Consider the following 57,671-nt stretch of genomic DNA (forward strand, 5'->3'; position numbering starts at 1 on the left):
GAAGGCGCAGGCTCCGCCGTCCGAAGACGGAGCAGGTCGCGAAGCAGGCGGGCGGGTCGGCGCCGAGGTCGGCGAAGCAGGCGCAGAAAGACCGTGCACGCCGTCGCGGGGCGGCTGGTCGGCTGGTCGGTCTCGCCACGCTGCTGGGCCGGCTCCAAACGCTGCTCGGTCGTTGTGACGCACAGCTGCAGCTCGGCGTGGACTGGTGCGAACGTCGTGCGCGGGCGGTCAGCGAGGATCTCTCCACCCAGCCGCTCCTTCTGCGACTCCTGACGCCAAAAGCAATGGCCACGGCTGTGGTAGCCGTGGCCATGCTCTTCGCGCTCTTCGCCCCCTGACAGTCAGGGAGCTTCAGTCGGGGTCTGGTTCCCGGTCAGGGTCAGATGCCGAGTGCTGACGAGAAGTCAGCCTGTTCGACGATTGCCTTGACCTCACCGAGGAACCGAGCGGCGTCTGCTCCGTCGATGATGCGGTGATCGTACGAGAGGCTCAGGTACGCCACCGAACGAATCGCGATGACGTCTTGACCGTCGACGGTCAGCACGCGCGGCTGCTTGGTGACGGCACCGGTCCCGAGGATCGCTGACTGCGGCAGCGAGAAGATCGGGGTGTCGAGCAGCGAACCGCGTGAGCCGGTGTTCGTAATGGTGAACGTTCCGCCGACGACGTCATCAGGCTTCAGTGAGCCGACGCGTGAGCGCTCGGCGACCTCTGCGATGCTCTTCGCCAAGTCAGCGAGGCTCTGCTTGCCTGCGTCGTGCACGACTGGCGCGTAGAGACCTTTCTCGGTGTCGACGGCGAACGCGATGTTCTCGCGATCGTGGTACACCACTTCGTCACCGTCGATCGACGCGTTGACAGCGGGGTGAGCCGGCAGCGCCTGAGCCACGGCGTATGCGAAGAACGGGAGGTACGACAGCTTCTGTCCGGTCTTCTGCTGGAACTCAGCCTTGTGCTGCTGCCGGAACGAGGCGACAGCAGTCAGGTCGACCTCGACCACCGAGGTGAGCTGTGCCGCGGTCTGCATCGAATGCACCAGGTTGCGGGCGAGCACCTGGCGCAGACGTGACAGCGGGACGCGCTGACCGCGAAGGTCTGAAGGCTTCGGCAGCTCATAGCCGCGCTTCGGCTCAGGAGCAGACGAGGCCGCAGCCGTCGAGGCGGGTGAGGGCTGAGTGGCCTGGGCCGCCTGCGCGTTGAGCACGTCCTCCTTGCGGATGCGTCCGCCGACGCCGGTTCCGGTGACCTGGTCGAGGTCGATGCCGAGACGCGATGCGAGCTTGCGCACGATAGGGGTCACATAGGCGTGTCCGCTGAGCGCGGCGACCTGACCGCTGCGACGCTCTGCCGAGCTCTGCTCTGCGGCCGGAGCCGGCGAAGCAGGCTCGGTCTCAGTCGCGGCTGCAGGCGCCGACTCCGGCTGGGTCGCGGCGGACGAGGTGGCTGGCTCGGGCTGCGGAGCAGGTGCCGCTTCCTGTGCAGGTGCCGCTTCCGGAGCCGGTGCGGCTTCGGCCGCAGCAGGCTCAGCGGCCGGAGCGGCACCGTCACCGACGACTGCAAGCACGGCGCCAACCTCGACGGTCTCGTCTTCCTGTACGAGAATCTGCTGCAGTGTGCCTGAGATGGGGGAGGGTACCTCGGTGTCGACCTTGTCCGTCGACACCTCCAGCAGCGGCTCGTCTTCGTCTACGTGGTCGCCGACCTGCTTCAGCCAGCGGGTGACGGTGCCCTCGGTGACCGACTCGCCCAGAGCCGGAAGCACGATCTGCTCGCCTGTGGCAGACGCACCTGCAGCAGGCGCAGCGGCGGAGGCTTCCGCTTGTGCGGGTGCGGCGGCGGGCGCTTCGGGAGCGGACTCAGGCTGCGCGGGTGCGGCTTCTGTCTGCGCAGGAGCCTCAGCCGCTGGCCCGTCACCGACGACTGCAAGCACGGCGCCGACCTCGACGGTCTCGTCCTCCTGCACAAGAATCTGCTGCAGTGTGCCTGAGATGGGGGAGGGTACCTCGGTGTCGACCTTGTCCGTCGACACCTCCAGCAGCGGCTCGTCCACCTCGACGTGGTCGCCGACCTGCTTCAGCCAGCGGGTGACGGTGCCCTCGGTGACCGACTCGCCCAGAGCCGGAAGTACGATCTGCTCACTCATATGTGGTGTCTCCTTGTTGGTTCTGGTCGATCAGTCTAGATGGCGTGGAGTGGTTTGCCGGCCAGGTACAGGGCGGCTTCGCCGATGGTCTCAGTCTGCGTGGGGTGCGCATGGATGAGCTGGGCGACGTCTTCAGGGTAGGCCTCCCAGTTGACGATGAGCTGCGCCTCGCCGACCAGTTCGCCGAGCCGGCCGCCGATGCCGTGAACGCCCACGATCGGCCCGTCGACGCGGCGCACGAGCTTCACGAAGCCGCCTGTGCCGAGAATCGAGCTCTTCGCATTGCCTGCGAGGTTGTATTCGTAGGCGCTGACCTGGTCGTCGCCGAACTCCGCCTTGGCCTTCGCCTCGGTCAGACCGACAGAGAAGACCTGAGGCTCGCAATAGGTGACCTTCGGCACGTTGACGTCTGCGACCGGAACTGGGTCGAGACCCGCGATCTGCTCGGCGACGAAGATGCCCTGCTGGTACGCGCGATGGGCGAGCTGCAGGCCCGGAACGATGTCACCGACGGCGTAGACGCCGGGAACGCTCGTCTGCAGCGTCTCGTCGACTGGCACGAAGCCACGATCGAGGGTGACCCCGACCTCTTCGAAGCCCATGTTCTGAGTGACGGGGCCGCGTCCGACGGCGACGAGCAGATAGTCAGCGTCGAGTGAGGTGCCGTCTTCGAGGGTGACTGTGACGCCAGTGGTCGTCTGAGCGGCCTGTTTGAAGCGCACGCCGAGGTGCTGCTTGATGCCACGCTGCTTGTAGACGCGCTCCAGGTACTTGCTGATCGACAGCTCTTCGTTGGGCACCAGATGGTCGAAGCCTTCGACGATCGTGACGTCGGCACCCCAAGAGTTCCACACGCTTGCGAACTCCACGCCGATCACGCCGCCACCGAGCACGATGACGCGCTTGGGGATCTCGGTGAGCTCCAGCGCCTGTTCTGACGTGATGATGCGCCCGCCGATCTCGAGACCGGGAAGCGACTTCGAGTACGACCCCGTGGCCAGCACGACATTCTTGCCCCGATAGGTCTCAGAGCCGACCGTGACCGTGTGCGCATCGGTCAGGCGCCCCTCGCCGGCGACGACTTCGACGCCTCGAGCCTTGACCAGCCCCTGCAGGCCCTTGAACTTGGACGAGATGATGCCCGCGCGAAACGAGTTGACGCCTTGGATGTCGACGCCCTGCAGTGCGGCCTCGATGCCGTACTTGCCAGCGGTGCGCACTTCGTCGGCGATCTCGGCCGTGTGCAGCAGTGCCTTCGTCGGCACGCAGCCACGGTGCAGACAGGTGCCGCCGAGCTTGTCTTTCTCGATGAGAGCAACGGTGCTGCCCAGTTCGCGTGCCCGCAGCGCAGCGGCGTAACCGCCACTGCCGCCGCCGAGAACCACGAGGTCAAATTCATGCTCAGACAAGTTTCGCTCCTTGCGTTCCGCAGTGTTGAGGGGGGAGGCACTCCGCTTCCTGCATCGAGCCTACTACGAGCGCCATGACTGTCAGGACATGACGCAGCCGCACGGCCGGTCGTATTCGATACCGAGTCGAGAAGTGACTCCCACCGCATCCGGCCGTATGATTTCGTGCGCTGCGGGCGAACACCCGACCGGCCGATCAGCGCCCGTCAACCGGTAGAATCGCCGCATGTCTTTCCGTCATCCCCTCTATACGCTGCGCGCCCAGTTGCAGGATCTGCCCCGCGGCATCCCGCTCGTCGCCGCGTTGAAGGGGTATGCCGATGCCGGCTCGGTCGTCGAAGTGTTCACCGAGAACCTGATGTCTCGCCTGCAGCCTGAGACGATCGTGGAATTCGATCCCGACGATCTGCTCGACTACCGGTCACGACGACCGGTCGCCCAGCTGGTGGTCGACCACATCACCGAGATCACTGTGCCGTCGCTCACACTGGAGCTCGTACACGACCAGACGGGCGCGCCTTTCTATCTGCTGCGAGGCTTCGAGCCCGACTTCCGCTGGCTGGCCTTCCTCGACGACTTGGTGGCGCTGCTCGACGACCTCGAGGTCTCAGAGGTCACCTGGGTGCATTCGATTCCCATGCCGGTTCCGCACACGAGGCCGATCGGCACCGCTGTTTCGGGCACTCGGCGCGACATGATCGATCAGTTCGGCGTCTGGCAGCCCACCACGACGATGCCCGCCAGCGTGCTGCACATGCTCGAGAACCGTCTGAGCGAAGCCGGCTACGAGGTGACCGGCTTCGTCATGCTGACACCGCACTACCTCGCCGAGACCGAGTGCCCGCCAGCAGCGGTGGCCGCGACAGAGCGCGTCGCCGTGGCCACGGGGCTCGCACTGCCCACGGACGAGCTGCGCGACCAGGCGAAGGAGTTTCTCACGAAGCTCGACGAGCAGGTGAGCGAGAGCGACGAATTGCAGACCATGGTGCAGAACCTCGAAGAACGTCACGACGAGTATCTCGCCTCACGCGCACCGACCCTCGATCAGACCGATGTGCCCAGCGCCGACGAGATCGGCGCCGAGTTCGAGAGCTTCCTCGCCAGGCACCAGGACAGCGGCAAGCGCTCGAACGACGGCGACGGCTCTGACAACGGCCTGCCGCCGATCGTCTGATATCACCGATCACGCATATCAACGGTCATCAAGTCGCAGAGCGACTCACGACTACCACGTCACGCGGGTGAGCTGGTCGGAGATTCGCCACAGACGCTTGGCCTCGGTCTGCTCTTCGGGCAGCTGCAGCCCCGTCACCCGGACTGGATAGCCTGAGTGATCGGCAGCGACTGCAGGTGCGAACAGCTCGCCGCCATTGCCATGATCGTCGATGACCAACTGGGCAGCCGCCTCGCCGGCGATCTGGTCGAGCGATGGGCCGAAGCGGCGCAGCGGATGCGTCAGTCGGTTCGCGAGCAACGGCTCACGCTGCAGCGCGACCGACCGTACCCCATGCGGGTACTGGCGCGCGCGGGTGCTGCGGCATCGCCGATCGAGCTCACGGGCGAAGAGCAGTTGTGCTCGCTTGCTCTGCGCGAAGGCTCGCGAACCCTTGTAGCCGTTGTCGAAGCGCAGATCATGGAAGCGGATGCTGGTCGAACGGTAGCGTGCCGACGTGAGTGAGACGACCTTGGCCTGCTGAGCCGCTCCGGGCAGCAGTAGACCGGTCAGAGCGAAATGGCCGAGGAAGTTCACGCCGAAGTTCCACTCGAAGCCGTCTTCGGTCAGCACGCGCCGGCCGATTCCGGAGACCTCGGCGAGATTCAGCAGTGCGCTCCAGGGGTCGTGGCTGACCAGATACTCTGCGGCCGCCTCTTTGATCTCGCTGATCGAAGCCAGATCGAACTCGAGCACATCGACCTGGGCGTTGGGCTTCTGTTCGCGGATCTCGTCGGCGACGCGGTCAAGTCGTGTCTTCGACCGGCCCGCGAGGGTCACCGCGAGGCCTGCTTCGGCGAGTGCCGCTGCGGCGCTGCGCCCCACGCCGGCGTCAGCACCGGTGATGAGTGCTGTGGCAGGCTGGGCGGTCTTCGAGGTCACGTCGTCGATTGTACCCACGACCTGCGACGCGCCGCCCCGATCGCACCCCGGTTTCGAATCACGAAAGCATCACGATTCTCTTCGAGCGGCCCGGCAATAAGTCGGGAATAGCGGCACTCGGCGCGATGTTGTACACAATCGGCGGGGATACATGCCTGCTGGCCAACCCGTGCGATAATGGGTTGTTCGAGTGCGCGTTGATCAGGAAGGTTCGAAGCCAGTGGCTGAGAAGAAGAGTGCGTCCACGGCCCCAGCGGCCGACGAGAAACAGACGACGGCCAAGAAGGCCGCTGCCAGAAAGACGAGCACTGCTTCAGCGTCTGCGACCACCGGAGCGAAACGCTCCACAGCGAAGAAGACGACACGGGCGAAGGCCTCCACGACGAAGGCTGCGACAGCCAAGACCGGCGGCAGCAAGTCCCGCAGCACGAAGACCGAGCCCAGCCGGGCCACGGCCGCCAAGTCCGGCACCGCCAAGACGACGGCGAAGAAGACCACCGCAAAGGCTGCCGCGACAGAGCCCGCCGCAAAGACCTCCGCACGACAGACGGCGGCCAAGAAGAAGGCCCCAAGCAGAGCCAAGGCCGATGCGGCCAAGGCGACCGCAGCATCCGCTGACGCTGTGACGACGAGCGGAGAGTCAAGCGTCGACACGAAGACTGCGGCCGGCAGCGCCACAGTCGATCACGAGGCCGCCCCAGCCAAGTCGAAGCCCTCGAACCTGCCGAGCGGGGGCTACGTGCTCTCGATGAAAGAAGAGGAAGAAGTCCCGTCGATCTCGACCGCGATCACCGGCGCGACCGTCGACCCGGTCAAGGACTACCTCAAGCAGATCGGCAAGGTCGCGCTGCTCAACGCCGTGCAAGAGGTTCAGCTGGCCAAGCGCATTGAGGCTGGCCTCTACGCACAGGAGCTTCTGCGCCGCGACGAGGCCGGCGAGCTCAAGAAGCACTACAGCCCGGCTGAACGCCGCGAGCTCAAATGGGTGTCACGCGATGGCACCAAGGCGAAGAACCACCTGTTGGGCGCCAACCTGCGCCTGGTCGTCAGCCTCGCCAAACGCTACACCGGTCGCGGCATGCAGTTCCTCGACCTCATCCAAGAGGGCAACCTCGGCCTGATCCGTGCCGTCGAGAAGTTCGACTTCACCAAGGGTTTCAAGTTCTCGACCTACGCCACTTGGTGGATTCGTCAGGCCATCACTCGAGCCATGGCCGACCAGGCACGCACCATCCGCATTCCCGTGCACATGGTCGAGGTCATCAACAAGCTGGCCCGCGTGCAGCGCCAGATGCTGCAGGATCTCGGCCGCGAGCCCACGCCCGAAGAGCTCGCCGAAGAGCTCGACATGACGCCTGAGAAAGTGGTCGAGGTACAGAAGTACGGCCGCGAGCCCATCTCGCTGCACACCCCTCTGGGCGAAGACGGCGACTCCGAGTTCGGTGACCTGATCGAAGACACCGATGCCGTCGTGCCGGCTGACGCCGTGGGCTTCACAATGCTGCAGCAGCAGCTCGAGAGCCTGCTCGACTCGCTGAGCGAGCGCGAGGCGGGCGTCATCCGCATGCGCTTCGGCCTGGGCGACGGGATGCCCAAGACTCTCGACCAGATCGGCGACACCTTCGGCGTCACCCGCGAGCGCATTCGCCAGATCGAGTCGAAGACCATGGCCAAGCTGCGCCACCCGTCGCGTTCGCAGGCCCTGCGCGACTACCTGGAGTAAAGCGGTGGCGGCGGCAGACTACTCGGCCAGTCAGCTCTCAGTTCTCGAAGGTCTCGAGGCCGTTCGCAAGCGGCCCGGCATGTACATCGGCTCGACCGATTCACGCGGGCTCATGCACTGTCTCTGGGAGATCATCGACAATTCGGTCGACGAGGCGCTCGGCGGGTTCGGCGAGTCGATCGAGATCGTCGTCCACGACGACGAGAGCATCGAGGTTCGCGACCACGGTCGCGGCATCCCGGTCGACATCGAGCCCAAGACCGGGCTCAGCGGCGTCGAGGTCGTGCTCACGAAGCTGCATGCCGGCGGCAAGTTCGGGGGTGGGTCATACGCCAGCTCCGGGGGTCTGCATGGCGTGGGCGCCTCGGTGGTCAACGCGCTGAGCGAACGTCTCGATGTGCAGGTCGATCGCGACGGCAAGACCTGGCAGCTCTCGTTTCATCGGGGCACGCCCGGCTTCTTCGACGATGCTCAGGGCATCGGCCCGAAGTCGCCGTTCACGCCGTTGGCGGATGCCGCATCGGATGATCGGCTGCGTGTCGTCGGCAAGGTGCGCAAGGCTGTCACCGGCACGCGAATTCGGTATTGGGCAGACCCGCAGATCTTCACGAAGGGGTCGCGATTCAGTCTCGCAGACCTCGAGGATCGGGCCCGGCAGACGGCGTTTCTGGTGCCCGGACTCGAGCTGGCGCTGAACGACGAACGCAGCGAGGAGGTCGCCGAGGAGCGCTTCCGCTTCGACGGCGGCATCAGCGAGTTCGTCGACTACCTCGGTGCCGACACGGCGGTGACCGACACCTGGCGCATCGAGGGCGACGGCGACTTCACCGAGACGGTTCCCGTGCTCGGCGACGGCGGAGAGATGATCGACACCGAAGTCGAGCGCACCTGTCACGTCGACGTGGCGCTGCGGTGGGGAACCGGCTACGACACGACGGTCAAGTCGTTCGTGAACATCATCGCGACGCCCAAGGGGGGCACCCACCAGACCGGCTTCGAGCAGGCGCTGCTGAAGACGCTGCGCGCACAGGTCGCCACGAACTCGCGCCGTCTCAAAGCGGGCACTGACAAGGTCGAGAAAGACGACGTGCTCGCGGGGCTGACCGCAGTGGTGACCGTGCGGGTTCCGGAGCCTCAGTTCGAGGGTCAGACCAAAGAGGTGCTGGGAACTCCTGCCGTACGCCAGATCGTCAGCCGCATCGTCTCAAAGGGGCTGACCGAGCGGTTCACCTCGAAGAAGCGCGACGACAAGGCGCAGTCCTACCTGCTGCTCGAGAAGGTCGTCGCAGAGATGAAGTCGCGCGTCTCGGCGCGCACCCACAAAGAGACGCTGCGCCGCAAGAACGCGTTGGAGTCGTCGAGCCTGCCTGCCAAGCTGGTCGACTGCCGATCGAACGAGTCGAATCAGACCGAGCTCTTCATCGTCGAGGGCGACTCGGCGCTGGGCACTGCGAAGATGGCACGCAACAGCGAGTTCCAGGCGCTGCTGCCGATCAGAGGCAAGATACTGAACGTGCAGAAGGCCAGCGTCGCCGAGATGCTGAACAACGCCGAGTGCGCCAATATCATCCAGGTGGTCGGCGCAGGTTCCGGACGAACCTTCGACCCGGAGCAGGCTCGCTACGAACGCATCATCATGATGAGCGACGCCGACGTCGACGGCGCACACATCCGCACCCTGCTGCTCACGCTCTTCTTCCGCTACATGCGCCCGATGGTCGAGGCGGGACGCGTCTTCGCCGCAGTGCCGCCCCTGCATCGCCTCGTGGTGCCGCGCAGGGGTAAGCGTCCGGCTGAGACGATCTACACATATTCCGAAGACGAGCTGCACGAGAAGATCGCGATGCTGCGCAGGCAGGGTCGCACCTACAAAGAGCCAATTCAGCGGTACAAAGGCCTGGGCGAGATGGACGCCGATCAGCTCGCCGAGACGACGATGGACCCACAGCATCGCCTGCTGCGGCGCGTCAAGCTGAGCGACCTGCATGCCGCCGAGGGCGTCTTCAACGTGCTGATGGGCTCAGAGGTGAATCCTCGCCGCGAATTCATCATGGATGCCAGCGGCGAGATCGATCGCGCGAGCATCGACGCCTGAGTCGGCACCTGTCAGCAGTGCCCGCCGACGGTGAGCACCGGGGCGGTCAGCACTTCGCCGGACGCGTCTCTGCGAACGAGAGTGAGGGGCAGCTCGACGGCGGCGCCTTTCGCACCTGAGGCCAGAGGAACGCCGGCCCCCACCCAGGCACGTGCGAGCTGGTCTTCGCCTTTGAGCATCCTCTGTGCCCGCACCCCGCCGGTGCCACGCCCTTTGGCCGGGAACTCGCTGAACGGCGAGATCTTGGCCGACCCGGGCACGATGTCGGCGAATGCGGTCGAATCGTTGGCGATGGTCAGCACAGTGGCCTGCCCGGCAGTGATCACCGCCTTCGGAACGACGCCGAACCACAGAATCTCATCGTCGGCGCCCAGTCGCATGCCGGCCATTCCCTGTGCACTGCGCCCCTGAGGGCGCACGCTGCTCGCGACGAAGTGCAGCAGCTGAGCCTGACGCGAGACGAAGACGAGTTCGTCATCGTCAGCAGCCGGTGCCGCACCGACGATGCGGTCGCCCTTCTTGAGTGCGATGATCTCCCAGTCGGGTTTGTCAGGCACGTCTCGCTGCACACGCTTGACCACACCAGAGGCGGTGCCGACGGCCAGCGGACGCGAATCGTCGAGAGACACCACCGTCACGACGCGTTCGCCCTTCTCGAGGGTCACGAGCGTCTCTGGGCGCACACCGCCGGAGAACTGCACGAGGCCAGGAGCACCGGCGGGGATGCCCAGCACCGACGCTCGAAGCATGCGGCCTCGGTCGGTGACGACGCCGAGCTCGGAGCGTGTGGTGGTCTCGAGTCGTGCCGCCAGGCCGTCTGATCTGCGCCGGCTGCCGCCGTCGAGCTGGTCTCCGACCTGGAGTGCGGGCTCGGCCACGATCTCAGGCTCAGCCGTCGGCTGCGCCTCGGCAGCAGCGTCGTCGCCCTGCACGTCTCCGAGCGACTGGCGCACCAGCTTGCCATTCGCGCCCAGCAGCACTGCACAGGGCTCGTCAGGAATCTCAAGAGGCACGTCGGCAGCCACTGTGCGGGCGTCTTCGGTCAGCAGCACGGTGCGGCGCGGCTGGGTGAGCACCTTGGCGACCTCGTCGAGTTCGCGAGCCACTTGGTCGCGCAGTCGACGTTCGCTGCCCAGCAGCTCGCTGAGCTTCTCGATGCGTCGCAGCAGGTCGTCTCGCTCGGCCTCGAGCTCGATCTGGCTGAACTTCGTCAGGCGGCGCAGCCGCAGTTCGAGGATGTAATCGGCCTGAGGCTGGCTGAGGTCGAAGACGCTCATCAGTCGGGCGCGGGCCGTCTCGGTGTCGTCACTGGAGCGGATCAGAGCGATGACCTCGTCGATGTCGACGATCGCGATCAGCAGGCCTTCGACGAGATGCAGACGTTCCTGCGCCCGGTCGAGACGATGCTGGCTGCGCCGTCGCACGACCTCGATGCGGTGCGCGTTGTAGACGCCGAGCAGCTCGACGAGCCCGACGGTGCGTGGTCGACCGTCGATCAGCACGACGTTGTTGATGCCGAAGTTCGTCTCAAGCGGCGTGTGCCGGTAGAGCGACGAGAGCACGGCCTCGGGTGAGAACCCGGTCTTGACGTCGATAATCAGGCGCAGGCCGTTGTTGCGATCGGTGAGATCGTGCACGTTCGAGATGCCTTGCAGCTTCTTCGCCGTCACACCGTCTTTGATCTTCTGAATGACCGACTCGGGGCCGACCATGTACGGCAGCTCGGTGATGACGATGCCCTGCCGACGCGCACTCACCCGCTCGATCGACGCCTTGGCACGCATGGTGAAGATGCCGCGGCCGCGTTCGTATGCGTCGTGCACGCCGTCGAGGCCGACGATGCTGCCGCCGCTCGGCAGATCGGGGCCGGGCAGCAGACGCATGAGGTCGTCGACGGTGGCATGCGGATGCCGAAGCAGATGCACAGCCGCCGCGATCGCCTCGCGAGGGTTGTGCGGTGCCATATTCGTCGCCATGCCGACTGCGATGCCGCTCGTTCCGTTGATCAGCAGGTTCGGGAAGGGCGCCGGAAGCACACTCGGCTGCTGCAGCTGGTTGTCGTAGTTGGGTACGAAGTCGACGACGTTCTCGTCGAGACTGTCGGTCATCAGCATCGCGGCGGCCGTCAGGCGCGCCTCGGTGTAGCGTGACGCCGCAGGGCCGTCGTCCAACGAGCCGAAGTTGCCGTGACCGTCGACCAGCGGCACCTCCATAGCGAAGTCACGCGAGAGTCGCACGAGCGCGTCGTAGATCGCGGAGTCGCCGTGAGGATGCAGCTTGCCCATCACCTCGCCGACCACACGAGCCGACTTCACATGACCCTTGTCGGGGGAGAGGCCCATCTCGCGCATCATGTAGAGGATGCGTCGTTGCACGGGCTTCAACCCGTCGCGAGCATCCGGCAGTGCGCGCGAGTGAATCACCGACATCGCGTACTCGACGTAGCTGCGCTGCATCTCTGTCGTGACGTCGATGTCTTCGATGCGCTGCTTCGGCTGATCGGTCGCGGTGCTGCTCATGGTCTCCAGTCTGCCTGCTCGGTCTGCACCGGCCTGGGGTCGTGCGCCTGCTGTGCGAGACTGTACCGGTGAATCGGATTCTACCCGCACCCACCGACAACACCGCGTTCATCGAAGACGTGGCGCGAGAAGGCCTCGAGGCCGTCTCGGGTCGGCGCACCCGCTCGACGCTCGACCTGCCCGCATGCGATCACTTCGCCGTCGTGCTCGTCGACGGGTTGGGCAGCCACAACCTTCAGGCCCGATCCGGGTACGCGCGCCACCTGCTGCAGGCCGACCGTCAGCATCCGCATCGCCCGCTCAGCGCGCGGCTGCCCACCACGACAGCTGCGTCGCTCACCTCGTTGGCGACCGGCCTCGCCCCGGCGCAGCACGGCATCGTCGGCTACAGCGTCTACGATCGCGACGCCGGGATCGTGCGCAATCAGCTGAGCGGCTGGGGCCCTGAGATGCGTCCAGAGGCCTGGCAGCCGCACTCGACCCTGTTCGAGCGGGCAAGCGGCGTCGACGTCGAGGCCTTCGCCATCGGCCCAGCCGAGTACGAGCACAGCGGCTTCAGCGCAGCGACCCTGCGTGGCGCGCGTTACGTCGCGGCCGACGATCTCGAAGACCGGTTCGCCGCCCTCGCCGACATCCGCCGACATGCGAAGCGGTCGCTCGTCCAGGTCTACGTGCCAGAGCTCGACAAGATCGGCCACCGCAGGGGCTGGGAGTCACCTCGTTGGTCAGAGATGCTCGAGCGGATCGACGCGGTGACGGCAGACGCCCGTCTCGAGCGCCACGGCTGGAGCACCGTGCTCACCGGCGACCACGGAATGCTCGACATCGACGAGGCCGACCACGTGCTGCTCGCCGAATGGTCGGGAGCCGAATCCATTCTGGCGACGGCAGGGGAGCCGCGCTGCGTGCAGCTGGTGCTGAAGGACGACACGGACCATCCCGCCGCAGCGCTCGACCTGCAGCGCCATCTGGACGACGTGGCCGGCGCCGGAGAGTTCGTCACGTGCACGCGTGCCGAGCTGTGTGACAGCGGGCTGCTCGGCCCATCGATGGATGCGATGGCTCGGCACCGGCTCGGAGACGTCGCAGCGATCGCGCTGGGAGACCACGCGGCGATCTATCGTGGGCTGCCGGCCGATGAGGCGTCACGGCGCATGGTGGGCCAGCACGGCGGCTTCAACAGGTGGGAGCGCGAGGTGCCTCTGATCCGCTGGTGAGCGAGGCGACGCGCCTGCGCCGCCCGAGACTACTTCTCGTCGTGCGGCTTGGTGCCGAACACGATCTCGTCCCAGCTCGGCAGACTCGGCCGACCCTTGCGCGGGGCGCCTGCGTCGGGAGCGGCAGCGGTGTGATCGGCCTGATCGTCGGACGGCGCGAAGGCGTCGGGCAACTGCTCTGGAACGACGTGCAGCCGCGTCTGCGGTGCCGGACGCAGCCCGGCCGTCTCTTCGACCTCGGGCTTCTTGTCGGCGTCGTGACGACGCCGCAGCGCCTGCAGCAGGTCTTCGGTCTCACTGTGCACTTTCGGGCGTTCGCCGCGAAGTCCGTCAGCAGCAGTGCGCCCGACGTGGTCCGTCGGCGCCACACGCTCCGACCGACCAAGTCGATCGCTGCGTCCCTCGCGGCTGAGTCGAGCCTGGACGTCGCTCGTGGAGTCATGCGCCGCCGCCGAATCGTCTGCCTCGGAGCGATCTTCATGCTGACCATGGCGGGTGCGTATGGCGTTCTCCCACAGCCGGGCGCCATCGGCGCGTGCAGTGGTCGGATCAGGGATCTGAGTCGATGACGATGCCGCAGCGGCAGCGTCGTCCTCCTCGCTGCTCTCGAGCGGAAAGGTGTCGACAGTCGTCGCCGCATCGACCAGGCGCAGCCGCACCGGTTTCACCGGCTCGAGATCCTGTGCGCTTGAGAGCTGATCGGCCTCTTCGTTCGCAGGGGTCAGCTGGCGACGGCGAGGATCGAAGAACCAGCGCGCGGCTCGATCGGCGTCATCAGCGGTGTACGCGACCTGAACGGTCCATCGGCCGTCGTCTTCGCGCCAGCTCGACCACATCGTGTGCTCGGCGCCGCGGTTGACCAGTCGGTGAGCGATGATGTGGCCGAAGGTCGACGTCTCTGCGCCCTCTTCGTTGAAGTGCAGCGGGACCTCTTGAGCCATGTCGACCATGTGCTCCAGCTCGGCGATCACAGGAGCCTCGAACTTGGCGATGTAGTCCGCCTCGACGCCGAAGTGATCGGCGACCTGTTCGCTGGTGAGCCCGGAGCGCAGCAGCTGCTGCACGTCACGCGGCGCCGGCAGCGCACTGCGCGGTGCTGCGGAGGGAAGGGCGCGTCGCACCCGAATCGCCTGTCTCAGCTCGGGCGTCACCGGTACGGCGAACTGCTCGCCCTGGGGATCGACCAGCAGCAGCCGATCGTCCTCGGTTCCGACGAATTTCAGCTCGCGCACCATGGCCTCCTCGCGGTCTCTCATCACTGTCCCTGACATCTTGCCACCTGCGCAGGCCGGAGGTCTGCAGGCTTGCCGTGTTTTCTGCGGCGTCGTGCCGGAGCCAAATCGAATCGCACGGTTTGCGAAACGTCAGACAATGATGCATGCTATCTGCGCCACAGCAAGCAGAACGGACACAGACATGGCCACAGACTACGACGCGCCTCGGCGCCAAGAGGACGAATCCGACTCGCTCGACGCGCTGAAGCAGAGCATCCCGTCGAAGCCGAAGACGACCGCCGACGACGAGAACGACACCAGCGAGTACGCGCTGGCCGACGGACCCGATCTGTCAGACGCCGAGCTCGACGTCGTCGTCCTGCCTCCGCAGGAGAACGAGTTCACCTGCGTGGAGTGCTTTCTGGTGAAGCACCGCACGCAGTTCGATCACGAGAGCTCGCTCGGGCCGGTCTGCAAAGACTGCGCCGCCTGAGCCAGCCGGATCTCGGCGGCCAGCTCGTCTGCATGCCGTGATCCGATCAGCCAGTACGGCGTCGGATCCTCGGGGTCGATCACTGGAATCCGGATGAGGTCCACCCCGCCTCTGAAGGCTACGAACGCGCGCATGTCGAGCTGCCCGCGAATCTGTTCGAGGGCTTCGTCTCCTCTGCGGTAGACAACGGGGTCGCCCAGAGCCGCGACCGGAATGCTCGCGCGACCGACCGTCAGGCGGTCGGAGGCCAGCGCGATCAGGGGAGAGGCCAGCCAGCTGATGGCGGCGAAGAGCACGAAGAGCACCGGGCCGACGATGAACCCGGTCACCGGGCTCACCTTGTAGAAGACCGTCGCGAAGGCGGGGATTATCAGCAGCAGCGCGATATAGGCCCCGCCATGAGGTCGCAGACGTTCTCGATAAATCATCAGTCACCGGTTCTTCATACGCTGACCCACACGCACACGGGCATGTAGGCTGGACACCGTGAATTCTAACGTCCAGGTGCTCTTCGCCGGAGCCGCCGCGCCCGTTTACGCACGTCCCGGAGACGCAGGAGCCGACCTCTGCTCCAACGAATCGGCGACCGTGCCCGCCAGACAGAGGGCAGTCATCGGCACCGGCCTTTCGATCGCTCTGCCCGAGGGCTGCGTCGGGCTGGTGCATCCCCGCAGCGGCCTCGCTCTGCACAGCGGAATCACAGTGCTTAACGCACCAGGCACCATTGATGCGGGCTATCGTGGCGAGATCAAGGTCATTCTGCTCAACACGTCAGACCAGGATTTCACCGTCAGACCGGGTGACCGCATCGCTCAGCTCGTCGTGCAGCGTTTCGAGCATGTGGAGTTCGTCGAGGTCGAGCGTCTGCCCGGCAGCGCAAGAGCCTCACAGGGTTTCGGCTCGACCGGCGTCTGAGCGCCCCGCTTCACCTCTTAGGCCATTTGAACTGAAAGGATCCGAACGTGTTCGGAAGAAAGTCACGTGCCGATCGGCACGACGACCAGCAGACCGCAGACGCAGTCGACACAGAAGATGCCGTGCGTGAGTCTGCCGAGAAGCAGAGCGCGGATGCGACAGACGAGTCGTCCGACGTGTCAGACGCTGACGAGCTCGTCGAGCCGAAAGAGCTGCTCGAAGGCCGTGACGCACAGGGTCCGTTCGACTTCGGTGAGTTCACCGCGTCTCAGCCGCTGATCGACTTCGGTTCGATCCTGCTGCCGCCTAGGCCAGGACTCACCATCCGCGTCGAGGTGGAAGAGCCCTCCAAGCGACCGGTGGCCGTCACATTCGAAGACGAGGGCACCCAGCTGCAGGTGCAGGCGTTCGCCGCGCCGCGCAGCGAAGGTCTGTGGCACGAAGTGCGCGAGCAGATCACCCAGCAGCTCGGTGCGCAGAAGGCCGCCCACCGTGAGTTCCAGGGAGAGCTCGGCCTCGAGGTGCACGCCGCGGTGCAGACGCCGGAGGGCACCCAGGTCGTGCGTTTTCTCGGTGTCGACGGTCCGCGCTGGTTCCTGCGCGGCGTCGTCTCCGGCGCAGGTCTCGACAACGAAGAGACCGCCGAACGTGTGAACGCGCTCTTCCGCTCCATCGTGGTGCGCCGCGGCTCCGAACCTCGTGCGCCGCGCGAGCTGCTGCCGCTGAGCCTGCCGCAGCAGAACGCCGCAGACTCCGTGCCTGCGAATGCGTGAGCTGCTCGATCAGGACACACTCGACGCGAAGACCGTTTGGGCGTCGCTCGGCGGCGTGCGAGGCCTGGCCGAGTCGGTGCTGCCCGGCATCGTCTTCATCCTGATTCAGACGATCACCCGACAGCTGGCGTGGGCGGTCGGCGCCAGCCTCGTGCTGGTGGCGGCCTTCGTGATCTGGCGTCTGGCCCGCCACGAGTCGCTGCAGTCGGCACTCTCCGGTCTTTTCGGCGTGGCGCTGGGGGCGGTGTTCGCTCTGGTCACCGGCCGCGCCTCAGAGAACTATCTTCCTGGTCTGATCATCAATGCGGTCAGCGCGTTGGCTCTGCTCGTCTCGCTGTTGGTGCGCCGGCCGCTGGTCGGTCTCGCCGTCGGTGCGCTGCGCGGGGATGCCTCGCTGGCGCACGAGAATCGGCTGCTGCTTCGGGCGGGCGCGCTGGCGACCGGAGTCTGGGCCGCCATCGCCGTGCTGCGTCTTGCCGTTCAGCTGCCGCTCTATCTGCAGTCGCGCGCCGACGACGACATCGTCGCGCTGGGCGTCGTGAAGCTCGCGATGGGGCTGCCTCTGCTCGCGGTCGGAGCACTGCTGACCTGGCTGCTGCTGCGGCCGGTCATCGTCGCCCTCGACGAGATCGCGCGTCGTGACGGCTCGACTGCCAACACGGATTCCGACGCACAACAGTGATCATCGACAATAAGTGAGGGCATCCTTACTGGAATTCGCACTGCGAATCGGATCATTCTAAAGAAGAATTTCAATGATGAGAGGGGCAGCATGTCCGTAAACAGTTTCGGTGCTCGCGACACACTGACCGTCGGCGGCCAGGACTACGAGATTTACCGGTTGGACAAAGTCCCCGGCCATGAGGTGCTGCCGTACAGCCTGAAGGTGTTGCTCGAAAACCTGCTGCGCACCGAAGACGGTGCCAACATCACTGCCGAACACATCAAGGCGCTCGGCAGCTGGGATCCCAATGCTCAGCCTGACACCGAGATCCAGTTCACCCCGGCTCGCGTGGTCATGCAGGACTTCACCGGCGTTCCCTGCATCGTCGATCTGACGACGATGCGTGAGGCCATGAAGAACCTGGGCGGCGACCCGACCAAAATCAACCCGCTTGCTCCCGCCGAGCTCGTGATCGACCACTCCGTCATCGTCGACGTCTTCGGTCAGTCAGACGCCGTGCAGCGCAACGTCGAGATCGAGTACGAGCGCAACGGCGAACGCTATCAGTTCCTGCGCTGGGGGCAGCAGGCATTCGACAACTTCAAGGTGGTTCCCCCGGGCACCGGCATCATCCACCAGGTGAACATCGAGTACCTCGCCCGCGTGGTGTTCGACAAGCATCTCGAAGACGGCACTGTTCAGGCCTACCCTGACACCTGCGTCGGCACGGACTCGCACACCACCATGGTGAACGGCATCGGCGTGCTGGGCTGGGGCGTCGGCGGCATCGAAGCCGAGGCGGCCATGCTGGGGCAGCCGGTCTCCATGCTCATTCCGCGTGTGGTGGGCTTCAAGCTGAGCGGCGAGATCCCCGCCGGCGTGACGGCGACTGACGTCGTTCTCACCATCACCGAGATGCTCCGCGAACACGGTGTGGTCGGCAAGTTCGTCGAGTTCTACGGCGAGGGAGTGGCCAGTGTGCCGCTCGCGAACCGCGCCACCATCGGCAACATGAGCCCCGAGTTCGGCTCGACTGCGGCGATCTTCCCGATCGATGACGTGACGCTCGACTATCTGCGCCTGACCGGTCGCAGCGATGAGCGCGTCGCCCTCGTCGAGGCCTACGCCAAAGAGCAGGGCCTCTGGCATGATCCGAAGCACGAGCCGCACTTCTCGGAGTACATGGAGCTCGACCTGTCGACCGTCGTGCCTTCGATCGCCGGCCCGAAGCGCCCTCAGGACCGCATCAAGCTGAGCGAGTCGAAGCAGTCGTTCGAGAAGACGCTGCCGACCTACGCCGGCGAGACGAGCGAGGCTCCGGTCGAGTACGCGGGTCAGAACTTCGATCTGAAGAACGGCGCCGTCGCGGTCGCTGCCATCACTTCGTGCACGAACACGTCGAACCCCTCGGTCATGATCGCCGCAGGCCTGGTCGCCAAGAAGGCGGTGGAGAAGGGCCTCAAGCAGAAGCCCTGGGTCAAGACGTCTCTGGCTCCCGGCTCGAAGGTCGTCACCGACTACTACGACAAGTCGGGGCTCACCCCGTACCTCGAGGGCGTCGGCTTCTACACCACCGGCTATGGCTGCACGGTCTGCATCGGCAACACCGGCCCGCTGCCCGAACCGATCAGCGAGGCGATCAACGAGAACGATCTGGCTGTGACCGCCGTGCTCTCAGGCAACCGCAACTTCGAGGGCCGCATCAGCCCCGACGTCAAGATGAACTACCTCGCCAGCCCGCCGCTGGTGATCGCCTACGCGCTGGCCGGCACGATGGACTTCGACTTCGAGACACAGCCGCTCGGCCAGGACGCCGACGGCAACGACGTGTACCTCAAAGACATCTGGCCGACGGCCGAAGAGGTGCAGCAGACGATCGATTCGTCGATCGACCGCGACATGTTCACATCGAAGTACGCCTCGGTCTTCGAGGGCGACGAGAAGTGGCGAGGTCTGCCCACTCCCGAAGGAAAGCTCTTCGAGTGGGACGACGACTCGACCTATGTGCGCAACCCCCCGTACTTCGACGGCATGTCGAAAGACCCGGAGCCGGTCGCGGACATCACGGGTGCTCGTGTGCTGGCGAAGCTCGGTGACTCGGTCACCACCGACCACATCTCGCCCGCAGGATCGATCAAGGCAGACACCCCGGCCGGCAAGTACCTGCTGAGCAAGGGCGTCGACCGCCGCAGCTTCAACTCGCTGGGCTCGCGTCGAGGCAACCACGAGGTGATGATCCGCGGCACGTTCGCGAACATCCGTCTCAAGAACCTGCTGCTCGACGGAGTCGAGGGTGGGTACACTCGCGACTTCACGCAGGAGGGCGGCCCGCAGTCGTTCATCTACGATGCCGCAGAGAACTATCAGAAGGCCCAGACCCCGCTGGTCGTGCTCGCAGGCAAGGAGTACGGCACGGGCTCCAGCCGTGACTGGGCTGCGAAGGGCACGCGCCTGCTGGGCGTCAAGGCGGTCATCGCCGAGAGCTTCGAACGCATCCACCGTTCGAACCTGATCGGCATGGGCGTCATCCCGTTGCAGTTCCCGGCAGGGGAGTCGTACGAGTCACTCGGCATCGACGGCACTGAGATCTTCTCTTTCTCGGGCATCGAACGCCTCAACGATGGCGAGACGCCGGCGACGGTCACGGTGACAGCGGCTCCCAGCGAGTTCTCTGCTGCGGGCAAAGAACCTGTGACATTCGAGGCCGTCGTTCGCATCGACACCCCTGGAGAGGCGAACTACTACCGCAACGGAGGCATCCTGCAGTACGTGCTGCGTCAGCTCGCTGCGTAGCCTGAACTGCACCGAAGCCCTGAACGTCACCGTCGAGGTGACACAGAGGCCTGAGGCGATTCCGACGAAAGGGCTCGCGCCACTCCAACCGAGTGGCGCGAGCCCTTTCGCACAGTCGCAGCACGTAGCATGAGTCAAAGCACTGAGAGGTCACCATCGGCATGGCAGAGCACAGCGACATCGGACGATCATCCTCGAACCCGGCTCACGAGGCGGGGCCGGACGCCTCCGCCGGTCTGCTCGCCGGCATCCACGGACCAAGCGACCTCGACCGGCTGTCGGCCGCACAGCTGCGCGATCTCGCCGACGAGATCCGTGCGTTTCTGATCACTTCCGTCGCACGCACCGGAGGCCATCTCGGGCCGAACCTCGGCGTCGTCGAGATCACCATCGCGCTCCACCGGGTCTTCGACTCGCCGCATGATCCCATCGTCTTCGACACCGGGCACCAGTCGTATGTGCACAAACTCCTCACCGGTCGCCACGACTTCGCGCATCTTCGCCAGCGGGGCGGTCTCGCGGGCTACCCGCAGCGCTCCGAGAGCCCGCACGACATCGTGGAGAGTTCGCACGCTTCGTCTTCTCTGTCTTGGGCTGACGGCATCTCACGCGCGCTCACGCTGCGCGGCGAGACGGATCGCACCGTTGTGGCAGTGATCGGCGACGGCGCTCTGACCGGCGGCATGGTCTGGGAGGCCATCAACAACATCTCAGATCAGAACGACCGCCATCTGGTGATCGTGGTCAATGACAACGGACGTTCCTACGCTCCGACGATCGGCGGCATGGCTCGCTACATGAACGAGCTGCGCACACATGGCGGATACGACCGCGCCTACAAGGCCAGCCGTCGATTCTTCTATCGCCTCGGACGGCCCGGCCGTTTTCTCTTCAACAGCGTGCGCGGCGGCCTCTACGGTCTGCTGCGGGCGCAGAGCGGCGAGGACTACGCCCTCTTCTCGAACCTGGACATCAAGTACATCGGCCCGGTCGACGGCCACGACATCGAGGCGATGGAGGTCGCCCTGCGTCAGGCGAAGCGCTTCGGCCACCCGGTCATCGTGCACGCGGTCACACAGAAAGGGCACGGCTACGAACCTGCACGGGCTGACAAGGCCGACCAGTTCCATGCGGTCGGTCGCATCGACCCCGACACAGGTCAGCCCATCTCGACGGTGAAGTCGATCACCTGGACGGCCGTCTTCTCAGACGAGATGCTCGAGCAGGCACGCCGACGTCCCGAGGTGGTCGGCATCACCGCAGCGATGCGACTGCCTGTCGGTCTCGACGCGATGGCGCAGGCCTTTCCCGATCGGGTCATCGACGTGGGCATCGCCGAAGAGCACGCGGTGGCCTCAGCGGCAGGTCTGGCGTTCGGCGGCGCGCACCCGGTCGTCGCGCTCTACGCGACCTTCCTCAATCGCGCCTTCGATCAGGTGCTCATGGACGTCGCTCTGCACCGCGCCGGCGTCACCTTCGTCCTTGACCGGGCAGGCGTGACCGGCCCCGACGGTGCGAGTCACAACGGGCAGTGGGATCTCTCGACGCTGCAGCTGGTGCCCGGCATCCGCATCGCCGCACCTCGCGACGCTGCGACCCTGCGCGAAGAGCTCGGCGAGGCCCTCGACGTCTCAGACGCTCCGACGGTGCTGCGATACCCAAAGGGCACTGTGAACGAGCCGCTGCCCGCTCTCAGCCGCTCGACGGACGGCATCGACGTGCTGTTTCGATCGACGAGCCGCGATGTGCTCATCGTCTCGATCGGCGCGATGGCTCCCGTCGCGCTCGACGTCGCTCGCCGGCTGCACGAACAGGGCATCGGTACAACCGTGATCGATCCTCGGTGGGTCGTGCCGGTGCCGCACACGGTGCTCACGCGGGCGGCCAGACATCGACTGGTCGTCACCATCGAAGACGGCCTGCGCACCGGAGGCATCGGCACCCGCATCCGTCAGGACATGCGTGATGCCGGCATCGACACGGGACTCACCGAGTTCGGCCTGCCTGACGAGTTCTTCCCGCACGCGACCCGCGACGAGCTGCTGCACGACTCGGGGCTCGACGCGGCGGCGATCACCGAGCAGGTCATCCAGATGGTTCTCGGCACGCGCGTGCCCAACGCTCGCGGAGCCCGCCATGACGGCTTTCCAGATGCCACCGACTTCGACGTCACCGATCACCGTGCGGCCTCCGACGGGCTCTGAGCCCGACTGATGCGATGTCGCGGCTACGCTGAGGCGGCCTCGCGGAAAGCCTCCGCGATCGGTGCCGCGGTGAGCTCGGTCTGCCAGGGCCGGGCACCGAGTTCTGCAAGACGTGTGGCGACTTCGGCCGCGTCGATCGGCTCCGAGGTCTCCCAAGCGAGTTCACGAAGCACTCGGGGCTGCAGCAGGTTCTCGACCGGCAGATCGTGAGCCTCGGCGATCTCGATCAGCGCCGACCTGGCTGTGCGCAGACGCTGATCGGCCTCCGGGTGCTGCCGAACCCAGGAGCGATGATGTGGCACGCCCTCGTGCGGCACGCGCACGCTGATGGGCTCTTGGCTGGCTCGCGCGCGCTGCACGGCCGCCCACCAGTGTCTCAGCTCGGAATGGGCGCCGCGCCCGTTGAACTCGCGCAGAGCCAGCAGCTCATGCTCGTTGCGCACTGCGTTGGTCGCCGCGGCCATGATGGCGCGATCGGGGATGAGCCGGTGCGGCGAGAGATCGCGCTGCCGCGCCAGCGCATCGCGTTCGTTCCAGAGCTCGCGCACGATGCGCAGCTGCCGCGGCGTGCGCGCAGCTGTGATCCCGCTGGTGCGACGCCAGGGCTCGCCCGGCTTCTGCCGCGGTTCGAAGTCCATCTCGGCGGCGAATTCCTGTCGAGCGATCTCGAGCTTTCCCTGATCGGTCAGAAGACGTTCGACCTCGTCTCGCAGCTCGACGAGATACTCGACGTCGAGAGCCGCGTAGGCGAGCCATTCCTCAGGCAGTGGGCGTCGTGACCAGTCGGCTGCCGAGTGCTCCTTCTTCAGATGGATGCCGAAGAGGTCGTCGAGCAGACCGCCGAGTCCGACGTGCGGCAGATTCAGCAGTCTCGCACCCAGCTCGGTGTCGAAGAGCGCGGCGGGAGAGAGCCCGAGCGCATGCAGCGAGGGCAGGTCTTGGGTCGCCGCGTGCAGCACCCATTCCTGTCGCCCGATGACGCTCTGCAGCTCGGCCATGGCCTCGCCGTCGAAGGCGACCGGGTCGAGCAGCACCGCTGGCTCGTCGCCGCGACGCATCTGCACCAGATAGGCGTTGTCGTGATAGCGGAAACCGCTCGCGCGTTCGGTGTCGAGAGCAAGCGGGCCGTCAGCTCCCTCGAGTCGGCGCATCGCCTCATCAAGCCCTCTGGGCGTCGCCACAACCGGTGGAATGCCGTCTGCCGGCTGCACGACGAGATGTGAGGGATGGTCTTCGACGTTCACAGTGTGGATGAGCCTTTCGCCTACGAGTGCGTGTCAGTGAGAGTGGGCAGAAGCACCGAGATCTCGCCCGGCACCGGGGGCAGGCTCGCCGCTTCGCTGATCAGATCGATCCAGGCGAGCAGGTGGGGAGTCACCGGCTGACCGACCTCAGCCGACCATGAGGCTCGCAGTTCGATCTCTGTGCCGTCGGTCTCGGTGCTCAGTGCCCCGAAACCGGAGTTGATCGTCTTGGTGACCGTGCCCGAGATGCTGTGATAGCGCGCATGCTGCTGATGGAGTCCGTCTTCGAGCCAGGACCAGACCACGCCCGCAACGAACGGATCAAGACCGAGATCGGCCTCGAGCGGCGCCTTGAGATAGGAGATCACGCGCAGTGTCGACCCCCAGCCCTCTGGCGGCTCTGGGTTGTGCAGCAGTACGAAGCGTGCGCTGGCGCGCGAATGCACGAAAGTCGATTTGGCGTCGACCTCGACGGCGAAGGCGACGGCCTCGGGTGCGATGTGCGACGGAGCGTCGATGCGTTCGAGCACGATGTCAGAGCGGTGACGCACAGCCGAGAGCTCGCGCAGGAGGTTTGCGAACTCCGGGCTCATCTCATCGTCTCTGCGCACTTCGGTCACGCAAGCAGACTAAAATGACCGAAGGCAGACTGGCGTCAGACTCGCCGCGCTGGAGAGGATCACATGCCCGAGCACAGAGACAACCGTTCAGAGGCCCCGCAGCGCTCCGGCAGAGGACTCTCGCTGCTGGGTGTGGTGGCCGGTGTGACCGGTGCGGCAGCTGCCGTGATGGCCGCCGGAGCCGCCGCGAGCGCCCATGTCGCTCGCGAAGTCGTGATGCCGCCGAGGCGCCGCACCGAAGACGTCAGCGTCCAGGCGGTCTGGTCGGATGCGGACGGTCTCTTGATCACCCTCAAGTCGACTCGGGACTCCAGGCTGGCCGGCGTGCCGGGCGAGTACAGCTTCTGGTTCGACGAAGGTCGCGGGCATGCCGTCATCGGCGAGATCGTCGATCAGACGTGGGACAGCATCACGCGGCGCGTGCTGCGCGTCGACTTCGGCGTGCTCGACGGTCGCGTGCGTCGCGGACGTGTCAACGGATGGGTCTGGCTGACGCCGGAGTCGGCGGGTTTCGACGCCCAGAACGTGCTCATCGACGGCCCGCTCGGCCCGAACCCCGCCTGGCTGGTCTCGCATGAGCCCAGCGGCCGCCCGGTCTACGCCGTCGACCGGCCAGACGACGTCGACGAGGCTGCATCGGCACATCCGGCCGAAGCGAGCGAGCCGCCGACGGAGACCGCCGAATCCGGTGCCGACCGATCACAGACATGGGTCATCCATGTGCACGGGCGTGCCTCGGCTCGACCAGAGGTCGTCCGCGGTCTCGGCGCGGTGCAGCAGCTCGGCCTGACGTCGCTGATCGTGAGCTATCGCAACGACGGCGAGGCGACGCCCAGCGCAGACAACCGCTATGCCCTCGGCGAGACTGAATGGGAGGACGTCGAGGCGGCGATCGACTACGCGCTCTCGCACGGTGCGAAGAAGGTCTTTCTCTTCGGCTGGTCGATGGGAGGAGCCATCGTGCTCCAGACTCTGGCCAGAACGCGGCACGCCCGACGCATCGGGGGAGTGCTCCTCGACTCACCGGTCGTCGACTGGGGCGACGCCCTGGCATATCAGGCGGATGCGTCCAGCGTGCCGGCCCCGGTGCGCGAGTTCGCGCTGACCCTTTTGGGCCGACGCTGGGCCACGCCTGCGACAGGGCTGCAGAGCCCCATCGACCTCGACGCGCTGAACTGGGTCGCACGGGCGGGAGAGCTGCGCAAACCGGTGCTGCTCATGCACAGCGACGACGACGGGTTCGTGCCGAGCGGCCCGTCACGGGAGCTGGCCGCAGCACGCCCAGATCTGGTGACCTTCGTACCGTTCAAGACGGCACGACACTGCAAACTGTGGAACCACGATCGCGAACTGTGGGAGAGCAGCGTGACGGACTGGCTGACCGAGCGTCTGGCCCCGACCGCGGCTGGCACGCCGCGTGCCCGGCGCCGCTGAGCGTCGTCAGGCGTCTCGCTCAGCGATCCGGCGCCGAACCTGGGCCTTGATGCGCTCAAGGATTCCGGTCATGCCGCGCAGACGCAGCGGTGACACCGCTCGAGCGAGACCGAGTTCGAACGGGTAGTCGCTGGGTACGTCGAGTACCTGCTGCACGCTCTCACCGTCGAGGCCCTGGACCAGAATCGAGGCGAATCCGCGGGTGGTCGGTGCCTCACGTGGAGCCGTGACGTGCGGGTGCACCGTGTCGCCGTCGACGTCGACCTTCAGAAAGACGGGAGACTGGCACTCGGGCACGGGCTCAAGCAGATCAGGATCGTCGCGGTAGCGTTCCGGCAGCTCGGGCAGCTCGTCTGCGAACTCCAGCAGCAGCTGCAGCCGGTCTCGCTCACCGAGGGCGTTGAAATCCTCGGCCGTCTCGATGAGCCTGGGCGGCAGGTGCTGCGCATCGAGCTCATGGGGTGCGTCAAACAGGTGTGACGAGGGGGAGTCGGAGGTGCTCATGGACGACGAGTCTACGCTGCAGCGGGCGTCGTGCCCCGGGCCGGAGGATCTGCCGCAGCCCATGAGCGACTCTCTGCTCTGCAGACGGTTCAGCGGCTGACGGGAGCGGTGCCGGGTTCTGCTCCGGTCACCACCGGCACGCGCACCGCTGAGCCCCATTCAGTCCACGAGCCGTCATAGTTGCGCACGTTCTCGAAGCCGAGCAGATACTTCAGCACGAACCAGGTGTGGCTCGACCGTTCGCCGATGCGGCAGTACACGATCACGTCATCGCCCTCGCGCAGACCGGCGCCACCCGTCTCGTAGATTGCACGCAGCTCGTCGGCTGTCTTGAAGGTGCCGTCATCGTCGACGGCCTTCGCCCATGGCACGCTCTGCGCAGTGGGAATATGGCCGGCCCGAAGCGCCCCTTCTTCGGGGTAGTCCGGAGCTGTGGTGCGCTCACCGAGGTATTCGGGTGTCGAGCGCACGTCGATCAGGTGCTCGACGCCGATCGCCGCAAGCACGTCGTCACGATACGCACGGATTGGCGCATCTTCCCGTGGGACCACCGGATAGGCGGTCGGGGTGCGCGGGCGAACCTCGCGAGTCAGATCGCGTCCCTCGGCGATCCACTTCGATCGGCTGCCGTTGAGCAGACGCACATCTTCGTGGCCGAAGAGCGTGAACACCCAGAGTGCATAGGCCGCCCACCAGTTGTTCTTGTCACCGTAGATCACGACCGTGTCATCGCGGTCGATGCCCTTCTCGCTGAGCAGCTTCGAGAAGCCCGCACCGTCGACATAGTCGCGCACGACCGGGTCGTTGAGATCGGTGTGCCAGTCGATCTTGACCGCACCGGGGATGTGCCCGGTCTCGTAGAGCAGCACGTCTTCGTCGCTCTCGACGACGACGAGTCCGGGTTCGCCCAGATGTTCGGCGAGCCACTCGGTGGTGACCAGGCGCTCAGGATGCGCGTAGCCTGCGGTCTTCGGATCTGACGAGTCGACGGCGACAGTCATGATGTTCTCCTTCGTTGCCTCGACTCGTTCGAGTCTCGGTGATGTCGATCACGATACTGCACCCGACTCGCCTGCGGCAGCGTTCCGCAACAGCAGGTCATGTGATGGCAAGGGCGCACCGTCGTCGCTCATGTCTGCACGAGCCGCCCCACGAACCCGCTACAGTGAACAGGGTGCCGCGCTGGATCTCATGCACGCGCATCCGCATCACGACGCTCACTCGGATATGACCCGGGTCGCCGCGATTCGGCCACCGCCACACACGCGTGCACTGCCGCCGCCAGAGAGGAACGCATGATCTCGCATATCGTCGATGTGCACCCGAATCTCGATCCCGACGAGCTCGTCGCGAACCTCGTGCCGCCACCGCTCTTCCAGACCGCATCGTTCGAGAGCTACCAGCCCAGTGCCGACTACCCGTCGCAGCTGGAGGCCGTCGAGGCCCTGCGCACGTTCTCCGACCGCTGGGGAGCAGTGAAGCGCCGCAGCCTCTTCGGCAGAAGCAAGAAGGCGGCGAAGCAGGCCAGCGGCATCTACCTCGACGGCGGCTTCGGCGTCGGCAAGTCCCACCTGCTGGCAGCGCTGTGGAACACCGCTCCGCAGCCCAAGGCCTATGGCACCTTCTTGGAGTACACGTCGCTTGTCGGCGCACTCGGATTCGAGAACGCCGTCGCCAAGCTGCGCGGCTACTCCCTGCTGTGCATCGACGAGTTCGAACTCGACGACCCCGGCGACACAATGATCATGACCCGGCTGCTGAAGGAGCTCGCGGCGACCGGCACCTCGATCGTGGCCACATCGAACACGCCGCCGAACGCCCTCGGCGAGGGCAGATTCGCCGCCTCCGACTTCATGCGCGAGATACAGTCGCTCGCCTCGATCTTCCAGGCGCTGCGCATCGACGGTCAGGACTACCGACGGCGCGACGTGAACAGCGAGGCCATCCCCTGGGAGCCCGCACAGATCGATCAGCTCGTCGCACAGCATCAGTCGGACGACCTGCGCGTGTCGCAGGACGCCTTCGCCGACGTCATCGATCACATCTCGACGCTGCACCCAGTGCAGTACTTCGCCCTTGCGCGCTCTGCTGACACGTTCGTCTGGTCGGGAGTCGGACGCCTCACGAGGCAGGACGACGCGCTGCGTCTCGTGGCGCTGATCGACCGTCTGTACGACGCGCAGAAGCCGATCGTGGCAGCAGGCCTGCCGCTGACCGAGGTGTTCAGCCAGGAGATGATCGACGGCGGATACCGCAAGAAGTATCTGCGCTGCGTCTCGCGTCTCGACGCGCTCACCACACTCGCTCACGAGACCTTCGACGTGGCCAAGGCCTGACGCTTCTCGAAACACTGCCGTAACAACGGCCTCCGACGCGTAACAGCGCCGTAACCCTTGCGCATATCATGCGAAATCTCTGCACCCGAGACTGAACTCAGTTCGTGATAGTCGTCGCATTATGATGCGCGGTCGCGATCCCATGATCAGTTCGAGAGAGGTTTCACCATGACAGAGACAGTCACGACCGGCACCATATGGTTGCTGGTGTCGACCGCGCTGGTGTTGTTCATGACGCCCGGCGTCGCCTTCTTCTATGGCGGCCTTGTACGGGCAAAGTCCGTCGTCAGCATGCTCATGCTCAGCTTCGGGTCCATGGGACTCATCGGGCTGCTCTGGGTGCTCTACGGGGCGAACATGACGAGCATCGCCGAAGACGCGAGCCCGTGGTCGTTCGCTGGCAATCCGTTCTCGGCCTTCGGGCTCAGCGGGGTCAGCGGCGAGGATCTCGTCTCGACCGTCTACGGATCAACCTTCGCCATCATCACCGTGGCGCTGATCTCGGGAGCCATCGCCGATCGCGCGAAGTTCGGCTCGTGGATGATCTTCGCAGCACTCTGGGCGACTCTCTCGTACTTTCCGGTCGCGGCCTGGGTCTGGGGCGGCGGCTGGATCGGCACCGTGGTGCCTGAGTGGTTCGGCGTAGACGGCGTGCTCGACTTCGCCGGCGGCACGGTCGTGCACATCAACTCCGGTGCCGCGGCTCTGGCCCTCGCCATCGTTCTCGGCCGCCGCATTGGCTTCGACAAGGGCATCGCGAAGCCGCACAACGTGCCGCTGGTTCTGATCGGTGCATCAGTGCTGTGGTTCGGCTGGTTCGGCTTCAACGGAGGCGCAGCGACAGATGACGCGACCGCCGGTCTCATCTACCTGAACACCATGGTGACGCCTGCAGCTGCGATTCTGGCCTGGCTCGTCGTCGAGAAGCTGAAGACGGGCAAGGCGACCGCGGTCGGTGCCGGCACGGGTGCCGTGGCGGGTCTGGTCGGCATCACCCCGGCGTGCGATCAGCTCACTCCTGGTGCGGCCATCCTGTTGGGCCTCATCGTCGGCGGCGTCTGCGCACTCGCCGTCAACGCGAAATGGGTGCTCGGCTACGACGACTCGCTCGACGTGGTCGGCGTGCACCTCGTCGGCGGACTCATCGGCTGTGTGTACCTGGGCTTCTTCGCCAACGACTCGGGACTCTTCTACGGCTACGGCTGGGGACAGCTCGGCGCTCAGATCGTCGGTTCGGTACCAGTGGCCATCTACTCGTTCATCGTCGCCTTCATCATCGGCAAGGTCATCGACAAGACCATCGGCTTCCGCGTCAAGAACGAAGACGAAGTGGCCGGCATCGACCTGCGTGTGCACGGCGAGTCCGGATACGCCCTGCAGAACTGAGGGTCCATGCTGAAAGCCGCTCAGGAGCGGCAGAAATGAACGAAGCAGCGCTTCACACATGAAGAGGGTGCGGCAGCCGTCACAGGCTCCGCACCCTCTTCATGTGTGTCCCAAGAACAACCATGTGTGACGTGGCCCAGGCGGCGGTGATCGACCGAAATCTGACTCCAGGGCAACATGGACCGCAGCCGTCTGGCTGATGCCTCAAGCGCCGCTCTCGGCTCAGCTGCAACCCGGTCGAAGGCCTGAAGTCAGGCAGCAGACGGCGCGACACGCCCGCGATACCTGGATCGGTTCACCCCGATTTTGCATTCGCGCGGAGTTACGGTACATTATTCAAGTCGCCGGAACACGGGGACAACGTTGAGAAGCTTCAAGCTGATCGACATGCGGATGTGGCTCAGTTGGTAGAGCACCACCTTGCCATGGTGGGGGTCGCGAGTTCGAATCTCGTCATCCGCTCGGAGGGTTCTTTCACTTGTGAAAGACCTGCCACAGGCTCCGCTTCACAGGGGCCGCTTCACAGGTACTGTTTCATTGAGAACCTGTGTGGTCTGGCATGGTGGAGTGGCCGAGTGGCGAGGCAGCGGCCTGCAAAGCCGTATACGCGGGTTCGACTCCCGTCTCCACCTCCAACCGGCTTCGGCCGGAGTCGACGCAAGTCGGCATACGCACTCGACGGTTCGAGTACGGGCGATTGGCGCAGTCTGGTAGCGCGCTTCCCTGACACGGAAGAGGTCAGCAGTTCAAGTCTGCTATCGCCCACCACCGGATAGGCCCGGAATCACGCGGAAGACGCGGGGTTCCGGGCCTTCTTTACATTAACGCGCAGTGAGCAGACGGAGAGCAGACCTGCGTCACGCTTCGCTCGTGCAGGCGACTGCGGCGGTTTCCTGCCGTACTCGGATTCCTCACGTGGCATGAGAAGGAGATACGGGTGGTCGTGTGTGCATCATTGCTGAGACAGCCATGCAGACAGCGGTAACGCCCAACCTGGCTTGCACCGGGCGGGGGCGATACGTGTGTCTGCGGCTCGTGCCACACTGGCCCGTATGAAGGGCGAAGCGACAGCAACCTACGACGCCGGCAGAGTCACGATCGAGATTCATACCTCGGGCGTGCTGATCGGCCGGTGGGCTGTGCGCGCTGCCCGCGTCTCGGACGTCCAGCGGGTCATGGTCGACGAAGGCTGGCGCGTTCAGCTGCGCAAGGCGATGTCGGGTGGGGCGCTCTGGCGCGGTGAGGCAGTACGGCCGGACGACTGGGCGAAGCATCTCTGATGCGAATAGATGCCTCTTCGGGTGGTCAAGATCGCTATCTGTGCTATCACTAGGACTGCAGCCCGCTTTATCGACTTTGAATTGAGAATCCCGTGACCACACTTGCACTCGCACTGTCCGACCTCCTCAACGATCACCAAACACCTCTCGAGACTCTGTTGGATCGTCACTTCAATGCCGACTACCGCCAGCGCACCAATGGCGACTGGACCACGCGTGAGCAGTTCGCTGAGCACATCAAGCACCTTCGCGCCATCACCAACAACGCTGAGGTCAAAGTGCTGGACGAGCTCACCGATGGCAGCCACTATGCAGAGAGACACCGCGTCGTGGTGACAAAACGAGACCAGTCAACCGTCGAGCAAGAGGTCTACGTGTTCGCACAACTGGACTCTGACGGAAAGTTCCTCTCACTCGAGGAAGTGACTCTCATGGTGCAAGGAGCTGAACAGGATCGGAATATCGGCAGTGCACGTTGACAAAAGGTCGTGTGCTGGACGAAGAGCCAGCGTACGCCCTTTCGCCCTCATTCCATACATGCCACCCATCGCTCACATGCTTCCGCTGACGGCGGTACATGCTTCGGTCCAGACTGCTTCTCATCTCTGTCATTCATGCTCTTGAGCATGTTGACTTTCGGTGCTCCGCAGGCCTGGGCACAGGGGAGTGGCTTCGTCTGTCGGAGAGCAAACGGAGAGCAGATTTCAGTGCCAGTGCTTGCTCGATTGGGCCGACGTCCCGCAGCACGCCCACGACGTCCGCTCTGCGGCGACAACAGCTGACAAACAGGGCACCACCTACCCACCAGGCACGGTGAACGGCCAGCACTCAGCGGCTGCTCATCGCGGTGCTGAACAAGCGGCACGGAGATCCACCTTCCTCAGCCTCCGCCTGAAGGGTACGTCTTGTGGAATATGCGATCACTCCGCATCTGTGGTCACAGGCAGTTCTGGTTCTGCTCGAGTCATCCGCGCGAATAACTGGGACCCGCTGCGTGCATGCTCACAGGGCGCCACAGACGCAGATGAGGGGCTCCCGCCGCCCCCTCCACGGCAGGAACCCCTCTGTGAGCGCTGCATCACTGCTGTCGACCACGTCTATAGATTAGATGACCCGACTGACATGCCTCAATGGTGATGGCTCACCACAGCATCGGTGAGCATGGGCCAGCACGTTCCGGTCGGCGCATGTGCAACGGCCGGAGAGTCAGTCGGTCAACGCCTGGCCCATGTGTTCGTCGAGCAGCAGGGCTGACAGAGCCGCCAGCACGAATGCCACGCCGAAAATGCTGAAGAGCACTCCGGTGCCGCCCCAGGCCGCCGCAAGCACGACCGGCACCAACAGGGGCGCGATGATGGATGCCACACGACCGAACCCCGCCGACCACCCGGTGCCGGTGCCACGCAGTGCAGTCGGGAAGACTTCTGGGGAGATGGCATAGAGCGCGCCCCAGGCGCCCAGATTGAAGAAGCTCAGCAGACATCCGCTGACCAGAATGGCCGTCACCGAGCCGGCTGTGCCGAAGAGCACTGCCGAGACGGCTGAGCCGATCAGGAACGACGCCAGCGTCCAGCGACGTCCCCAATGCTCGATCAGCCATGCTGCGACCGCATAGCCGGGCAGCTGCGCCAGTGTGATGATCAGGGTGTATCCGAAGCTCTTCACCAGATCGTATCCCTGTGCTGCGAGAATCGAGGGGATCCAGATGAAGGCCCCGTAGTACGAGAAGTTCACCAGGAACCAGACCAGACTCAGCGCGACGGTGTTGCGAGCCTGCCCACGCCGCCACAGCCCGCCGAAACCACTGGTCGCAGTTCTGCTCGCGGCTTCGTCTGCGCCTTCAGCGGAGGCCGGGGGGAGTGTAGCACCCTCACCCGCGGTCTGCACCCGGAACATCACTGGCGAGTTCTCGAAGCGGCGCACGATCTGCTCGGCCTCATCATGGCGGCCGCGCGTCTCGAGAAAGCGGATCGACTCCGGCAGCCCAAACCGGACGAACGCCGCGTAGAGTGCTGGCACCGCGCCGATCAGCATGGCGATGCGCCAGCCCCAATCTCCATGTGGGACCAACAGGTAGCCGAGCAGCGCTGCAAGCAGCCAGCCGATGGCCCAGAAGGCCTCAAGCACGACGATGATGCGACCGCGGATGCTCGGGGGCGCGAACTCGCTCACGTATGTGCTGGCAACAGGCAGCTCAGCGCCGAGCCCCAGCCCGACTATGAAGCGCATGACGAGGAAGAACGCGAGCACCGGTGCGAACGCGCTCAGCGCTGCGCCAAGGCCGAAGATCAGCAGAGTCAGCGCGAACACCGTGCGCCTGCCGAAACGATCGGCGAGCCTGCCACCCAGCATTGCGCCAAGGGCCATACCGATGAACCCGAGCGAGACGATCCAACTCTGCTCGGTCGAAGAGAGAGCCCATTCGCTCTTCAATACGACGATCACATACGAGATGAGCGCGACGTCGAGGGCATCGAGCGCCCATCCGATCCCCGAAGAGGTGACCAAGTGTGCATGAGCCCGAGTGAAGGAGAGTCTGTCCAAGCGCTGGGTGAGCGTCGGAGCTCCGGCAGAGGCCGCCGACGGCGGCACGTCAGTATTGGTTGTGTCTGTCATAGAAGACAGTATTGCACAGGTCTGAACAGGTATGTTCGGTTGTGCCGAACGAAACGATGTGCTTGTCTGCGACGACCGGCAGGGGAGTCCGCGGCTGACGGCCCAGAGCGGCGGGTACCGCCCAGACCGTTACTGCCCGAGCCCATGAGACGCAAAGAGGGCCTCGTCACAATGGCGAGGCCCTCTTCGAATGCTCAGCAGGCCACGAGGGCGTGCTGAACACGGGTGCAGAGCGTCAGTGGTGCTCGTGCTGTGCCGCAGCAAGCTCCTCGGGAGTGACCGGCTTGACCCGGCTCTCGAAGAAGAAGCGGCTGAACCATGAGCGACGACGATCCTTGTTGTAGATCTTGCCGTCGGAGCGCGGGCGAACCGGCACGGGAACGTTCTCTTCGAACGAGACGAGACGCCAGCGCTCGTACTCATCGAGAGGACGGTGCAGCTCCTGGAACTCCCCGTGAGGATACCGGATGACATGACCGGTCTCGACACCGTGCAGAACCAGATCGCGATCCTTTCGCTGCAGAGCGAAGGCAACGCGGCGAGTGATGATGAAGGCGATGATCGGCCCGAGGATCAGCGATGCCTGCAGCACGTGAGTGACCAAGAACACATTCCAGTGGAAGAAGACGCTCATCACGTCAGACGATGCCGCTGCCCACATGGTCGCGTAGAAGGCAATGCCTGCCGCGCCGATCGCCGTGCGGGTCGGCGCGTTGCGCGGGCGATCCAGAACGTTGTGGTTGCGGTCGTCTCCGGTGATCCACTTCTCAACGAAGGGGTAGGCCACCAGCACGGCGATGAAGCCACCGAGCAGCACCACAGGAGCCATGATGTTCCACGAGAACGTGAAGCCGAAGATCACCGATTCCCAGTGCGGCGGGATCAGTCGCAGTGCGCCATCCGCCCAGCCGATGTACCAGTCCGGCTGCGTGCCTGCCGAGACTGGCGACGGATCGTATGGCCCGTAGTTCCAGATCGGGTTGATCGTGAACGTAGCGGCGATCACTGTGAGCAGACCGTAGACGATGAAGAAGAAGCCGCCGGCCTTGGCTGCGTACACCGGGAGCACCGGGTAGCCGACGACGTTCGTCTCACGGGCACCGGGGTTCGGGTAATGCGTGTGCTTGTGCAGAACCACCATCAGCAGGTGCACGGCGATCAACAGGATGATCAACGCAGGGATCAACATGATGTGCAGCATGTACAGACGGTTGATGAGATCGGTGCCGGGGAACTCGTTGCCGAAGAACAGGAACGAGAGCCAGGTCCCGATGAGGGGGAGGCCCTTCATCAGACCGTCGATGATGCGCAGGCCGTTGCCCGAAAGCAGATCGTCAGGCAGTGAGTACCCGGTGAACCCGGCTCCCATGCCGAGCACCCAGAGCAGCACACCGACGATCCAGTTCAGTTCACGCGGCTTGCGGAACGCACCCGTGAAGAAGATGCGAGCCATGTGCAGTGTCGCTGCCGCGACGAACATCAGTGCCGACCAGTGGTGCAGCTGGCGCATGAGCAGCCCGCCGCGGATGTCGAACGAGAGATCCAGCGTCGAGGCATAGGCCGCGGACATATGGATGCCCTTCAGCGGGATATAGGAGCCGTCGTACGTGGTCTCGACCATCGACGCCTGGAAGAACAGGGTCAGAAACGTTCCGGAGATCAGCAGCGCGACGAAGCTGTACAGCGCCACCTCGCCGAGCATGAACGACCAGTGGTCGGGAAAGATCTTGCGCCCGAACTCCTTGACGACCCCTGCGACGCCGAGGCGTTCGTCGAGATAGTCAGCAGCACGACCCGCTTTGGTCGTGGGTTTTGTCGTCACTGTCGTGGTCACTTTTCAATCTCCCAGAAGCTCGGTCCGACTGGTGCGCGGAAGTCACCCTTCGACACCAGATAGCCTTCGCTGTCAACCGTGATAGGCAGCTGGGGCAGCGGACGGTTCGCCGGGCCGAAGACGACCTTGGCGCCGTCTGCGATGTCGAACGTCGACTGGTGGCACGGGCAGAGCAGATGATGCGTGTGCTGCTCAACCAGAGCGACAGGGCATCCCACGTGCGTGCAGATCTTTGAGTATGCGAGGATGCCGTGATATCCGTCTTCGGCGCCCGACTTGATCTCGTTCTCGGGCAGACGGACGAGCAGCACGGCCGCCTTGGCCTTTTCGATGATGCGCTGCGAATGATTCTCGATTTCGAGCAGGTTCTCGGGGATCACGTGGAAGGCCGAGCCGAGCTGAACATCTGAGGCCTTGATCGGGCGACCGTTCGGATCCCGAACGAGCTTCAGGCTGTCCTGATCGCCCCAGATGGTATGGCGCAGTTTCTCAGCCGGATTGACCAGCCCCTGGCTGACCGGAGCGAGGTCACGCAGCATGACGATGCCCGGCAGGGGAGCGACGACCGCCGCACCGATCAGCGAGCGACGCAGCACCGTACGACGGCTGATGCCGCTCTCTTTGTCTGCCGTCTGCAGAATCTCGATGGCCTCTGCACGAGTCTCGTCCGAGGAGCGAAGCGTGTGCCGTTCCTCTTCCATCTCGTGCGCCGGCATGAGCTGCTTCGCGAAGTGCACGGCACCGATGCCGATCGCCAGGAACGCGAAGCCGATCGACAGACCGAGCCACAGGTTGTTCGGATGGACCGTCGACATGTCGTCGGCCTTGATCGGCACGGCGATGTAGACGATGATCGCGATGACGCTCGCCACCGCCGAGGCGATGAACCAAGCGGTAACCTGACGCTCGGCGCGCTTGGCGGCCTTCGGGTCGCGGTCAGTGACGCGCTCGGGTGAGTGGGGCTCGATGCCCGGGTTCTCGAACCCATGTTCGAGCACTACCGTCGTGCTCTGTGGCTCGTGTTCTGACACAGGAGTCTCTTCCTTGTTCTTTGCCATAGTGTTCTCTCCGCTCAGTCAGCCCGTGCACCAAGCCAGATGGTGAATGCGACAATCGCACCGATGCCGAAGATCCAGATGAACAGCCCCTCAGACACCGGACCGAGCGATCCGAGATCGACGCCACCGGGAGACTGATTCTTCTCGACGTACTTCAGGTACGAGATGATCCCGGCCTTCTCTTCAGGCGAGAGGTTGGTGTCGTTGAACACCGGCATGTTCTGCGGGCCGGTGATCATGGCTTCGTAGATGTGCGTCTCAGAGACCCCCATCAGCGAGGGTGCGTACTTGCCCTCGGTCAGCGCACCGCCGGCGCCGGCGACGTTATGGCACATCGCGCAGTTGATGCGGAAGAGCTCGGCACCCGATGCGACCTTCTCGGAGTCAGTGGTGTCGACCTGCTTCGCGATGTCACTCGGGATGGCCGGGCCGGAGCCGACCGATGCCACGTAGGCCGCGAGAGCCTTGATCTGTTCGTCGGTGAACTGCGGAGCTTTGACCTGCGCCTGCGGGCCCTGCATCTGCATCGGCATACGGCCGGTGCCGACCTGGAAGTCGACCGATGCGGCCCCGACGCCGACCAGCGACGGGCCGGCGTCCGAACCCTGAAGATTGAGTCCGTGGCACGTGGCGCAGTTTGCCTGGAAGAGCTTCTGGCCCTCGTCGACCTGCTCCTGGGTGTTGGCCACCTTCTCGATGTCGGTCGACGACGAGCTGGCCTGTGCCACAGCAGCGTAGCCTCCACCGGTCACAGCGAGACCGATGGCGAGCAGACCGATGGTGGCGAGCGGTCCGCGACGCTTGGAGCGGCGGCTCACCTTGGACTTATGGTTCTTGCGAATCTTCATTCCTGCTAACTCCAGTCTCAACCGATGAGCGGAAGGATGTAGACGGCTGTGAACAGAATCAGCCAGACGACATCGACAAAGTGCCAGTAGTACGACACCACGATGGCGCTCTGCGCCTCACGGTGGCCGAACTTGCGCGACGCGTACGTGCGGCCGATGATCACGAGGAACGCGATCAAGCCACCGATGACGTGCAGCGCGTGGAACCCGGTGCCGACGAAGAACGCAGACCAGAATGTGTCGGTCGACATGGCCACACCCTCGTGGTACAGCGTCGCGTACTCGAACACCTGACCGGTCACGAAGATGGCACCCAGAGCGAAGCTCAGGAAGAACCACTCGGCGACGCCCCAGTTCTTGATGCCCTTGCCGGTCTTGCGCGGCTGCAGACGCTCTGCCGCGAAGACGCCGAACTGACACGTGACTGACGAAAGCACCAGGATCACGGTGTTGACCGCAGCGAAGGGAATGTTCAGGACGGCGATGCCGTCTTGCCATTGGCCCGTCGAGGTCGTCCACAAGGTGAAGTAGACGGCGAAGATGGCCGCAAAGAACATGACCTCGCTGGCAAGCCAGACGATGGTACCTACGGCTGTGGCGCTCGGCCTGTTGACACTCGCCTGCGCAGACTTATTCGTTAATGCTGTACTGGACACGTTTCTATTATGACCTATGAATCACCCATGTCTTGACCAAACGGAGCGGTTCGAGAGAATTCCCTCATCTAGAGTCGGAGTGCGTCCGGTGTGTTCCCACCGGAATCCAGCACAGTGTCGGTCGGGCCAATGGTCTTGCGGCGTACAATCTTGAGACATGTCATCCCAAATCTCATGGCCGATCCTGCTCACCAGACTCATCGACGACGTCGACCTCGAAACGGTGCAGGCCAGGTGGGCCATGGACCAGATCATGACCGGGACGGCAGACCCCGCTGCGATCGGCGGCTTCCTCATCGCGCTGAAGCAGAAGGGGGAGTCTCTCGAAGAGGTCTCTGCCTTCGTCTCCTCGATCCTGACGCACGCCGTTCCGCTGGACATCTCGCGGGACGCGCTCGACATCGTCGGCACTGGGGGAGACCGCTCGGGAACAGTCAACATCTCGTCAATGGCCGCCCTCGTGATCGCCGGAGCCGGCGTTCCGGTGATCAAACACGGCAACCGCGCGGTCAGCTCTCGCTCCGGATCCTCCGACTTCTTCGAAGCCTTGGGCGTGAACATCAGTGCGACCCCAGAGGCGACCGCCGCCGCCTTCGCACAGGCGGGCATCGGCTTCGCCTTCGCGCAGCGGTACCATCAGGGCTTCCGGCACGCCGGTCCCGTTCGCAAAGCCCTCGGCGTACCGACGGTGTTCAACTTCCTCGGCCCGCTGTGCAACCCGGCGCGCCCGCGCATCAATGCTCTCGGTGTCGCCGATCGCGGTCGGGTCGATCTCGTCGCCGCACTGCTGAGCTCTCGTGGCGACGTCGGTCTCGTGTTCCGCGGAGAGGACGGCCTTGACGAGCTGACCACGACGGGCCCGAGTCGCCTCTGCCAGGTCGACGAACAAGGTGGCATCACTGAGTTCGCACTCGACCCGGCACAGCTCGGCATCAGGCCCGCCGTTCTCGAAGACTTGGTCGGGGGAGACGCCGAAGAGAATGCCGAGATCGGCCGGGCGCTGCTCGCCGGCGAGACCGGTTCGGTGCGCGACATCGTGCTGCTCAATGCAGCAGCCGGTCTGGTCGCCGCAGATCTGCTCTTTGATCCAGAAACAGCGAAGACGTCGATGCTCGAACGCTTCTCGGCAAAGCTCGAAGTCGCGACCGAGTCGATCGAATCAGGTGCGGCAGCACGCGTGCTGGATCGCTGGATCGAGGCACTGCCTGCGGACGAAGCTCAGTCGAAGAACTGATCAGGCGCGAAGTAGTCGTCGACCGTCGGCGGATCGCCGATCGTCGTCAGATCGTCTGGCAGCTGCGGTTCAACCCGTCCGGGTGCAGTCGGCCTGATCCCGACACGGATGCGCGGCGGCGGTCCGTCGCGCATCTGGCGGTGCGCAGCTGAGCCGAGATCAGGAGCGATGCGCGCCTGATCTGGCTCAAGCGGCCGGTCGTCATTCGTCTTGATGCGCGGCGGCGGAATCGCTCCGCGGTTCGGAGTCGTCACTCTGATCTGTCTCATCTGGCCAGACTTGCATGCGACCGAAAAATCATCACCGCCGACATGAAGGCAGTGCATGACATCGATCTGACGGCCGCGTTGTGCAGAAAGCGCGACAGTGTCATTCGCCGGCCTGGAAGAGGAGAACCCCTCTCCGAGAATCCACGATATATGACATAACATACATTATCGGATTACCGGAGAGGGGTCACCATCACGTCTCTCGACGCCCGAGACGAGCGTCGAAGCTCACGCTCACTTGCCGGTGAAGAACGAGATGTCTCCGACGTACTTCGTATTGTCCGCCGGGATCGGCTCGAGCACGGCGTCGCGAATCTGCTCGGCGAACTCCTCGACGGTGTACAGCTTGCCGACCTGCTCGGTGCGCTCGTCAAGCACGCCCGGGTTGATGCGGTTCAACAGCGTTGCGGTGATCGTGCCGACGATCATGTCGCCTGAGACCACCACGAAGCCGACACCGCGTTTCGCGAGCTCCGGGATGCGCTCACGCAGCGCATCCTCACCGGCGCGCTTCGACTCGGCGACCGGGCGGTACTCCGGCAGCGTCGGCGTGGTGCGGATGAAGTGCGCCTGATGGCTGGTGATGAAGACGACGCGCGAGCCCTCTTTCAGCAGCGGCTCTGCCAGCGTCAGCGCACGCACCTGCGCGTCACGGTTGAGCTGCAGCGCGTAGTCGTCGGCCATGTTCTTCTCCATGCCTCCCGAGGCATTGAGAATCAGCACGTCGATGCGGCCGAAGGCCTCGCCGACGCGGTCGAACAGCGCCGTCACCGATGCCTCGTCTGTGAGGTCGCCCTGGACGACCAGAGCGTCTCCGCCGGCGGCACGCACTTTGTCGGCCACCTGCTCGGCTCGACGAACCTTCGATCGGTAGTTGATCACCACGGTCGCACCCAGCGCGCCGAGAAGTTCGGCCGTCGCCGCACCGATGCCGCGCGACGAACCGGTGATCAGCGCAACTCTGCCTGCAAGTGGCTTCTGCTGATCGCCCGTCGTCTGTTCCGTCGTCTGATCGCTCACGTGCTCACCTTTCGATCGAATGGCACGTCGCGCGACGTGCTCACAGCAGGCAAAACTGTATCAGTCCAGAACGCTTCGACGACCGCTGCCCCGCCGGCGGGAACAAATCTCGGCCCACAGTCGTTGTGCTGAGCGGCTACAATGAACGGTCGGCGTATCTTCTGCCGGCAGACGAGACGAAGGCATCGAATGGCAACCAAAGCAACTTCTTCGAAGACCACGGCGAAGACCGCTTCGAAGTCGACGACGAAGACCGCGTCCAAGTCGAAGGCCAAGACCAAGACCACGGGCAAGAAGAAGGGCGAGCCCGCCTCACAGCGCACCCCATGGGACATGCTCCTGGAGCGCCGCAGCGAGACGGAGCTCAAAGAGATTCTCGACGAGCGTCTCGACTACCTGCACGATCGCCGCAAGCGCGCGCTTGAGCTCTCTCGTATCAAATCAGACCCGAACGAGCAGTGACCTGCTGACGCAGCCTCCGGTCTCGGCGGCGCGTCACCACCTCGCCGACCATCAGCGCCACGGTGACGGCGACGCTCCCCCATGTGATCACCGGCCCGGCGAAGAAGCTCGGCGCCAGTGAGCGCTGCAGCGGAACGTTCTGCACCATGGCGCCCGGTTCGAAGTCGGGCAGCCGATCCAGGAATCGTCCGTCCGGCGCGATCACCGCACTCGACGAGACGGTCGAGATGTTCACGAGCGAACGCGCGGATGCGACGGCATTGGCTCTCGCGATCGCCATCTGCTGCGCCGACTCCGGGGTGCGGCCGAAATCCGCGTTGTTCGTCGGTGCCAGAAGCAGCTGCGCTCCCCCAGCGACTGCCGCATGAATCAGGTCGGTGTCGCCTGTCTCGAAGCAGATCAGCACCCCGGCGTTGATCGCGTCGTCACCCGTCGGTATCTGGAAGTTGCCGGTGCGCTGCCCGAATGTGTATCCGCGTGGCACCAGGTCAACGAGATCTGGGGCGATCGGATGAAACAGCCAGCGATCGGGCATGTACTCCGCGAACGGCACCGGATGCTTCTTGTCGTAGATCTGCACCGGTCCGCCTGACGTCGTGGTCGGATCGACACCGGGCACCACCGAGTCGGCCGCCGTGTCGACTCCCCCATCCGTCAGGCCCGTCGGCGCCGACATGCCCTTCGGCAGCCAGAGCACGACGCTGTTGAAGAAGTCGTCGCCGCGCTTCGTCACGCTGCCCAACACGAGCGGGCGACCCATCTCATTGACGAAGGCCTCGATCTCGGCGTGGGCCTGACGGCTGCGCAGCACGTCGAGGTCGACCGCGTTCTCAGGCCAGACCATCACGTCGAAGTCGTCGTGCATGATCTCTCTGGCGGCTGCGAGATGGTTCGCCAGTATCTCACCAGGCTGCGCGTTCGAGAAGAGACCGGCATTCGCGTTGCCCTGAACGGCTGCTATGCGCACTGATCCCTGCGACGGCACGATCGCTCCCCAAGCCGGCACCAGCATTCCCAGCACCAGCAGAGCCATGCCGACGACCAGCGGCCGACGCACCGGCCGACACGAGAGCATCCACGTCACGGGCAGCGTCGAGACGAAGACCAGCGCGAGGCTCAGGCCGGCCAGACCGACCCACGACGAGAGCCCGATCGTCGGCGCGTTCGACTGGCTGTGCGCCGCCTCTCCCCACGCGAACCCGCCATACGGCATCCGTGAGAACACCGCTTCGCGCGCCGTCCAGACGACCGCCCAGATCAGAGCGATCAGCGCCGGATGCGTCTGCCGCACCAGTCGACGTCGGGTCAGGTATCCGCCGAGCGCACAGCCGAATGCGCAGAAGAACGTCATGGCGCCGCTCAGAGCGATCCAGGGTACTGCCCCCAGGTATTCGGTCAGCCACATGATGTGGCCCGACCAGAACCCTGCGCCGAACAGCGCCCCGCACAGCGCCCCGAACCAGAATCCGCGACCGAGCACAGCCCAGGCGATCAGCGCCATCGCAGGCAGCGTCAGCGGCCAGATCAGATACGGGGCGAACGCATACTGGTAGAGCACACCGGCCGCAAGGGCGACGACTGCCCGAACGATCGCATCTGCGCGGTGCTGGTGCCGCATCACCCGACGCTCGAGTACTCGACGATGCCGCGCAGCAGCAGATCCTTGGCGCTGCGAGCCACAGCCCCGACTCCGTCTGGCTGCGCGGCGCCGATCTGGTCGAGCAGGTCGATGACCATCTTCATGAGTCGCACGAAGTCGCCTGCGGGCAGCTCTGCCTCTTCGAGCACGTGATCGAGCGTGGCGCCCCGGCTCCATCGCAGCACCGCCGTGCACACCAGCGCGTTCGGCTCGGGGAACCTCGGCAGATCGCGGCGCTGCTCTTGGTCGTCGATCTCATGCCAGACCGACACCGTGTCGGCGTAGGCCTTCTGCAGGGCGCCTCGAGGCAGCCACACCTCTTCGTCGCCGCGGTCGCGCCGTGGCTCGTAGACCAAAGCCGTGACGATCGCGGCGAGCTGATCCGGTTCGAGTCCCTTCCACACCTCTCGGCGCAGACACTCGGCGACGACCAGATCGCGTTCTCCATAGATCTTGTCGAGGAGCCCGGCCTGATCGGTGACCGCGACCTCGGCCAGATCTGCATCGGCAGAGAGATAGCCGAAATGCACCAGTACGCGCACGACGCGTTCGAAGGTCAGCGCGATGTTGCTCACTCTGTGCTCGATCTCGCGTTGGAGGTCTTCTGCCTGGCGTTGCAGACGCCACCAGCGCTCGGCCCACCGGGCCCGATCCTCGACATCGTCGATGCGAGCGGCCGGATGCTGCCGCAGCTGGGCCTTCAGGTCGCGGGCGTGAGCGATGAGGTCGTCACGTCGACTGCCGCTGCGGCGCTCCTTCTTCGAGATGTGCTGGATGCTGCGGTCGGTCTCTGAGAGTTCGTGACGCAGGTCGAAGAAGTCGCGCAGCAGAGGATCGTCCAGCCCGGCCGCCTCGGCGTAGCCGTCGAGCGAGGTGCGCTGCTCTTTGAGCTTTCGAGCCAGGCCGACGACCGACCGGTCGGCCTGGAACTGGGCGAACGACGACTCGAGGATCTCTCTCGTCGCGCTGAGGCCGAACTGCCCGATCAGGTTCACCGCCATGTTGTAGGTGGGGCGGAACGCCGACTTCAGTGGGTAGGTGCGACGGCTGGCCAGAGAAGCGACCCGTTCGAGGTCGACACCGGGCTGCCACACCACGACCGAATGCCCCTGGTCGTCGATGCCGCGACGGCCCGCACGCCCGGTCAGCTGGGTGTACTCCCCCGCTGTGATCGGCACACGAGCGACGCCGTTGTACTTCTCAAGGCTCTCGATGACCACCGTACGCGCCGGCATGTTGATGCCGAGCGCCAGCGTCTCGGTCGCGAAGACCACCCGAACGAGTCGACGCTGATACAGCTCTTCGACGGTCTCTTTGAACGCGGGCAGCAGCCCGGCGTGGTGCGCGCCGACACCGCGCAGCAGGGCGCCCTTCCAGTGTTTGAAACCGAGCACTTCGCGATCCTGGTACGGGATGTCACGGCAGTGGCGGTCGATGATCCGTTTGATCTGGTCGCGCTCCTGCTTGGTCGTCAGCGAGATGCCGGCCAGCATGCACTGACGCACTGCGGCATCGCAGCCGACGCGGCTGAAGATGAAGCCGATCATCGGCAGCAGGTCGGCACGCTCGAGCGTCTTCACCAGCGCTGCCCGGTCGACGCGCTGCTGACGGTGATGACCTCCGCGCCGTCGTTCCCGGTTCGATCGCGGCCCATCAAGACCAGAGAGCCGGTGCAGGTGCCGGTTGAGCTGGCCGGGACGGCCGGGTTCGAAGAGGTCGTCGAGATCACCTCGCACCAGCACGTGCTGGTTGAGCGGCACTGGACGAAACTCCGAGACGATGACGTCGGTGTGTCCGCGCACCTCCTGCAGCCACGCTCCGAACTCTTCGGCGTTCGAGACCGTCGCACTCAGCGAGATGAGCCGAACGTGCTCGGGCAGCTGGATGATGACCTCTTCCCAGACCGGCCCGCGCATGCGGTCGGCGAGATAGTGCACTTCGTCCATCACCACGAAAGAGAGCGAGCCCAGCAGATCGCTGCGCTCGTAGATCATGTTGCGTAGCACCTCGGTGGTCATCACCACGATCGGTGCAGTCGCGTTGATGTTGTTGTCACCGGTCAGCAGGCCGACGTTCGACTCTCCGTAACGCTCCTGCAGCTCATGGAACTTCTGATTGCTCAGCGCCTTAATCGGGGTCGTGTAGAAGATCTTCTCATCGGCTGCCGACTGCATCGTCAGGTAGACGGCGAAGTCGGCGACAATGGTCTTGCCGGCGCCCGTCGGGGCGGCGACCAGCACTCCCCGACCATGAACGATGCTGCGCGCGGCCTGCACCTGAAAGTCGTCGAGCGCGAACCCGACCGTGCGCTGAAAGGCCACCACTTCGTCGGGCAGCGGGGCGTGCGCCGTCTGCTCCGTCTCCACGGTCTCGCCAGAGTCATCGCTCGGCATCGCCTTCTCAGTCGTCATCGCTTCTCAATCGTCGTCATTCGTCCAGAGCGTTCGCCCTGGGTCACTTCGTCGTGCTGCCTGCATCGGATGCACCGGAGGTCTCGGTCAGGTCTGAGGTGCCGGGGATGTCCGGGTCGGGCAGTGCATCGTCTTCGAGCAGTGTCTGTGCCCGCTTCTCCGCGCGTCGATCGTGCAGCCAGGAGATGAGACAGGCGATCAGGTAGAGCCCGAGCATGGGGCTGGAGAGCAGGAACATGCTGAGGATGTCGGTCGGCGGGGTGATGAACGCCGCGAAGATCAGTGCGACCACGATGGCCACGCGCCAGCCCTTAATGATGGTCTTCGCGCTCATCACGCCGACGAAGTTCAGCAGCACGAGCAGCAGCGGCAGCACGAACCCGAGCCCCATGAACAGCATCAGGTTCATCACGAATCGCAGGTAGGTGTCTGCGCTGATCAGCTGCACGTCGTCGGCCGATGCGAAGCTCGACATGAACGACACCAGGTTCGGGAACGCCCACCAGCCGAACAGACACCCGCCGAGGAACAGCGGGATAGCCGTGCCGACGAACCCGACGGCGGTGAGCTTCTCTTTGCGCAGCATGCCGGGAGCGAGAAACCGCCAGAGCTCGTAGAGCCAGATCGGAGCCGCGATGATGATGCCGAGCACCATCGTGATGTGCATGCGCACATTGAGCGGACTCGACACGTCCGAGTAGTTGATCTGGGTCTGTCTGCCGGTCTTCTGCATGACCGTCAGCAGAGGCTCTCGCAGCGCGTCGAGCACGAACGGCGCGATGAACCACGCACCGATCGCGGCGGCCACGATCGCGATCGCGCAGATGATGATGCGCTTCTGCAGCTCCACCAAGTGCTGCGCGATCGACATCGTGCCGTCGCGACTCTTCTTCGTCTGAGACACCGCCGTGCCGGTGTCAGGCGTTCTTCGGCGCGTCGCCCTCAGCAGGCTGTGTGGGCGCCGGCTGAACCGGCTGCTGCTGCACGGGCTGCTGTACGGGCGCCGGCTGCTGCACCGGTGCCTGGCCTGACGTCATTGGCGACGACTGCTCGCTCTGCTGGTTCGACCGAGTCAATTCCTGATCGGCGGCTTTGTCTGCTTCGAGCCCCTTCACCTCTTTGCGGAAGATGCGCATCGACTGCCCCAGGCTCTTCGCCAGACCGGGCAGCTTCGGCGCACCGAAGAGCAGCAGGATGACGAGGACGATGATGATGATCTGCCAAGGTTTCATTGCGGTCGCTCCAAGGGTGTGGGGAATCGTGATCAGTATAGCGGTGCGTTCGGTGTCACCGAGCCGATGCCGCTGGCTGTGGGAGTGTCAGGATCGAGCCCGTCGCAGACGACGGTACTTCGCCCGAGCCGCACGCGCCGCCATGACGCGACGCCGCTGAGCCTCTTCGATCTCACTCGACGTCAGAGAGAGACCCTCGTCGTCGAGACTGATCCTGGTATCGGGGCGCAGCCGCTGCTGGAGGAGGCCGATCTGAGCGGTCAGCGGACCCAGCGACTTCGGAATCTCGTCGACGGCGGCCATCAGCTGACGTGCCGACCGACGATACCGCGGCACGCGGACGCAGGCCACGAGAGCCAGCGCCAGCAGCGCCAGCACGACCACGCCCAGAGAGATCCAGAAGAACATGATCACGATCCTACTCGTCAGGTGACTCGTCGGACGAGGCCAGCTCGGCATCCGCAGAGACCGCCAGCGCGCGACGAGCATGGTCGGCCACAGCCTCGCGCACCGATGCCGGAGCGAGGATGCGAACGCGCCCGGGCAGCGAACTCACGTGTCTCACGAGTGCAGGCACCGAGGCGACTCGCACCAGGCGGCGCACCGGCCAGCTCACATCGTCGGTCAGACGTTCTCCGAACGCCATGAGCACGCCGGCGGCCTCGGCCTGCACCTCGAGAGTGACGGTGATGGGCTCGGCCTCGTCGTCTCTGCTCACGGTGTCGACGGATGCCGAGGTCGACTGGTCGTGATCGGCTGCGATCGGCGGTCTTTCGCTGCGGGCGACCGCCGCCATGCGATCGAGCCGGAAGGTGCGTCGGCGCGGCAGGCCCGCGCCGTCGACGCCGTCTGCTCCCGAGAGGTACCAGATGCCCTGGGTCATGCGCACGCGTTCGACGGTGACCGTGCGGTGCGATCGGTGCCCGGAGGCCGAGGTGTAGTCGAACTCCACCGCGCCCCGGTCGGCGCCGCAGGCCCGCAGCAGCGCGATCGTCTCGGCGAAGCGTCCCTCACTGCGAGCCGTGACCGTGCCGCCGCCCAGTCGAGCGGCGAGTCGGGTGGCCGCAGCGCGTCGCTCGTCGGGCAGCAGTGCGGCCAGATAATTCAGCGCCGCAGAGAGCCCTGCGAGCTCGGCGGTCGAGAAGCGCTGCACATGGTTCAGACCCACGGAGTTCGTGATCGTCACCCGGTCGTTGAGCTCGAAGTCGTCATAGTCGATGTCAAAGAGGTTGCCTGGATCGTAGGCGGCAGAGTCACCGGGCACACCCACAAGGGGCAGCATGCGCACGGTGTCTCGTACCTGCTCGGCGGGTACGTCGAACCATTCGGAGATCGATTCGACGGTCGCGCCAGGGTTGGCCACCACCCACGGCACCAGCACCAAGGCGAATCCGAGGCGCTGCATGGCTGCGTTCGACTGGTCGCTCATCGCTCGCCCTCTCCGGTGTGGTCGGCCAGCAGACGGCGCAGCTTGGCCTCGACACGGGTGCGCAGGCTCTCGGGCGAGATCACGGTCACCTCGTCGCCGTACCCGGTGATCTCGTCGGCGAGCAGGTCGTAGTCCGTAGTCAGCACGTCGAACGTCGTCTCGGGCGTCGCCGCATCGCCGACGGCATGCAGTCGGTCGCCGAGGCGCACCGCAGCCTCGCTGCCTGGTCGCACCCGCAGCCGGGCGCTCTGTTCCCGGCGCAGTCGCTCGAGGTCGGCGACGACCGACTCAGCCCACTCCTCGCGGCTGCGTTCGGCGGCGATCGTCTGCGCGTCGCGCACACGGCCGCTCTGCAGCTCGCGCTCCTCGAGGGGCCGGACGACTCCACGGATGCGCTGCAGCAGAAAAGTGCGCCGCAGCTCCGGGTCGTCCAGTCCCTCCGCGCGCTTCGGCAGACGGTCGAGGTCGACGCCGTGCACATGCCAGCGGCCGTCGACCAGCACGACCGCCAGCGGCAGCAGCGTGCGCCGCGTGGTGCGCTGATGATCCTGCGTGTGGTAGTCGAAGCGCACGATGCGGCCTTCGAGCACGGCAGACTGGAGCGGCCGCAGGTTCGGTTCGTAGACCATGAGATCGAGCAGGCCACCGACCACCAGCTCAGCCGAACGCTCCTGCGCAGCGTCAGGCGCACCATCGCGGTCAGCGGCGGCGTCGTGGGGCGCGCCAAGGGCCCGGGCCCGTTCTGCGACCCTTCGGCCTTCCGGTGCGTCAAGCCGCGAGAGCAGCAGAGCCGCAGCGGTGAGCAGACCGAGATCGGCGCCGCTGAGCTCGAGGTCTTCTGGCAGCGCATACGCCTGCTCGTCGATGTGATACCGAGTGAGCTGGTTGTCACCGGGAGTCCAGACATCGTCGGCGGCGACGACGTCGATGCCGAGGGCACGCAGCGCGGCTTTGTCCCGTTCGAACCGTCGTTCGAGCGCCGACATCGAGACTCCGGACGCCAAGTCGTCGCTGTACCCCGACACCTCGCTCAGGATCTGTCGCTTCGTGAGGCCGAAGCGCGTGTGCTGGAGGGCCAGTACGAGATTGAGCATCCGCTCCTGCGCGGTCACCCGATCGGCCATGGTCTCACTCAGCAGCCGGAGTGCGTGCCAGCACGTCGATCACCAGCAGATCGCCGACCTGCGACTGATAGCTGGTCGGCACGTGCACGATGACCTGCGAACCGATCGGCACCGACGTGAGGGTGCGCTCCATCAGCCCTAAGAACGCGTCGTCCGAATCGTCCAGCTTCAGCTGAGTGAGCTGTCCGTCGTCCCACGTCGACTGCAGCACCTTGGCGCTGCGGGTCTTCGCCGAGGTGTCGAACATCGTCATCTGCAGCTGCACGGTGTCGCCAGCCTGGGCGGTCTCTTTCGAATCGCCTTTGACCAGCACAGCCGACTCGGGTGCTCCGGCGGATGAGTATTCGTCGCCCAGCACCAGCCCGGGTCGGCCTGTCGTGTCGCGCACCACCTGCGGGAATCCGTTGACCGGTGCCTGTTCCGCGCCGTGGGCCCGAGCCGGGAAGCTGTCTCGCACGGTGCCGATCACGACGACGTCGCCGGCACCGCTGCCGTCCGTCGAACTGGGATCTGCTCCGTCGACGTTGGGCACCACCAGGGTGAAGACGTCACCCACGCGCTGACCTTTGAGCGCGTCTGCGATCGCTCCATAGACAGGAGAGTTCAGACCGCGCAGAAATGACACCGACACAGCGGGGAGATCTGCGGCCTGGCCGAGCGCCTTGCCGGTCTTCAGATTGAACATGCTCACGCCCAGCAGCACTGCGTCCTGATCGACGTCGACGAAGCGGCCGTCGCCGGCGCTGCCGATGCTCAGCTGTGTTCCGTCGACCTGCAGATCCGGCTTCGGGTCGATGCTCGACCGCGAGAGGTCGAAGTCCGAGGCGACCACCGCATCCGACGCGTCGCCGGATGCGACTGCACGATCGGGCTGCGACGAGCACCCCGCGAGCAGCGCACCGACCAGTGCGAGCACACCCACACCGGCGCCGATGGTCGATCTCATGGCCTTCTGTGAACGCATGTGTTCTCCAATCCGTGTGACAGCCTACTCGGCTGCCCGCTGCTCGCGCTGACGCTGCGCCGTGCGCACCGACTTGCGCAGCTTCTTCTCAGACGTGTTCCGCGCACCGACCGAGCCTGGCGTCCAGACGGCCAGGTCGTCGGGGTCGAAGGCGTCTTTGGCCGGTCGGCGAGAGATCTCGGGGAGGTCGACCCCATCGGCCAGCCTGCGAGCCGACGTGAGAAAGCCGGTGTGACCGATCATGCGATGTTCGGGGCGCACGGCGAGTCCCTCGACGTGCCACTCGCGTTCCATCGTCTCAGTGGCCTGCGGCACTGTGAAGCAGCCGCGATCGCGAATCGTCTCGGACACGCGCGACAGCTGCGTGACAGTCGCGACGTAGACCACGAGCACACCGCCGGGTCGCAGAGCCGCCGCCGCCGCGTCGATCGTCTCCCACGGCGCGAGCATGTCGAGGATGACTGCATCGGCCGAGCCGTCGGCGACCACCGCAGGCAGCTCCTGCTGCAGATCGCCGACCGTCACCGTCCAGTTCTCGGGGTGACGGCCGAAGTGTCCGCTGACGTTCGCATCCGCGATCTCGGCGAACTCCTCGCGTCGCTCGAACGAGAACAGTCTGCCGGAATCGCCCAGGCTGCGCAGCAGCCACATGCTCAGGGCGCCCGACCCGACACCCGCCTCGACCACCCGCGCCCCGGGGTGCACGTCGGCCAGCGCCAGAATCTGCACGGCGTCTTTCGGATAGATGATCGCGGCGCCGCGTGGCATCGACAGCACCTCGTCACGCAGCAGCGGGCGCAGCGCCAGGTAGCGCACGCCCTGCGTCGACTCGATCACGCTGCCGTCGGGAGCGCCGATGAGGTCGTCATGACGAATCGCGCCCTTGTTGGTGTGAAACTCGGCGCCGCGCTGCAGAATCAGCGTGTGCATCCGGGCCTTTGGGCCGGTCAGCTGCACTTTATCGCCGACGCGAAGGGCGCCGTGCTGCATCTCGCCTCCTGCGTTCGACGAGTCATGGGCGGTGGCCTCGTGCTGGGGTGCGGCTGGGGTGTGGTCAGTCATCTCGTCTGTCTCGTTCATGCGTTGTGCATCTGCTCTGCGACCGTCTGACGCAGCCGTGCGACGTCGACTCCCTGCAGGGTCTCCCACAGCAGATAGTCGCTCGATTCGGGCAGCGGCAGCACGCAGGGCACCGCGATGGTCAGCAGACCTGCGGCGGATGCGCTGCTCACGCCCGTCTGGGAGTCTTCGAAGGCGATCGTCCCGGCGGCACTCGTGCCCAAGTGTTCGAGCGCGGTGAGGTACGGATCGGGGTGGGGCTTGCCATGTGCGACCCGATCGCCGGTGATCACATGCTGGAACACGCCGGCTGGGGCCGCCTCGGCAATGGCGCTCGCCGTGTCGGCGTGCGACATCGTGACGATCGACTGCGGGACGCCTGCGTCACGCAGCTCCTGCAGCAGGTCGAGCACGCCCGGCCGCCAGGGAATGCCCAGTGAGGCGTAGCGATCGGCCACGCCAGCGCTCACTGTGCGGATGACCTCTTCGACCGGCAGATCGACCCCAGCAGCGATCACGAGTCGGGCCATGACGTCGAGCGCCGCTCCCACGCTGGCCTTGGCGTCCTGCTCGGTCCAGACTCCGCCGTGCTCGCCGACGAGGTCGACCTCAGACTCTATCCAGTAGCGCTCGGAGTCGATCAGGGTGCCGTCCATATCCCAGCAGACGGCTTCGAGCTCACCTGTGCTCATGCGACATCGGCCTTTCTGGTCAGATCGATGCCAAGCAGCGCCTGCGCGGCGTCCGCGATGAGCTCCGGCGCCTCAGGGCTGTCGGCCCAGGCGTCGAGCACGCTCAGTGCGCGCGGGGCGTCGAGGTCATTGGCCAGGGCCTGTCGAAGATTCGCCAGCACCGGGTTGTCTGCCTCGCGACGGTGATCGCTGCCCTGCATGGCCACTTGATAGGCGCTGCGCCACTCAGCGAGACGCTCCTGCGCCTTGGCCACGTCGGCGTCGTGCCACTCCCAGTCGGAACGGTAGTGATGTGCGAAGACTGCGGCGCGTACGGCATCCGGCTCGATGCCGGCGTCACGCAGACGGTGCACGAAGACAAGGTTGCCCAGCGACTTGCTCATCTTGCGACCTCGGTATGCGACCATGCCCACATGGCTGTAGATGCGCGCCAAGGGCAGCTCGTTGATCGCCGTGGCGTGACCCGACGACATCTCGTGGTGTGGGAAGATCAGGTCTGACCCGCCGCCCTGCACGTCGAAGTTCGGCCCGAGACAGCGTTCGGCGATCACCGAGCACTCGATGTGCCAGCCTGGACGACCGACCGGCAGCCCGATCACCTGCCAGGAGGGCTCGCCCTGTCGTTCGGCTCTCCACAGCAGTGGGTCGAGACGATCACGTTTGCCGGGGCGCTTGGGGTCTCCCCCGCGCTCCGCGAAGAAGCGCACCATCTGTTCGAGCGAGTAACGCGACTCTTCGCCGAGCGTCCAGGCGGCCAACGCCGCGTCTGCGGCACGCACGTCGAAGTAGATGTCCTCTTCTGCGTCGGGGCTCTCGACGCGATAGGCGAAGCCTCGTTCGATCAGTTCGAGAACCGCCTGACCGATCTCATCGATGACTTCGGTGACTCCGACGAGATGCGCTGGCGCGAGCGCCGACAGCCAGGCCATGTCGGTACGGTAGAGCTCGATCTGTTGGGCCGCCAGCGCCTCCCAGTCGGCACCGGTCTGCTCCGCGCGCTCCAGCAGCGGGTCGTCGACGTCGGTGACGTTCTGCGCATACTGCACTGCGACTCCGCTGTCGACAAGGGCCCGGTTCAGCAGATCGTAGGCGAGATAGGTGGTGGCATGGCCGATGTGCGTGGCATCGTAGGGGGTGATGCCGCAGACGTACAGACGTGCGGTGCGGCCGTCTTCGGACGCCGGCTGCAGCGCATCGCTCGCGTGATCGTAGATGCGCACCGGGCGTGGGGCGGCAGCAGAGGGCAGATGGGGCGGTGCAGGTGTCGACCAACTCTTCACAGTACGAGCCTAACGTTCTCAGGCGGCGATGACGCCGGTGCTCAGCAGAATGATCAGTGCGACGCCGAGCACCACTCGGTAGATCACGAACGGCGCGAACGAACCACGCTGCAGGTATTTCATCAGACGGTCGATGACGAACCAGCCCACGACGAACGACACGATGGTCGCCACCAGGGTCGGGAGGAACTCAGGAACATCATGGGTCTCTCCGCGAACCGACTCGATCAGCTGGAAGAATCCCGAGATCACTACGGCTGGTACGGCGAGATAGAACGAGTACTTCGCCGCTGTCGGGCGATCGTAGGAGAGTCCGCGGCCGACGGTGGTCGTACCGCCTGACCGAGAGACGCCGGGGATCAGCGCGAGCGCCTGACCCAGCCCCATGAACAGACCGTCTCGCAGGGTCAAGTCGCCGAGGCTCTTGCGCTTCGGCGCCCAGCGGTCGACCGCACCGAGCACGATGCCGAAGACGATGAGCATGATGGCCACGATCCAGAGACTGCGCAGCGTGGTCTCGATCTGGTCTTTGAAGAGCAGCCCCAAGACTCCGATCGGAATGGTGCCGATGATGATGACCCACCCCATGCGCGCATCGGGGTCGTTGCGAGGGATGCGGCCGAACAGCGCTGCGAACCAGGCCCTGACGATTCGGACGAAGTCCTTCCAGAAGTAGACGATCACGGCTGCTTCGGTGCCCAGCTGGATGATGGCTGTGAACGCCGCCCCGGGGTCTTCCGCTCCCGGCAGGAACTCGCCGACGATGCGCAGATGCGCGCTCGATGAGATGGGCAGGAACTCAGTGAGCCCCTGCACCAGTCCGAGGATGAGGGCGTCGAGGATGGACAACAGCACACCTTTCCGGTGATCAGCACTTGGTGATGTCAGGCACGGACGCGAAGAGCGCGCCGTGGCAGGCCCGTCGGCTTCGCACGGGTGCCGCACACCAGACTAGACCACCGACGCCGGCATCCGCCGAACCGGGTGTCACGGGCTCGGTCAGTACCGTTCGAGCAGATCGCCGAGCACCTGTTCGCCGAACAGCAGAGCCGAGAGCGGAATGCGCTCGTCGACCGCATGATACGAACCCGGAAAGTCGAAGTCGTCTGGCACTCGGGTCGGCACGAACCCGTATCCGGTGATGCCCAGCTGAGTGAGACACACGTTGTCGGTGCCGGCGTTCAGCAGATATGGAAGCACGACCGCCTCAGGGTCGTGCAGGGCGATCGACTCCTGGATCGCCTGGACGAAGTCGCCGTCGAACGACGATTCGTAGCCGATGCCCTGTTCGATGATCTCGATGGCGACGTCGGGGCCGGCAGCCTCACGAACCCGCGCGAGCACCGGTTCCTCCTGTCCGGGCAGAGGGCGCACATCGACGAGCGCCTCGGCCGACGCCGGAATGACGTTCTGCATGTATCCGGCGTTGATGACAGTGGGAGTCGTGGTGTTGCGCAGCGTGGCGCTCAGAAACGGTTTCGCGAAGCCCGCGGCGGCGACCACGTCTTCGGGCGGCGTTGAGGCGGGCAGTCCGGCCAGATCGCGGATGCCTTCGACCAGCGCTCGCGTCGTCTCGGTCAGCTCGATCGGCCATTCGATCGCCCCGATCGCAGAGACCGCCCGCGCGATCGCGGTGACTGGGTTGTCATGGTTCACCGCCGAAGCGTGGCCGGCCGTACCGCGTGCCCGCAGCCGCAGCCAGGTATGCCCCTTCTCTCCCGTCTGCAGAAGATACGCCCGTCGGTCACCGACGGTGATCGTGTACCCTCCGACCTCGCTCAGAGCCACTCGAGCATCGGCGAAGAGCTCTGGATGCTGACGTACCAGCCAGGCGGCACCGGCCGCGCCACCGGCCTCCTCGTCGGCGAAGAAGGCCAGGATGACGTCGCGTCGCGGTCGTCTGCCCTGCTCGGTGAAGTGCTGCACGTTCGCCAGGATCAGACCGAGCATGTTCTTCATGTCGACGCTGCCCCGCCCCCACAGACAGCCGTCGCGAATGACTCCGGCGAAGGGATTGACGCTCCAGTCGCTCGCGTCGGCCGGCACCACATCGGTGTGGCCGTGCAGCACCAGCGGAGGAAGCGTGCTGTCTTGTCCCGGCCAGCGCGCGATGACGCTGGGACGCGCCGGGGCATCCGGCGTCGCTGCGGGACCGACGATCACGGGGTCGAGCCCCTGCGAGCGCAGGAAGTCTGCGATGTAGGCCGCCGCCGGACCCTCTCCTTTGGCGTTGCCGCCGCCGTAGTTCGTCGTGTCGAAGCGCACCAGGTCGCGAACGATGCGCACCACATCCGGCAGGTCGGCGTCATCGTCACCATGACGAGCAGCACTGACGTGTGAGTCTGAGGGAACGCCTGCAGCGTCGTCATGAATGACCATGACGAAATCGTATCCTGCCGCACGCTGGTGACTGCTCCCGACCGACCACGAGCGTCATCTGTACGGCAGGAGACATGCCCGGGATACACCCACCCGGCACCCTCAGATCGCCGGTCTCAGGCCGATTCGGTGCGACGTGCCCCACCGGTTTTCCCACTTCACGGCAAACGTGCTAATCTCATCTGGTGCCCTGCGGGGCACAGCACCAGCCCGGGTGGCGGAATAGGTAGACGCGCTAGCTTGAGGTGCTAGTCCACAAATTATCGTGGGTAGGGGTTCAAGTCCCCTCTCGGGCACAGAACGAAGCCCCTCGGAATCATCGGTTCCGAGGGGCTTCTCGCATTCTGCCTGGGGTCTAGACATTATGCTTGGAGTCTGGGCATTATGCTTGGGGTCTGGGCATTATTCCTTGAGTCTGGACGTGACTCTTCCGGCCTGCCCGATGGTCTGGGCACGGAGGCCGACCCGATGTCAGCGACGTGCTGGATCGCCGACGTAGCCGGGTCGAGTGCCGATGACTGCGAACGGCAGTGAGATCGCGACGCAGGCCAGCAGATAGGCCAACGGCAGCGTCCATCCCCCAGAGAGGTCATGCAGCAGACCGAACAGGAACGGCCCTGCGGCGGCGATGAGATACCCGACGCCCTGGACGAACGCGGACAGCTGAGAGGCATGCATCTGCGTACGCGCCCGCAGGGGGATCAGCACCAGGATCATGCAGAACGTCAGTGGCCCGAGACCGAGCGCCGCCACCCAGAGCATCGACAAGTGGCCCGGTGACACCATGAGCCCGATCAGGCCGACGGCGAAGCAGACCGTCGACACAGCCAGCAACGGGCGCAGCGTCGCCTGGCGGGAGGTCATCGGAGGTATGACCACCCCGAGCAGAATGCCGAGAGCGGTGAACAGCGACAGTCCGAATGCCGCCGAGGCCGCGTCGACGCCGGCGTCGCGCAGCAGCGCAGGCAGCCACGCGAACATGGCATAGACGACCGTCGACTGGGCAGCCATCATGACCGCGATGCCCCACCCCTGCCAGGTTCGCCACACTTGCAGGCTCGCCCCGGGTGCATCTGCCGCGCTGACCGTGCTGCGGTTGTCGACGTTGGTGCCGCCGGCAGCGGTCTCGCGCATCGCAGGAGGGGCGGGAGCGTCGCCTGGCTCGGACTCGCGCGGGCTGCGACGGCTCGTCAGGATCACGACGCCCCACAGCAGTGCGGCAAGGAACGCGGGTACGGCCCACGAGGCGAGCCCGATACGCCAGCCGACGGCATGAGACAGTACGACGATGTAGATCGGCGGCACAGCGGTGCTGAGCCCGAGCGTGATGCTGTAGGCCGAGGTCATCGTGCCCACATGACGCGGGAAGAACAGTTTGATGGTCGGCGGTGCCACGATGTTGCCGACGCCGATCGCCAAGAAGATGAGTCCGGTGCTCAGACCGAAGGCGAGGTCGCTGTTCGTCGACGCGCGCAGTACCTGGCCCCCGGCGGTCACGACCATGGCGGCGCCGGCGAGCGCCGGAAGCGACATGCGTCGGACGAGCAGCGGGGTGATCAGACCGGCGCCGGCGAAGAGCAGCTGCGGAAGTGCACCGATCACGCCCTGCATGACGGTGTCGAGTTCGACGTCCTGGTTCACCAAGTCGACGATCGGCGACAGAATCGTCGCCGCACCACGCAGGTTGAGCGCGGTGAGCACGATCGCGCAGGCTGCAAGCAGGCGTCGCTGCTGCTGCGCAGGTGGAGCGTCAACCACGTTTCAGGGCCTTTCTCACCATCTGCAGAGCGCTCAGCACCAGCAGCACGGCGAAGAGGGCCATGGCCAGGCGCGTGTCGATCACGTGCACGAGCCATCCGCCGAAGATGGTGGTCAGCGACCCCGGAAGTCCGATAGCGGCGGCCAGTCGCAGACTGACGTTGTGGTTGCGCAGGTTGCCGTACGTGCCGCTCACCCCGCTGGGGAGCATCGCGATGAGCGAGGAGCTCTTCGCCAGATTCGGGTCGAGTCCGAGCGTCAGCACGAGAACGGGGACGATGATCAGGCCGCCCCCGATTCCGAGCAGCCCTGCCAGCGCGCCGACGAGCAGGCCGAAGCAGACCAAAAGGGCCAGCGTCAGAGGCTGCGGCGCGAACCCGGTGCCCTCGACAGGCAGATCGATGAAGAGCCGAACCGCCGTCGCGACCATCGCCAACGCGAAGAAGAGCTGCAGCACCTTCGGTTTGACGCGCTGCAGCAGCCAGGTGCCGAGAAACGCCCCGAAGAACGACCCGAAGCCGATGGCGAGCCCGGGAACGAGGTCGATCGTGCCATGCGAGGCATAGGTGATCACCCCGACGATGGCGATGGGAACAGTCGCAGCCAGCGACGTGCCGCTGGCCAGACGTTGGCTCAGCCCGAGCAT

The 57,671-nt window shown here is 65.2% G+C and carries 50 protein-coding genes and 4 tRNA genes (2 of these 54 only partly in view); 22 read left to right on the top strand and 32 right to left on the bottom strand.

Going from position 1 to position 57,671, the window contains the following annotated elements; all coding sequences use genetic code 11:
- Positions 1–338 carry the 3' portion of a hypothetical protein gene (locus F8O07_RS07470; protein ID WP_158031446.1) on the top strand. It extends 658 nt beyond the left edge of the window, so 338 of the gene's 996 nt are visible here — the last part of the coding sequence; the start codon falls outside the window, past its left edge; the stop codon is at positions 336–338.
- 41 nt (positions 339–379) lie between these two features.
- Here F8O07_RS07470 and sucB read toward each other — a convergent pair whose 3' ends face one another.
- Positions 380–2,143 (bottom strand): 2-oxoglutarate dehydrogenase, E2 component, dihydrolipoamide succinyltransferase, encoded by a 1,764-nt coding sequence (gene sucB, locus F8O07_RS07475; protein WP_158031447.1) that lies wholly within the window; start codon positions 2,141–2,143, stop codon positions 380–382.
- A gap of 35 nt (positions 2,144–2,178) precedes the next feature.
- Positions 2,179–3,552, bottom strand: coding sequence for a dihydrolipoyl dehydrogenase (lpdA, locus tag F8O07_RS07480; protein ID WP_158031448.1), 1,374 nt, complete (start codon positions 3,550–3,552; stop codon positions 2,179–2,181).
- A 226-nt stretch (positions 3,553–3,778) separates the two neighbouring features.
- On the opposite strand from lpdA, the gene F8O07_RS07485 reads away from it, so the two are divergent.
- Positions 3,779–4,726, top strand: a complete 948-nt coding sequence (locus F8O07_RS07485; RefSeq protein ID WP_158031449.1) for a proteasome assembly chaperone family protein — start codon at positions 3,779–3,781, stop codon at positions 4,724–4,726.
- A 51-nt stretch (positions 4,727–4,777) separates the two neighbouring features.
- On the opposite strand, the gene F8O07_RS07490 is transcribed toward F8O07_RS07485, so the two are convergent.
- Complete coding sequence (locus F8O07_RS07490; RefSeq protein ID WP_192496696.1) at positions 4,778–5,647, bottom strand: SDR family NAD(P)-dependent oxidoreductase; 870 nt, start codon at positions 5,645–5,647, stop codon at positions 4,778–4,780.
- Positions 5,648–5,867: 220 nt separating this feature from the next.
- On the opposite strand from F8O07_RS07490, the gene F8O07_RS07495 reads away from it, so the two are divergent.
- Positions 5,868–7,370 carry an RNA polymerase sigma factor gene (locus F8O07_RS07495; RefSeq protein ID WP_158031451.1) on the top strand — a complete coding sequence of 501 codons (1,503 nt, stop codon included), beginning with the start codon at positions 5,868–5,870 and terminating at the stop codon, positions 7,368–7,370.
- Between the two features lie 4 nt (positions 7,371–7,374).
- A complete protein-coding gene (locus F8O07_RS07500) occupies positions 7,375–9,465 on the top strand; it encodes a DNA gyrase/topoisomerase IV subunit B (RefSeq protein WP_158031452.1) in 2,091 nt (696 codons plus the stop codon).
- An 11-nt stretch (positions 9,466–9,476) separates the two neighbouring features.
- On the opposite strand, the gene F8O07_RS07505 is transcribed toward F8O07_RS07500, so the two are convergent.
- Positions 9,477–11,984, bottom strand: a complete 2,508-nt coding sequence (locus F8O07_RS07505) for a DNA topoisomerase (ATP-hydrolyzing) subunit A (RefSeq protein ID WP_158031453.1) — start codon at positions 11,982–11,984, stop codon at positions 9,477–9,479.
- A gap of 68 nt (positions 11,985–12,052) precedes the next feature.
- On the opposite strand from F8O07_RS07505, the gene F8O07_RS07510 reads away from it, so the two are divergent.
- Positions 12,053–13,201, top strand: a complete 1,149-nt coding sequence (locus F8O07_RS07510; RefSeq protein WP_192496698.1) for an alkaline phosphatase family protein — start codon at positions 12,053–12,055, stop codon at positions 13,199–13,201.
- 29 nt (positions 13,202–13,230) lie between these two features.
- On the opposite strand, the gene sepH is transcribed toward F8O07_RS07510, so the two are convergent.
- Positions 13,231–14,457, bottom strand: a complete 1,227-nt coding sequence (sepH, locus tag F8O07_RS07515) for a septation protein SepH (RefSeq protein ID WP_192496699.1) — start codon at positions 14,455–14,457, stop codon at positions 13,231–13,233.
- Between the two features lie 160 nt (positions 14,458–14,617).
- On the opposite strand from sepH, the gene F8O07_RS07520 reads away from it, so the two are divergent.
- Positions 14,618–14,908 (top strand): DUF4193 family protein, encoded by a 291-nt coding sequence (locus tag F8O07_RS07520; RefSeq protein ID WP_158031456.1) that lies wholly within the window; start codon positions 14,618–14,620, stop codon positions 14,906–14,908.
- Here F8O07_RS07520 and F8O07_RS07525 read toward each other — a convergent pair.
- Positions 14,863–15,336: a DUF3093 domain-containing protein gene (locus F8O07_RS07525; RefSeq protein ID WP_158031457.1), complete on the bottom strand. Its 474-nt coding sequence runs from the start codon at positions 15,334–15,336 to the stop codon at positions 14,863–14,865. The two genes, F8O07_RS07520 and F8O07_RS07525, sit on opposite strands and share 46 nt — an antisense overlap.
- A 58-nt stretch (positions 15,337–15,394) precedes the next feature.
- Between F8O07_RS07525 and dut the strand changes: the two genes are divergently transcribed.
- The 5 genes from dut to dxs all read left to right on the top strand — a co-directional run bounded on the left by dut (position 15,395) and on the right by dxs (position 22,257).
- Positions 15,395–15,823 carry a dUTP diphosphatase gene (dut, locus tag F8O07_RS07530; RefSeq protein WP_158031458.1) on the top strand — a complete coding sequence of 143 codons (429 nt, stop codon included), beginning with the start codon at positions 15,395–15,397 and terminating at the stop codon, positions 15,821–15,823.
- Positions 15,824–15,870: 47 nt separating this feature from the next.
- Entirely contained in the window at positions 15,871–16,596 is a 726-nt protein-coding gene (locus F8O07_RS07535) for a DUF3710 domain-containing protein (RefSeq protein ID WP_158031459.1), read from the top strand.
- Positions 16,589–17,278 (top strand): DUF3159 domain-containing protein, encoded by a 690-nt coding sequence (locus F8O07_RS07540; RefSeq protein ID WP_158031460.1) that lies wholly within the window; start codon positions 16,589–16,591, stop codon positions 17,276–17,278. Before F8O07_RS07535 ends, F8O07_RS07540 begins: the two co-directional genes overlap by 8 nt.
- Positions 17,279–17,368: 90 nt before the next feature.
- A complete protein-coding gene (acnA, locus tag F8O07_RS07545) occupies positions 17,369–20,053 on the top strand; it encodes an aconitate hydratase AcnA (RefSeq protein ID WP_158031461.1) in 2,685 nt (894 codons plus the stop codon).
- 161 nt (positions 20,054–20,214) lie between these two features.
- A complete protein-coding gene (gene dxs, locus F8O07_RS07550; RefSeq protein WP_158031462.1) occupies positions 20,215–22,257 on the top strand; it encodes a 1-deoxy-D-xylulose-5-phosphate synthase in 2,043 nt (680 codons plus the stop codon).
- 23 nt (positions 22,258–22,280) lie between these two features.
- Here dxs and F8O07_RS07555 read toward each other — a convergent pair whose 3' ends face one another.
- Together F8O07_RS07555 and F8O07_RS07560 are read right to left on the bottom strand one after the other, a co-directional pair.
- A complete protein-coding gene (locus tag F8O07_RS07555) occupies positions 22,281–23,501 on the bottom strand; it encodes an HRDC domain-containing protein (protein ID WP_225733220.1) in 1,221 nt (406 codons plus the stop codon).
- A gap of 20 nt (positions 23,502–23,521) precedes the next feature.
- Complete coding sequence (locus tag F8O07_RS07560) at positions 23,522–24,121, bottom strand: DUF3000 family protein (RefSeq protein ID WP_158031463.1); 600 nt, start codon at positions 24,119–24,121, stop codon at positions 23,522–23,524.
- 63 nt (positions 24,122–24,184) lie between these two features.
- On the opposite strand from F8O07_RS07560, the gene F8O07_RS07565 reads away from it, so the two are divergent.
- Positions 24,185–25,555 carry an alpha/beta hydrolase family protein gene (locus F8O07_RS07565; RefSeq protein WP_158031464.1) on the top strand — a complete coding sequence of 457 codons (1,371 nt, stop codon included), beginning with the start codon at positions 24,185–24,187 and terminating at the stop codon, positions 25,553–25,555.
- Between the two features lie 6 nt (positions 25,556–25,561).
- Here the strand turns inward: F8O07_RS07565 and F8O07_RS07570 are convergent, their stop codons facing one another.
- Both F8O07_RS07570 and F8O07_RS07575 read right to left on the bottom strand, forming a co-directional pair.
- Positions 25,562–26,059, bottom strand: coding sequence for a SufE family protein (locus F8O07_RS07570; RefSeq protein ID WP_158031465.1), 498 nt, complete (start codon positions 26,057–26,059; stop codon positions 25,562–25,564).
- Positions 26,060–26,148: 89 nt separating this feature from the next.
- Complete coding sequence (locus tag F8O07_RS07575) at positions 26,149–27,060, bottom strand: sulfurtransferase (protein WP_158031466.1); 912 nt, start codon at positions 27,058–27,060, stop codon at positions 26,149–26,151.
- Positions 27,061–27,354: 294 nt separating this feature from the next.
- On the opposite strand from F8O07_RS07575, the gene zapE reads away from it, so the two are divergent.
- The 7 genes from zapE (at position 27,355) to F8O07_RS07610 (ending at position 31,540) form a co-directional block, all read left to right on the top strand.
- Positions 27,355–28,395 carry a cell division protein ZapE gene (gene zapE, locus F8O07_RS07580; RefSeq protein ID WP_158031467.1) on the top strand — a complete coding sequence of 347 codons (1,041 nt, stop codon included), beginning with the start codon at positions 27,355–27,357 and terminating at the stop codon, positions 28,393–28,395.
- Between the two features lie 168 nt (positions 28,396–28,563).
- A complete protein-coding gene (locus F8O07_RS07585) occupies positions 28,564–29,781 on the top strand; it encodes an ammonium transporter (protein ID WP_158031468.1) in 1,218 nt (405 codons plus the stop codon).
- Between the two features lie 389 nt (positions 29,782–30,170).
- Positions 30,171–30,243, top strand: a tRNA-Gly gene (locus tag F8O07_RS07590).
- 99 nt (positions 30,244–30,342) lie between these two features.
- Positions 30,343–30,416: transfer RNA gene (locus tag F8O07_RS07595), tRNA-Cys, on the top strand.
- 56 nt (positions 30,417–30,472) lie between these two features.
- Positions 30,473–30,549 (top strand) — tRNA-Val (locus tag F8O07_RS07600).
- 284 nt (positions 30,550–30,833) lie between these two features.
- Positions 30,834–31,061 carry a hypothetical protein gene (locus tag F8O07_RS07605; protein ID WP_158031469.1) on the top strand — a complete coding sequence of 76 codons (228 nt, stop codon included), beginning with the start codon at positions 30,834–30,836 and terminating at the stop codon, positions 31,059–31,061.
- Between the two features lie 92 nt (positions 31,062–31,153).
- Positions 31,154–31,540: a nuclear transport factor 2 family protein gene (locus F8O07_RS07610; protein WP_158031470.1), complete on the top strand. Its 387-nt coding sequence runs from the start codon at positions 31,154–31,156 to the stop codon at positions 31,538–31,540.
- A 727-nt stretch (positions 31,541–32,267) separates the two neighbouring features.
- Here F8O07_RS07610 and F8O07_RS07615 read toward each other — a convergent pair.
- From F8O07_RS07615 to F8O07_RS07635, 5 genes are all read right to left on the bottom strand, one after another.
- Positions 32,268–33,677 carry an MFS transporter gene (locus tag F8O07_RS07615; protein ID WP_158031471.1) on the bottom strand — a complete coding sequence of 470 codons (1,410 nt, stop codon included), beginning with the start codon at positions 33,675–33,677 and terminating at the stop codon, positions 32,268–32,270.
- Positions 33,678–33,912: 235 nt separating this feature from the next.
- Positions 33,913–35,511 carry a cytochrome b gene (locus F8O07_RS07620; protein WP_225732803.1) on the bottom strand — a complete coding sequence of 533 codons (1,599 nt, stop codon included), beginning with the start codon at positions 35,509–35,511 and terminating at the stop codon, positions 33,913–33,915.
- Positions 35,508–36,569, bottom strand: a complete 1,062-nt coding sequence (locus tag F8O07_RS07625) for a ubiquinol-cytochrome c reductase iron-sulfur subunit (protein ID WP_158031472.1) — start codon at positions 36,567–36,569, stop codon at positions 35,508–35,510. Before F8O07_RS07625 ends, F8O07_RS07620 begins: the two co-directional genes overlap by 4 nt.
- Positions 36,570–36,583: 14 nt before the next feature.
- The gene (locus F8O07_RS07630) at positions 36,584–37,417 is read right to left on the bottom strand and encodes a cytochrome c (RefSeq protein ID WP_158031473.1); all 834 of its coding nucleotides are present in this window, start codon (positions 37,415–37,417) and stop codon (positions 36,584–36,586) included.
- 17 nt (positions 37,418–37,434) lie between these two features.
- Entirely contained in the window at positions 37,435–38,073 is a 639-nt protein-coding gene (locus F8O07_RS07635) for a heme-copper oxidase subunit III (RefSeq protein ID WP_158031474.1), read from the bottom strand.
- A gap of 157 nt (positions 38,074–38,230) precedes the next feature.
- Here F8O07_RS07635 and trpD point away from each other — a divergent pair, with 157 nt between their 5' ends.
- On the top strand, positions 38,231–39,307 hold the full coding sequence (trpD, locus tag F8O07_RS07640) for an anthranilate phosphoribosyltransferase (RefSeq protein WP_158031475.1): 1,077 nt from the start codon (positions 38,231–38,233) through the stop codon (positions 39,305–39,307).
- Here trpD and F8O07_RS07645 read toward each other — a convergent pair.
- Entirely contained in the window at positions 39,292–39,576 is a 285-nt protein-coding gene (locus tag F8O07_RS07645) for a hypothetical protein (RefSeq protein WP_158031476.1), read from the bottom strand. The two genes, trpD and F8O07_RS07645, sit on opposite strands and share 16 nt — an antisense overlap.
- Before the next feature lie 234 nt (positions 39,577–39,810).
- On the bottom strand, positions 39,811–40,596 hold the full coding sequence (locus F8O07_RS07650; RefSeq protein ID WP_158031477.1) for an SDR family oxidoreductase: 786 nt from the start codon (positions 40,594–40,596) through the stop codon (positions 39,811–39,813).
- Between the two features lie 189 nt (positions 40,597–40,785).
- Here F8O07_RS07650 and F8O07_RS07655 point away from each other — a divergent pair, with 189 nt between their 5' ends.
- On the top strand, positions 40,786–41,058 hold the full coding sequence (locus F8O07_RS07655; RefSeq protein WP_225732802.1) for an RNA polymerase-binding protein RbpA: 273 nt from the start codon (positions 40,786–40,788) through the stop codon (positions 41,056–41,058).
- On the opposite strand, the gene lnt is transcribed toward F8O07_RS07655, so the two are convergent.
- From lnt to F8O07_RS07720, 13 genes are all read right to left on the bottom strand, one after another.
- Positions 41,033–42,676: an apolipoprotein N-acyltransferase gene (lnt, locus tag F8O07_RS07660; RefSeq protein WP_158031479.1), complete on the bottom strand. Its 1,644-nt coding sequence runs from the start codon at positions 42,674–42,676 to the stop codon at positions 41,033–41,035. The genes F8O07_RS07655 and lnt overlap by 26 nt on opposite strands.
- The gene (locus F8O07_RS07665) at positions 42,676–45,108 is read right to left on the bottom strand and encodes a DEAD/DEAH box helicase (RefSeq protein WP_192496700.1); all 2,433 of its coding nucleotides are present in this window, start codon (positions 45,106–45,108) and stop codon (positions 42,676–42,678) included. Before F8O07_RS07665 ends, lnt begins: the two co-directional genes overlap by 1 nt.
- A 43-nt stretch (positions 45,109–45,151) precedes the next feature.
- Positions 45,152–46,012 carry a twin-arginine translocase subunit TatC gene (gene tatC / locus F8O07_RS07670; RefSeq protein ID WP_225733221.1) on the bottom strand — a complete coding sequence of 287 codons (861 nt, stop codon included), beginning with the start codon at positions 46,010–46,012 and terminating at the stop codon, positions 45,152–45,154.
- Positions 46,013–46,025: 13 nt separating this feature from the next.
- A complete protein-coding gene (gene tatA, locus F8O07_RS07675; protein WP_158031480.1) occupies positions 46,026–46,340 on the bottom strand; it encodes a Sec-independent protein translocase subunit TatA in 315 nt (104 codons plus the stop codon).
- An 87-nt stretch (positions 46,341–46,427) separates the two neighbouring features.
- Positions 46,428–46,748: a hypothetical protein gene (locus F8O07_RS07680; RefSeq protein WP_158031481.1), complete on the bottom strand. Its 321-nt coding sequence runs from the start codon at positions 46,746–46,748 to the stop codon at positions 46,428–46,430.
- A 10-nt stretch (positions 46,749–46,758) separates the two neighbouring features.
- Positions 46,759–47,769, bottom strand: a complete 1,011-nt coding sequence (locus F8O07_RS07685) for a helix-turn-helix transcriptional regulator (protein WP_158031482.1) — start codon at positions 47,767–47,769, stop codon at positions 46,759–46,761.
- Positions 47,766–48,893, bottom strand: a complete 1,128-nt coding sequence (locus F8O07_RS07690) for a helix-turn-helix transcriptional regulator (RefSeq protein ID WP_158031483.1) — start codon at positions 48,891–48,893, stop codon at positions 47,766–47,768. Before F8O07_RS07690 ends, F8O07_RS07685 begins: the two co-directional genes overlap by 4 nt.
- Positions 48,894–48,897: 4 nt before the next feature.
- Positions 48,898–49,839 (bottom strand): hypothetical protein, encoded by a 942-nt coding sequence (locus F8O07_RS07695; protein WP_192496701.1) that lies wholly within the window; start codon positions 49,837–49,839, stop codon positions 48,898–48,900.
- Between the two features lie 42 nt (positions 49,840–49,881).
- Entirely contained in the window at positions 49,882–50,919 is a 1,038-nt protein-coding gene (locus F8O07_RS07700; RefSeq protein ID WP_158031485.1) for a tRNA (adenine-N1)-methyltransferase, read from the bottom strand.
- A 14-nt stretch (positions 50,920–50,933) separates the two neighbouring features.
- Positions 50,934–51,608 carry an HAD family hydrolase gene (locus F8O07_RS07705; protein ID WP_158031486.1) on the bottom strand — a complete coding sequence of 225 codons (675 nt, stop codon included), beginning with the start codon at positions 51,606–51,608 and terminating at the stop codon, positions 50,934–50,936.
- Positions 51,605–52,888: a cysteine--1-D-myo-inosityl 2-amino-2-deoxy-alpha-D-glucopyranoside ligase gene (gene mshC / locus F8O07_RS07710; protein WP_158031487.1), complete on the bottom strand. Its 1,284-nt coding sequence runs from the start codon at positions 52,886–52,888 to the stop codon at positions 51,605–51,607. Before mshC ends, F8O07_RS07705 begins: the two co-directional genes overlap by 4 nt.
- A gap of 18 nt (positions 52,889–52,906) precedes the next feature.
- Entirely contained in the window at positions 52,907–53,737 is an 831-nt protein-coding gene (locus F8O07_RS07715; RefSeq protein WP_158031488.1) for an undecaprenyl-diphosphate phosphatase, read from the bottom strand.
- Between the two features lie 150 nt (positions 53,738–53,887).
- The gene (locus F8O07_RS07720; protein ID WP_158031489.1) at positions 53,888–55,267 is read right to left on the bottom strand and encodes a M20/M25/M40 family metallo-hydrolase; all 1,380 of its coding nucleotides are present in this window, start codon (positions 55,265–55,267) and stop codon (positions 53,888–53,890) included.
- Positions 55,268–55,475: 208 nt separating this feature from the next.
- Between F8O07_RS07720 and F8O07_RS07725 the strand changes: the two genes are divergently transcribed.
- Positions 55,476–55,563, top strand: a tRNA-Leu gene (locus F8O07_RS07725).
- A 175-nt stretch (positions 55,564–55,738) separates the two neighbouring features.
- On the opposite strand, the gene F8O07_RS07730 is transcribed toward F8O07_RS07725, so the two are convergent.
- Both F8O07_RS07730 and F8O07_RS07735 read right to left on the bottom strand, forming a co-directional pair.
- Entirely contained in the window at positions 55,739–57,025 is a 1,287-nt protein-coding gene (locus F8O07_RS07730; protein ID WP_158031490.1) for a CynX/NimT family MFS transporter, read from the bottom strand.
- Positions 57,018–57,671, bottom strand: partial view of a sulfite exporter TauE/SafE family protein gene (locus F8O07_RS07735; protein ID WP_158031491.1) — the 3' portion only. 114 nt of this gene lie beyond the right edge of the window; the window shows 654 of its 768 coding nt (coding positions 115–768); its start codon lies beyond the right edge, outside the window; it ends in the stop codon at positions 57,018–57,020. Before F8O07_RS07735 ends, F8O07_RS07730 begins: the two co-directional genes overlap by 8 nt.

This window comes from Pseudoclavibacter sp. CFCC 13796, assembly GCF_008831185.1.
Classification (GTDB): domain Bacteria; phylum Actinomycetota; class Actinomycetes; order Actinomycetales; family Microbacteriaceae; genus Pseudoclavibacter_A.

Excerpts from the sequence above, each read along its gene's own strand:
- F8O07_RS07565 (WP_158031464.1), top strand. The coding sequence starts at position 24,185 with ATGCCCGAGCACAGAGACAACCGTTCAGAGGCCCCGCAGCGCTCCGGC.
- F8O07_RS07585 (WP_158031468.1), top strand. The coding sequence starts at position 28,564 with ATGACAGAGACAGTCACGACCGGCACCATATGGTTGCTGGTGTCGACC.
- dxs (WP_158031462.1), top strand. The coding sequence starts at position 20,215 with ATGGCAGAGCACAGCGACATCGGACGATCATCCTCGAACCCGGCTCAC.
- F8O07_RS07570 (WP_158031465.1), bottom strand. The coding sequence starts at position 26,059 with ATGAGCACCTCCGACTCCCCCTCGTCACACCTGTTTGACGCACCCCAT.
- F8O07_RS07685 (WP_158031482.1), bottom strand. The coding sequence starts at position 47,769 with ATGAGCGACCAGTCGAACGCAGCCATGCAGCGCCTCGGATTCGCCTTG.
- F8O07_RS07720 (WP_158031489.1), bottom strand. The coding sequence starts at position 55,267 with ATGGTCATTCATGACGACGCTGCAGGCGTTCCCTCAGACTCACACGTC.
- tatA (WP_158031480.1), bottom strand. The coding sequence starts at position 46,340 with ATGAAACCTTGGCAGATCATCATCATCGTCCTCGTCATCCTGCTGCTC.
- F8O07_RS07680 (WP_158031481.1), bottom strand. The coding sequence starts at position 46,748 with ATGTTCTTCTGGATCTCTCTGGGCGTGGTCGTGCTGGCGCTGCTGGCG.
- acnA (WP_158031461.1), top strand. The coding sequence starts at position 17,369 with ATGTCCGTAAACAGTTTCGGTGCTCGCGACACACTGACCGTCGGCGGC.
- F8O07_RS07645 (WP_158031476.1), bottom strand. The coding sequence starts at position 39,576 with ATGAGACAGATCAGAGTGACGACTCCGAACCGCGGAGCGATTCCGCCG.
- F8O07_RS07505 (WP_158031453.1), bottom strand. The coding sequence starts at position 11,984 with ATGAGCAGCACCGCGACCGATCAGCCGAAGCAGCGCATCGAAGACATC.
- lnt (WP_158031479.1), bottom strand. The coding sequence starts at position 42,676 with ATGCGGCACCAGCACCGCGCAGATGCGATCGTTCGGGCAGTCGTCGCC.
- F8O07_RS07655 (WP_225732802.1), top strand. The coding sequence starts at position 40,786 with ATGGCAACCAAAGCAACTTCTTCGAAGACCACGGCGAAGACCGCTTCG.
- F8O07_RS07485 (WP_158031449.1), top strand. The coding sequence starts at position 3,779 with ATGTCTTTCCGTCATCCCCTCTATACGCTGCGCGCCCAGTTGCAGGAT.
- sepH (WP_192496699.1), bottom strand. The coding sequence starts at position 14,457 with ATGAGAGACCGCGAGGAGGCCATGGTGCGCGAGCTGAAATTCGTCGGA.
- F8O07_RS07695 (WP_192496701.1), bottom strand. The coding sequence starts at position 49,839 with ATGAGATCGACCATCGGCGCCGGTGTGGGTGTGCTCGCACTGGTCGGT.
- F8O07_RS07665 (WP_192496700.1), bottom strand. The coding sequence starts at position 45,108 with ATGACGACTGAGAAGGCGATGCCGAGCGATGACTCTGGCGAGACCGTG.
- F8O07_RS07540 (WP_158031460.1), top strand. The coding sequence starts at position 16,589 with ATGCGTGAGCTGCTCGATCAGGACACACTCGACGCGAAGACCGTTTGG.
- F8O07_RS07615 (WP_158031471.1), bottom strand. The coding sequence starts at position 33,677 with ATGACAGACACAACCAATACTGACGTGCCGCCGTCGGCGGCCTCTGCC.
- sucB (WP_158031447.1), bottom strand. The coding sequence starts at position 2,143 with ATGAGTGAGCAGATCGTACTTCCGGCTCTGGGCGAGTCGGTCACCGAG.
- F8O07_RS07525 (WP_158031457.1), bottom strand. The coding sequence starts at position 15,336 with ATGATTTATCGAGAACGTCTGCGACCTCATGGCGGGGCCTATATCGCG.
- F8O07_RS07625 (WP_158031472.1), bottom strand. The coding sequence starts at position 36,569 with ATGGCAAAGAACAAGGAAGAGACTCCTGTGTCAGAACACGAGCCACAG.
- F8O07_RS07630 (WP_158031473.1), bottom strand. The coding sequence starts at position 37,417 with ATGAAGATTCGCAAGAACCATAAGTCCAAGGTGAGCCGCCGCTCCAAG.
- F8O07_RS07690 (WP_158031483.1), bottom strand. The coding sequence starts at position 48,893 with ATGGCCGATCGGGTGACCGCGCAGGAGCGGATGCTCAATCTCGTACTG.
- F8O07_RS07705 (WP_158031486.1), bottom strand. The coding sequence starts at position 51,608 with ATGAGCACAGGTGAGCTCGAAGCCGTCTGCTGGGATATGGACGGCACC.
- zapE (WP_158031467.1), top strand. The coding sequence starts at position 27,355 with ATGATCTCGCATATCGTCGATGTGCACCCGAATCTCGATCCCGACGAG.
- F8O07_RS07605 (WP_158031469.1), top strand. The coding sequence starts at position 30,834 with ATGAAGGGCGAAGCGACAGCAACCTACGACGCCGGCAGAGTCACGATC.
- F8O07_RS07700 (WP_158031485.1), bottom strand. The coding sequence starts at position 50,919 with ATGACTGACCACACCCCAGCCGCACCCCAGCACGAGGCCACCGCCCAT.
- F8O07_RS07520 (WP_158031456.1), top strand. The coding sequence starts at position 14,618 with ATGGCCACAGACTACGACGCGCCTCGGCGCCAAGAGGACGAATCCGAC.
- F8O07_RS07575 (WP_158031466.1), bottom strand. The coding sequence starts at position 27,060 with ATGACTGTCGCCGTCGACTCGTCAGATCCGAAGACCGCAGGCTACGCG.
- trpD (WP_158031475.1), top strand. The coding sequence starts at position 38,231 with ATGTCATCCCAAATCTCATGGCCGATCCTGCTCACCAGACTCATCGAC.